Source organism: Mesorhizobium sp. STM 4661 (genome assembly GCF_000359125.1).
GTDB lineage: Bacteria > Pseudomonadota > Alphaproteobacteria > Rhizobiales > Rhizobiaceae > Mesorhizobium.
The window spans coordinates 32,501-88,445 of sequence record NZ_CAAF010000026.1 but is presented as its reverse complement, the minus strand read 5'-3'; the positions used below and the strand labels follow the sequence as shown (position 1 = coordinate 88,445).

The window sequence follows — 55,945 nt, the reverse complement described above, 5'->3', positions numbered from 1 at the left end:
GGGGGGAGATTGGCAGCTTTTATGCCCCGCCCGTTCTGCAACGAGGGAGAATGGCGAAACCGAATGCGACAGCTGATCTCCCCCCTTGAGGGGGAGATGGCCGGCAGGCCAGAGGGGGGTGCTGGCCCGCAAACGAACGACGATTGGAGGACCTTCTGATGCCAACCCCGCTCGTCGTCTCCGATGTCGCCAAGAGCTTCACCATGCATCTGCGTGACGGTATCAAATTGCCTGTTGTCGCCGGTGTTTCGTTTTCGATCCGGGCCGGAGAATGCGCCGTGCTCGGCGGCCCCTCCGGCGCCGGCAAGAGCTCGATCCTGAAGATGCTCTACGGCAACTATGCCGTCGACGAAGGCCAGATCATCGTCCAGCATGAGAACGGGCTCATCGATCTCGCGACAGCCAGCCCGCGCACCGTGCTTGCCGTGCGCCGGCAAACGATTGGCTATGTCAGCCAGTTCCTGCGCACCGTGCCGCGCGTCTCCGCCCTCGATGTCGTCGCCGAGCCTTTGGTCGAGCGCGGCGAGGAGCGCGAAGTCGCGCGCGACAGGGCCCGCGCCTTGCTGGCTGAGCTCAACCTGCCGGAAAAGCTCTGGGCGCTGCCGCCGGCAACGTTTTCCGGTGGCGAGCAGCAGCGCGTCAACATCGCGCGCGGCTTCATCACCGAGCACCCGATCCTGCTGCTCGACGAACCGACGGCCTCGCTCGACGCCAGGAACCGCGACGTGGTGATCGCGCTGATCGCGGCCAAGAAGGTGGCGGGCGTCGCCCTGCTTGGCATCTTCCACGATCACGATGTGCGCGAGGCGGTGGCCGATCGCATCATCGACGTGACCGCCTTCGCCGCCGGGAAAATTGCCGCATGAGCAGGAAGCTGTCGGAGGCGCCGCTGGTCCATGAGACGGCGCAAGTCGAGAATTCGACGCTCGGCCGCTGGACCGAGATTGCCGACCGCAGCCGGGTTTCGGAAAGCACGCTAGGCGACTATTCCTACATGATGCAGGACTGCGCCGTCTGGTGCGCGATGATCGGCAAGTTTTCCAATATCGCCGCCGCCGTGCGCATCAACGCCACCAACCACCCGACCTGGCGGCCGACGCTGCACCATTTCACCTACCGCGCCTCGGACTATTGGGACGACGCCGAGCACGAGAGCGAATTCTTTGCTGAGCGTCGCGCCAAACGCGTCACCATCGGCCACGACACCTGGCTTGGCCACGGCTCGACCATCCTGCCCGGGGTCACCGTCGGCGATGGCGCCGCCGTCGGCGCCGGCGCGGTCGTATCCAGGGATGTCGCTCCTTACACCATCGTCGGCGGCGTGCCGGCCAGACCGATCCGCGAGCGTTTCGACCGCCGCACGGCGGAGCGCTATCAGGCGCTGGCCTGGTGGGACTGGGATCACGCCCGGCTGCGCGCCGCGCTCGACGATTTTCGGGAACTGTCGGCCAATCAGTTTTTGGAGAAGCATGGGGGTTGACGCCCCGAAAAAGTCAGCCGCTCAGGCAAATGTCCAAAATAATAGAAAGAAATCCTAACGTGATAAGAATAGTAACACCAGTCTGACTTGACCTGACAAGTTCTATAAATTTTTTGTCATGACCAATATCTACAAGCGATTTGGTTTTTTCCTCAACCTTGTTTGCAAAATTTATCGTAACTAGCGCGATTAAAAAAATGACAATCGTTAGAATAATGGCCGCGTCGCGCCCATTTCCATAATTGTACAGGTATCCCGATATTGGATGGTTCAAGCTACCAACCCGATATACGGACATCAAAACCAGGGCCACTGTGAAACTTATCGCAGCGACTACCCCTTCAGCATACAGCCGCAACCACTGGCGCCAACGTAGCAATTAGGAAGCCTCTCTTTGATACGAGTTTGAATCTTTATTTCAATCTTGATGATGTGCAAACCCCGGCAGAATCGCTTGGCGAATCCTGCCTTTGATATTCTACTTCTTGGCACGGTTTTCATGTCCCTGACACATCGTCGGGGCAGGACGCGGCCTTTCCTCTGGAGATCGCAATGCCTGTTTCAGTCAAACCTTCGCTCGCCGGATTCTTTGCCGGCTCGAATCCAAACCCTCCGCTGCATCTCGGCAGGCGCTACGACACCTCTGGTAATTTTCTCAACGAGCCCGGCAACACCGTCGTCTGCCAACTCATCAGCGGCTCGCCATCCGAGGCAGTGGTGGTGGAAGTGCGTGAGCGGATGCGCGCCATGCCCGATGCCGACCAGTTGGCCTTTACGCCGGTCTCCAGCCTGCACATGACGCTGTTCCAGGGCATCATCGAATACCGCCGCCGGCTTCCTTATTGGCCGGCGGATGTGCCGCTCGACACCAGCATCGACGCCATGACCCGCCTCTATCAGGAACGACTGAACGGCTTCGAAGGCCGCGGCGCCTTCAAGGTCAAGGTCGTCGATGTCGTGCCGACCGGCTTGACCGTTGCCGGCGCAACCGATGAGGACGTGCGTATCATGCGCGCCTGGCGCGATGCTTTGGCGGTGCCGTTCGGATATCGGCATCCCGACCACGATGCTTACGTCTTCCACATCACTTTCGCCTACCAGATCCGGCGTCTCGAGGACGAAAGGGCAACCGAGTGGCAGGACTTGTTCGACGATTGCCTCTCGCTGTTTGCCCGGCAGGCTCCGGTCATCGAGCTGCGGCCACCCGCCTTTTGCAGCTTCAGGGACATGAAGCATTTCGAGGAGCTGTTGGTCCTCGGCTGATCCCATGCATGCCGCCCGGACGGCAGCGGTTTGGGTGAACTCGCCTTCCCGCTCGACGCGCCTGTGGGCGGTAACAAAACTGACATCAATCCGACACCGCAGGTTCATGGCGTTGCGCTAGCGAGGGTTAACAGACCTTCAACGCGACTGGACTGGAGCTTACCCCATGTCAGCAACGCTCGAAATTCGCGGCGTCACGCGCCGGTTTGGCAAGAACACCGCCGTCAGCAATGTCGACCTGTCGATCCCGCACGGTCAGATGGTCGGCATCATCGGTCGCTCCGGCGCCGGCAAATCGACCCTCTTGCGCATGATCAACCGTCTCATCGATCCGAGCCAAGGGTCGATTTTTTTTGACGGCGCCGAAGTTTCCAGGCTGCGCGGCTCACCACTCCGACGCTGGCAGCGCGACTGCGCCATGATCTTCCAGCAGTTCAATCTGGTGCCGCGCCTCGACGTGCTGACCAATGTGCTGCTCGGCCGGCTCAATCATCGCTCGACTCTTGCCAATCTGCTCGGCGTCTTCTCCCGCGAGGAACGAGCCGAGGCGATAGCGGCGCTCGAGCGCCTCGACATCGCCCGCACGGCGTTGCAGCCCGCCGGCACTCTGTCCGGCGGCCAGCAGCAGCGGGTCGCGATTGCTCGCGCCTTGATGCAACAGCCCAAGGTGATCCTCGCCGACGAGCCGATCGCCTCGCTCGACCCGCTCAACGCCAAGGTGGTGATGGATTCGCTGCAGGACATCAATCTGCGCGAGGGCATCACTGTCGTCACCAATCTGCACACGCTGGATACCGCCCGCACCTATTGCAACCGCATCATCGGCATGGCCGCCGGCAAGGTCGTCTTCGACGGTCGGCCCGAAGATCTCAACCGCGAGGCGGTGCGCATGGTCTATGGCGCCGACAGCAATGGTGGCGAGATCTCCGAGGCCATCACCTCGACCAGCGTCGCCATCAAGCCAAAGATCGCCGCATCCGCCGGACCGCTCGAGCCAGCATTTCCTGGCTACTGATCCATGATCCCGACAAGTGGATACCGGTTTTCGGAAAAGATCATGGACAAACAAAAAAGCCGCTGGGATCGCCAGCCCGCGTCAAGGGCACCTGTCAAAATTCGAACGCTGCCGGCGCGATGCCGGATCCAACAGGAGACACGAGATGTTTAGAAAGATACTTTTCAGCGCCGTTTCCATCATCGCCATGGCGATGGGCTCGGTCCAGGCACAGGACCTGAAGGAATTCCGCGTCGGCATTCTGGGCGGCGAGAACGAAGCCGACCGTCTGCGCAACTACCAGTGCTTCGCCGACCACATCAAGAAAGTCCTCGGTGTCGAGAAGGTTTCGCTGTTCCCGGCCGCCGACTACGACGGCGTCATCCAGGGTCTGCTCGGCGGCACGCTTGACTATGCCGAGCTCGGCGCTTCCGCCTACGCCAAGATCTATCTCGAAAACAAGGACGCTGTTCAGCCGATCCTGACGACGGTCCAGACCGACGGTTCGACCGGCTACCGTTCGGTTATGGTCGCCCGTGCTGATTCCGGCATCAAGACGCTCGCCGACATGAAGGGCAAGAAACTCGGTTTCGCCGATCCCGACTCGACTTCTGGCTATCTGATCCCGGTCACCTCACTGCCCAAGGACATCGGCATGGATGTGAAGAGCTACTTCGCGTCGACCGGTTTCGGCGGTGGCCATGAACAGCTTGTCCTTGAAGTTTTGAAAGGCACTTTCGATGCCGGCACCACCTGGGCTTCCGGCGTCGGCGACTTCAAGGACGGCTACAGCTCGGGCAATCTGCGCAAGATGGTCGACAAGGGCGTCCTCAAGATGGACGACCTCGTCGAATTGTGGCAGTCGCCGCTGATCCCGAACGGCCCGCTGGTCGTGCGTGCGTCGATCGACGCCGGCGCCAAGCAGAAGATCACCGATTTCCTGACCAAGCTTCCGCAAACCGATCCGGCCTGCTTCTCGGCGATACAAGGCGGCGACTTCAAGGGTTATTCGCCGGTCACCCCGGCATTCTATCAGGCGATCATCGACGCCCGTAAGGCGAAGATCGGCTCTTAAGCGCATCGCTGGCACGACGCCGCCGGGGCCATGTGCCACCGGCGGCGTTGCCGCATCAAGGGCCGGGGATCTATCGATGAGTGCGACCGACGTCTACCGCGCGCCTGCGCTTTCACCGGAGGGAGCGATCGTCGAGCGGCACTGGCGCGACCTCGCCGCTCGCCGACGCCTTTACACGATCGGAGGCCTGGTTTTCCTGCTTGTTGCACTTTCAGGCTCGCTCTGGTTCGCCAACGAAACCAACGCCGGAAAGTTCTTCGACCGGCTTCCCTACATTGCCGACTTTTTCGTCGAGTTGAAGCCCCGCGACTGGTTCGACCCGGTGCGTGCGCTGTTCGACCTGCCGTCGCCCTATGAGGATGGCAGCCTCAAGTACGACTACCCCGAGGGCAGGGTCTACCTGACCCAAAGCCTCTACATTCCGGAGTATTTCTACCGGATGATCGAGACGCTGAACGTTGCCCTGTTTTCGACGCTGGTGGGCTCCACCTTCGGTTTCCTGCTCTGCTTCCTGGCAGCAGGCAATATCACGGCCAGCCGCTGGCTCCGTTTCACCACTCGCCGCTTCCTCGAAATTGTCCGCGCCTTTCCGGAAATCGTCATTGCCGGCTTCTTTCTGGCGGTCTTCTCGCTTGGACCGATTCCGGCGATCCTCGCGGTCAGCATCCACACCGTCGGCGCGCTCGGAAAAATGTTCTTCGAAGTGGTCGAGAATGCCGACATGAAACCTGAAGAAGGCTTGCGTGCCGTTGGCGCCAACTGGGTCGAACGGGTGTGGTTCGGCATCGTGCCTCAGGTTCTGCCCAACTTCATGAGCTATTTCCTGCTCCGCTTCGAGATCAATGTGCGCGCTTCGACCATTCTCGGCGCCGTCGGCGCCGGCGGCATCGGCGAATCCCTGCGTCTTTCGATCAGCCGGGGCCATGAGGCCAAGACCATTGCCATCGTCTTTCTGCTGTTCTGCACGATTGTCGCCGTCGATCAGTTTTCGGCATGGCTGAGACACCGTCTTGTCGGCAGACAGGCGTTCGCATACGGGCGCGGGGAGTAGCGCAATGAACGCCGACGCCATCAACGACATCGCCGCTCGCCATCCGGACGCGTTCCGGCGCTCCCTATGGAAGCGCTATGCCGCCCCGATCGGCGTCCTTCTGTGCATTCTCTACACCTTCTATTGCTGGTGGTTCTTCTCGATCGGCATGGTTCTCGAAAAGGCGAACTGGAACCTTGCCAGCGCTTATCTCGCCGACTGGGTGTCTTACGAAATCCGCCCGGACATCGAATTCAAGGACAATTATCTGACGATCGACTACTCCCGCTTCTCCAAACTGGGACCCAATCCAAATCCCGACTGGGTGACCAAGGAGATGGCTGTGATCGAGCGGCGGGTCGACGCCGCACCAGCACCGGCGATCGCGACTGACAAGTCGTCGCAGGGTTCGTTCATGGCGCCTGGCGCGCCAACTGCTGAGAACCCGGCCGCCCCGCCAGACCAATCGGCTCAGGCCGCGCCTAAAACGGTGCGCGAAAACGCCGTCGTGGCGGCGACGGTCGTCTTTGGCAACGGCCGGATCGCCATCACGCCAAACCTTGTCACCGTAACGCGGGGCGCCGAAAGCGTCATCTTCGACATTGCCAAGGACAGTTCCGTCATGCCGCGCGCAGCGCTGCCTGACTGGATCGAGCAGCGCAAGCCAGGCTCGACGGCCTATGTCTCGCTTGGATTTTTCGGCCGCGCTGAAGTGCAGAATGACGAAGTGGTCGCCTGGAGACGTTTTTTCGGTTGGGCCAATTTTGTGTTTGACACGAATTCGCCATTCTGGGGAAAGCCGTTCGGCGAGGTCGCTTCACTGATCGTCTCCGGGGAACGCATCGACCCGTCACGGTCAAACGCAGCGCTTGCCTGGGACAATATCCTCAACAACGCCGAGTGGCAGCATGGCGACGTGTGGCTGAAACTTTTGCAAACCATCGTCATGGCTTTTGTCGGCACGGTGCTGGCCTCGGTCGTCGCCTTTCCGCTCGCCTTCCTGGCCGCGCGCAACATCACGCCGAGCCTAATAGCCAACCAGACAACAAAACGCTTCTTCGATTTCCTGCGGTCTGTCGACATGCTGATCTGGGCGCTGTTCTTCACGCGCGGCTTCGGTCCAGGGCCGCTGGCCGGCATGTCGGCGATCTTCTTCACCGACACCGGAACCCTGGGCAAACTCTATTCCGAGGCGCTGGAAAACATCGACGACAAGCAGCGCGAAGGCATCCGCTCGGTTGGCGCCACGCCGGCAATGGTGCAACGCTACGGCGTGCTGCCCCAGGTTCTGCCGGTATTCCTTAGCCAATCCCTCTATTTCTGGGAATCGAACACACGGTCGGCGACGATCATAGGCGCTGTCGGCGCCGGCGGCATCGGTCTGAAATTGTGGGAAGCCATGCGCACCAACACCAACTGGGCCAATGTCTTCTACATGGTTCTGTTGATCCTGGTTGTCGTTTTTGTCTTCGACGGCATTTCCAGCTATCTCCGCCGCAAACTGATGGGCACGGCCGGAAACGGCAACGACGAGCGGCCCGGGCGCGCTCCCGCCCGCCTGGCGCCGGCGGCCAGACCATGATCCCGAACCGAAGGTCAGCGCAGCAAAAAGTGGAACCCGGTTTTCGGGAAAGATCATGGTCGAACAATAAGATAGAGCCCATCCCGATTCTATCGGGATGAATCAGGCTCTATACCGCCTGAGAGGAGGAAGGCTTGGCTGCGTCCGCGGCGCCGCCGGCCTTCTTCCAGCCGTCCCTGATATGCTTGTAGCCATCGCGGTAGACGGCTTCCGGGCTCTCGGAAAAATCGCGCCACACCTTGGTGGCCGCCGCCAGATCTTTCAACGAGCGGCCGAAGGCCTCGATCGTCAGCCAGTCGTCATAGCCGCTCTTGCGAATGGCCGAAAACGTCTCCTTCCAGGGAATGTTGCCGCGCCCCGGCACACCGCGATCGTTCTCCGAAATGTGGATATGGACGACATTTTTCCGGTTCCGCCTATAGGCGCCGATCGGGTCGGCCTCCTCGATATTGGCATGGAAGGTGTCGTACATCGCCTTGATGTGCGGCCGGTCGATAGCGTCGATATGTTCGGACAGATCGTCCATCGTGTTGAAGAGGTAGCATTCGAAGCGGTTGAGCGCTTCCAGCCCGATGGTCACGTTCCTCTTACCGGCATGATCGCCGATGGCACGCTGCGAGGCGACCGAGCGCTTCTTCTCCGCCGCTGTCGGCCCGGTACCGGAGAAGGCGCCCAGCGTCGAATGCAGCGGACCGCTCAGCTTGTTCGCGCCAAGCGCCTGAGCGCAGTCGATCGCCCATTCCATGTGGTCGATGCCGGCCTTGCGCGCTGAGCCATCGGCGGAGATCAGGTTCATCGAGGGATCGCCCATGGCCGAGACCGCGGTTCGCTCCAGCCCGATGCGGTCGAGCAAGTCGCCGAGCTTCCTGTAGTCATCGGGCGTGCCGGCAAAGATCGGGATCTCGACACCGTCGAAACCGGTTGCCTTGATGTCACGCAGCAGCTTCTCGTGCCTCTTCGAGACGCTGGTCGTCCACAAGAACATGCACATGCCGATTTTCATCGACGCCCCCTCCCTTGAATTCCCCCAAATGCATTTACAGCTTCGTCCACACCCCATTCTTCTTCGAAGACTTCACGCAGGCCTCGATGAAGGCCATGCCTTCGACGCCGTCTTCGATGGTCGGAAAGACGACATCCTTTGCCGGCTTGCCGCCCTTCTTGCGTGCCGCGCGGATGGCGCGGGCCGCCTCCTGGTAGATATTGGCGAAGCCTTCGAGATAGCCCTCCGGATGGCCTGACGGAACGCGGCTGACACGTCCGGCGACCGGCAGCGCGCCTGCACCGTTGCGGGTGAGCAACTGCTTCGGCTGGCCGAACGGCGTATACCAGAGATAGTTCGGATCGGCCTGCACCCATTCCAGCCCGCCCTTGGAGCCGTAGATGCGCAACTTCAGCCCGTTCTCGTGGCCGGGCGCCACCTGGCTCGCCCACAACATGCCCTTGGCCGGGTGCGCCTTGCCAACCGACTTGAAGCGCAGCATGACATTGACATTGTCGTCGAGCTGCCGCCCCGGCACGAAGGCGTCGAGATCCGCCGACAGCGCGTCGAGCTCCAGCCCGGAGACGAAACGCGCCAGATTGTAGGCATGCGTGCCGATGTCGCCCAGCGCACCGCCCGCACCGGCCTGCTTGGGGTCGGAGCGCCAGGACGCCTGCTTCTGGCCGGTGGCGGCGAGGTCCTCGGTCAGCCAGTCCTGCGGATATTCCGACTGCACGATGCGGATGTCGCCGAGCTGCCCCTTGGCCACCATCTCGCGCGCCTGCCGCACCATCGGATAGGCAGTGTAATTGTGCGTCAGCACGAACACCTTGCCGGTCTTCTCGACCAGGGCGGCAAGTTTCTTTGCTTCCGCCAGCGTGGTGGCCAGCGGCTTGTCGCAGATGACATGGATGCCGGCTTCGAGAAAGGCCTTCGCCGCCGGCACGTGCACATTGTTGGGGGTGACGATGGCCACCGCCTCGATGCCGTCGGGCCGCTTGGCCTCGGCCTTGGCCATCTCGGCGAAAGAGCCGTAACTACGCGCGGGGTCGAGCCCGAGTTCGGCGGCCGATGCCTTGGCACGCGCCGGATCCGACGACAGCGCGCCGGCGACCAGCACGAAATCATTGTCCAGGCGCGCCGCGATCCGGTGCACGGCACCGATGAAGGCGCCTTGTCCACCGCCGACCATGCCATAGCGGATCGGACCGCCACCTGTTTCCGACTTCGATGCGCCGACCATGCTTTTCTCCTCGTTGGTTCCCCCAAAGGGCGGGGCTATCGCATATGGATTCTTGTGAAGAAGACCCCACCCTAACCCTCCCCACAAGGGGGAGGGAATGCTGCCGCACGCCTTTTATCGATGACATTCAGGCTTGCACTTCGACAGTTTGCCGTCATCAGCGCCGACGGTAGTCCCCCTCCCCCTTGTGGGGAGGGGTTAGGGGTGGGGGTATTCGTAAGGCGGAAGCCTTCGCTAGCCATATGCGATTGCCTTGCCTTAGGGCCGATCAAATTCCCATCATGGCGCGCAACACCTTCTTGTCGGTCGCGCCCCCGGCAAAATCGTCGAATGCCTTTTCCGTCACCCTGATGATGTGATGCTGGATGAAGGGAGCGCCCTCGGCCGCTCCATCCTCCGGATGCTTCAGGCAGCATTCCCATTCCAGCACCGCCCATGAATCGTAGTCATACTGGGCAAGCTTGGAGAAGATACCGCCGAAATCCACCTGCCCGTCGCCGAGCGAGCGGAAACGCCCGGCCCGGTTGGTCCAGCTCTGATAGCCGGAATAGACGCCTTGTCTGCCGGTCGGGTTGAACTCTGCGTCCTTGACGTGGAACGCCTTGATCCGCTCGTGATAGATGTCGATGAATTCGAGATAGTCGAGCTGCTGCAAAAGGAAATGCGATGGATCGTAGTTGATGTTGCAGCGCTTGTGGCCGCCAACCGCATCAAGGAACATCTCGAAGGTGGCGCCGTCGAACACGTCCTCGCCCGGATGGATCTCGTAGCCAAGGTCGACGCCATTGTCCTCATAGACATCGAGGATTGGCTTCCAGCGTTTTCCCAGTTCGGCAAACGCCTCCTCGATCAATCCGGCGGGGCGCTGCGGCCACGGATAGAGGTAAGGGAAGGCTAACGCTCCACAAAACGACACCGAAGCCTTCAGACCCAAATTCTTCGATGCCTTGGCGCCGAACTTCATCTGCTCGACCGCCCATTTCTGCCGCGCTTTCGGATTGTTATGCACCTCGGACGGCGCGAAGCCGTCGAACTGCGCGTCATAGGCCGGATGCACCGCCACCAATTGCCCTTGCAGATGCGTCGACAGTTCGGTGATCTCCACGCCGGCATCGGCACAGATACCCTTCACTTCATCGCAATAGGCTTTGGAAGACGCCGCTTTCTCAAGGTCGAACAGCCGGCTATCCCAGGTCGGGATCTGCACGCCCTTGTAGCCGAGGCCGGCCGCCCATTTGGTGATCGAGGGAAGCGAATTGAACGGTGCGGCATCGCCCGCGAACTGCGCCAGAAACAGACCTGGACCCTTCATGGTCGACGGCATCGGCATCCTCCCTCGTTGTTTACATGACCAAGCATAGCGCCGATTGGAAGCAGGGCCAGCCCGTTTGGTGTTTTCCCGAAGACACTTGTTTGTGTCGCCATTCTGGTATTACCAAATATGGCCGAATGGTCAAGCGGCGGGACGTGGCGCCGAAGAGCCGCCGGTCGTCACAAACTACGAAAATACGTCAATCTATTCAATATAATAACCGGCACAAAGAGTTGCAATGCGCGACTTCTTGCCGTCCAGGAGAATTTGCTGTAGACCTGCCATCAGGCCCAATTGGTCGAACCAGTTCGTCAAAAAACACTGGAGCGTCTTTGGGGAGGAATCATGCGGCGGGCCTCGCTGGAGGGCACCGTGGGAAACGTGACAGGCGAATTCTGGGAAGGATAGACCATGCATCTTTCGACGCACAACTGGATGCGGGCGGAGCCGTTGGAGACGACGCTCAAGCGCATCAAGAAGTTCGGCTATGAGTCGATCGAGATTTCCGGCGAACCCCAACAATACAAGACCAAGGAGACGCGCGCGCTGCTCAAGGAGCATGGCATCCGCTGCTGGGGAGCGGTGACGCTGATGCTGGGCGAGCGCAATCTCGCCGCGAAGGACCAGGGCCAGCGCGAACGCTCGGTGCAGTATGTCAAGGATGTGCTGACGATGGTGAGCGAACTCGACGGCGAGATCATCACGCTCGTCCCCGCGACCGTCGGCAAGGTGGTGCCTGACGGCACCGAGGAAGAAGAGTGGAAATGGGTGGTCGACGCCACCAGGGAATGCTTCACCCATGCCAGGAAGGTCGGCGTCAAGATCGCGGTCGAGCCGCTCAACCGCTTCGAGACCTATTTGTTCAACCGCGGCGCCCAGGCGCTGGCGCTGGCCGACGCGGTCAGCCCCGAATGCGGCGTCTGCCTGGACGCCTACCACATCCACATGGAAGAATTTAACGTCCATGACGCCATCCGCCAGGTCGGCAAGCGCCTGTTCGACTTCCACGTCGCCGACAACAACCGCTTCGCCGCTGGGCTGGGGCAGATCGACTGGCCGAGGATCGTCGGCACGCTGAAGGAGGTCGGCTACGACGGCGCGCTGACCAATGAGTTCGTCGCCCCGGTCGACCGCACGCCGGCCGCACCCTATCCCGACATGGTCGAGCGCCACCCGGTCGACATTTCGCCCGAACAGCTGAAGTTCATTCAGGACCATGGCTCCAGCGTGCTGACGGAGAAATTCTACACCGACCAGATGCGCATCACCGCCGAAACGCTGCTGCCGCTGATCAAGTAGCCGATCCGATTGGGAATGAGCCCCTTCCGCCCTGGTCGGCGGCGGGGCCGGGGATGAATATGCGCATCAAGACGGTCCAAGCCTGGTGGGTCCGCATACCGATCGAAGCCGCGAAGCAGCACCGCAGCGACTTCGGTCAGGTGACGACGTTCGACGCCGCCCTCCTGCGCATCGAGACCGACGACGGACTGGTCGGCTGGGGCGAAGGCAAGAATGCCGCCGGCAGCGCCGGCAGCTATGGCGCCCTTGTCCACATGCTGAATCATGAGGTCGGCCCACAGCTTATCGGCCACGATCCGGCCGACATCGGGGTGATCTGGGAGAGGCTCTACAACGGCGTGCGCCACGACACAGCCGCACGTGCCGGCCACGCCATGCCGCAACTAGCGCGGCGTGGCATCAGCGTCGCCGCCATCAGCGCCGTCGACATCGCGCTATGGGACATTCTGGGCAAATCGCTTGGGGTCCCGGTCTGGCGGCTGCTTGGCGGCCGCAAGCTTGACCGCATGCCGGCCTACGCTTCCGGTGGCTGGGCCTCCAGCGAGGCGATCGGCGACCAATTGAAGTCCTACATCGCCAGGGGCGGCTTCAAGGCGCTGAAGATGCGGGTCGGCGCCATGGACGGCGCTCCGCACATTTCCGCTGCCCGCGTCCGCGCCGCAAGACAGGCGCTTGGCCCCGGAGTCGACCTGATGGTCGACGCGCATGGCACCTACACGGTGGCGGAAGCCAAACGCTTCATCCATCTCGCCGGCGATCTCGACCTGGCCTGGTTCGAGGAGCCCGTCATCGCCGACGACAAGCCTGGGATGGCCGAGGTGCGGGCCTCCGGCCCCATCCCGATCGCCACCGGCGAAAGCGAGGCGACGCGCTATGCGTTCCGCGATCTCGCCACGCTCAAGGCAGCCGATATCTTCCAGCCGGATCCCGCCTTCTGCGGCGGCATCAGCGAAGCGATGAAGATCGGCACCATCGCCAGCGCCTTCAATCTGCGCTTCGCGCCGCATCTGTGGGCCGGTGCGCCCTGCTTCTTTGCCGGGCTCCATGTCTGCGCCGCCTCTCCGGCGAGCTTCACAGTGGAATATTCGCTCGGCGCCAACCCGATGATCCACGACCTGATCGAGGAGACTGTCGAAGCAAAGGACGGTATGATAGCGATCCCCGAGAAACCCGGGCTGGGATTCACCATTTCGGAGCGGTTCCTGGAGGCGCACGCGCAACGCAGTTGACGATGAAAGAAAAGAACCTTCTCGCGGAGCTCGCCGCTTATCTGTTCTCCCACTCCGACAAGGGGACGGGCCGGACGCCATCGGAGCGTGAACTGGCCGAGCATTTCGCCGTCAGCCGCGGCCAGATCCGTGAGGCGCTGGCCATCCTCGAAGCCATGCGCATCGTCGAACGCCGGGCCAAATCCGGCATCTATATCGACACCAAGCAGGCCAGCGTCGAAGCGATGGCGCTGTTCGCGCGGGCCGGCCTGCCGCTCGATCCGGTCCGGATCTATGAAACGGTCGAATTGCGCAAGATACACGAGATCAAGGCGGCGGAGCTGGCCTGTTCGCGCGCCACCGAGGAGAATTTCGAGCGGCTGCGCGAGATTCTGAAAGCTTCGGAGGAGCGCATTGCGGCGGGCGAAGGCCTTGCCAAGGAAGACCGCGAGTTTCACCTCGAGATCGTGCGCGCGACCAAGAACAGCGTCTTTCACAATGTGTGCAGCGTCTACTACATGATGGGCCAGCAACGCCTGCCGATCTATTTCAACGATCCCGAACGCAGCGTGCGCTCGCATGCCGAGCACGTCCAGATCTACGAGGCGCTGCTGCGCCGCGACGGCAATCTCGCCCAGGCGCTGATGAGTGCCCATCTGCAAGGCGCGGAAAGCTACTGGAAGGGCCTGATCGAAGGCGGCGGGACGGAACCTCACAGCCCGGCGCTGGAACAGGCCTGACATGCCCAGAATTCTGTCGACGCACACGCTGCACCCGCGCGCCTCCGCCATGCTGACTGGTGCCGGTGACCTTATTGTCGCCTCCGCCCTCGACGCCGCCACGCTGGCCGCCGAGTCGCGGAACGTCGATGTCATCATCGTTCGCGCCCCGCTGCCACCGGCGCTCTTCGAAGGTGCGAAGAAGCTCAGGGCCGCAATCCGGCACGGCGCCGGGCTCGACATGGTCCCGATGGAAGCGGCCGCCGCCGCCGGCGTGCTGGTGGCGAACGTGCCGGGAGTGAATGCGCGGTCCGTCGCTGAATATGTGATGTTCGCGGCCCTGGCGTTGCTTAGACGTTTCCGCATGCTGGATCGCGACTTGCGGGCGAAGGGCTGGCTGGCCGGTCGCGAGCACACTGTCGTCGCCAGCGAACTCGCCGGCAAGACGATCGGCATTGTCGGCCTCGGCGCCATCGGCCAGGCGGTCGGCCATATCGCGGCGCATGGATTCGACCTGAACGTGGTGGCGACGACCCGCGGCATGCGGCCGGCGCCTGACAGGGTCGGCTTCCTGTCGATCGATGCGCTGATCGAACAGAGCGACATCATCGTTCTGTGCTGTCCGCTGACACCGGAGACGCGCGGCCTGATCGGCCGCGAGCGCATCTCTCGGATGAAGCCGGATGCCCTGCTGATCAATGTTTCACGCGGACCTGTGATCGACGATGATGCCCTGATCGAGGCGCTGAAAAAGGGCCGCATCGGCGGCGCCGCGCTCGATGTCTTTGCAACACAGCCGCTGCCGCCAAATCATCCCTATTTCAGCTTCGACAATGTCATCGTCACCCCGCACATGGCCGGCATCACCGAGCAGTCGATGATGCGCATGGGTGTCGGCGCGGCAGACGAGGCCTTGCTGGTGCTGGCCAACAAACTGCCGGTCAATCTGCGCAATCCCGAAGTGGTCGAGCACTACCGGCGGCGCTTTCCGGCTGACCCCTGAGCGCCTCAACGGCCAAGCAGCCGCTCGACTTCAGCCGCGATCCGCAGCAGATGCCGGTCATGGCCGTTGCGCGCCACCAGCATCAAGCCGGCCTTCAGCGTCATACCGGGCATCGGCAGTGAGATCGCGCAGAGGTCGAACTGGTTGGCGACCTGCGTGTTGCGCAGCAGCAGTCCCTCGGTGCGTTCGCGCAGTTCGGCATTCTCAGCCATCGAAACGATGGTCGGTGCCGTCACCGGCGTGGTCGGCAACGCCAGCACATCGACCCACGCCAGCCGCTCGTCCATGGCTATGCAGAGTGCGGCGCGGCGGCGCACCGCCCTGATGTAAACCGGTGTCGGTATTGCGGCGGCCCGCGACAGAGGCCCGCTGACCCACGGGTCGACCGGCACCGATGCCCCTGTCGCCAGCCAGTCGGCATGGATTTCGGCCCCCTCCATGGCCGCAATCGAACCCCGCCTGGTCGCCGCGCGCAGATCGGCAAGCAGGTCGTCGATCGACAGGTCCACCAGCCGCGCGCCTGCCTGCTCGATCCTAGCGAGACTGCGATCGAACCCCGCGGTGACCTCACTTTCGGTGTCTTCGAAAAGCAGGCCGCGCGGGATGCCGACACGAAGCCCGGCAAGCGGGAGCTGCAGGTGCAGTGGCGGCAGTTCGTCGCCCGACATCGCCGCGTCGGCGACCGCGCAAGCGGCAACGCTCAGCGCCAGCGGTCCGATCGAATCCAGTGTCGCGGACAATGGATATGTGCCGGTCAATGGCACACGCCGCGCCGTCGGCTTGAAGCCGACGACACCGTTGAGCGATGCCGGTATGCGCACCGAACCGCCAGTGTCTGAGCCGATGGCGATGTCGCATGTGCCTTCGCCGACCGAAACGCCGGCGCCGGAGGACGAGCCGCCGGGGATCAGGCTGGCATCGGCCGCGTTGCCGGGTGTGCCGTAGTGCTGATTGTCGCCGATCGCGGTGAAGGCGAATTCGGTCATGTTGGTCTTGCCGATGATGACCGCGCCGGCCTGCCGCAACCTACTGACGATGGCGGCGTCGCATGTGGCGGGCGCAGTGGTCTTGAGCATCAGCGAGCCGGCCGTGGTCGGCTCGCCGGCGACATCGAACAGATCCTTGATCGAAACGATGGTGCCATCGAGCGGGCCTAGCGTCACCCCGGCCTTGCGCCGCGCATCGGCGGCATCCGCCGCAGCCCGCGCTGCTTCCGGATAGAGTTTCACGAAGACGCTTTCATCGTCCGCGCGGACGGCGAGGCGCGAAAGAACGGCTTCAAGGCGGTCGCGGGCAGATTGCATTTTCGGTGTCGGACTCCAGACGTCTTGAACGTCTTAAGGGTAGCAGCCAGTGCATGGCTTGCCGAGACTTAACCCGGCGCAGGCGGTTTTGCACCCCTGCCGGACGGAAGGAAGAAAGCCGATGCTCTACAAAGGCAGCTGCCACTGCGGCAAGGTCGCGTTCGAAGTCGAAGGCAAATTGACCACAGCCTTGCGATGCAATTGCTCGATCTGCTCGCGCAAGCGTGCGCTGCTATGGGCTGTGCCGCATGGCACGTTGCGCGTGCTCGCCTGGGGCGACGATCTCGGCAGCTACACATTCGGCAATCACGTTATCGCGCACCGCTTCTGCCGGACCTGCGGCATTCACCCCTTCGCCGAGGACATCAGCGAAGGGAGTGAACGAAGCGCCTACGTCAACATCAACTGCCTCGACGACATCGACCTTGGCGCGGTGCCGATGATCGATTTCGATGGTCGCTCGGCCTGACGGAACTCAACTGTCGGCTGGCTTCGGGCCAAGCAGGAACGCCGCCAAGGCCGCCAGCAACGTCGCGATACCGCAATAGGCGAATGCACTGGCAACGCCGGCATGATCGACCAGCAGGCCACCGAAGACGGCGCCCAGCGCGATCGCCACCTGGAATGTGGCGACCATCAGCCCCCCGGCGCTCTCGGCCTGGTCGGGAGCGGCGCGCACCAGCCAGGTTTGCAGCCCGACCGGCACCGCGCCGAAGCCAAAGCCCCAGGCGGCAACGGCGGCGGCCGCGACCGCGGGCGAGGCTCCGAAAACCAGCATCGAGGCGGCGGCCAGTGCAATCAGCAGAGGCGCCAGCGCCACGGCTGCCTTCAGGTTGCGTTCGGCCAGGATGCCGCCGGCAACATTGCCGAAGAAGCCGCCTATGCCGTAGGCCAGCAGCACAAGCGAGATTGTCTCGATGTCGAGCACCGGCACCTTTTCGAGGAAGGGCCGGACATAGGTGAAGCCGGCAAAGTGCCCCGAAGCGACCAGCAACACGACCAGAAGTGCTACCCTGATCATCGGCCGCTCCAGCACATCGAGCAAGGTGCGGAAGCTCGCCACGCCCGCGGGCGGCAGCCTCGGGATGGTGGCCAGTTGCACCAGCAGCGCCAAGGCGCCGACGACAGTCGCGATCATGAACGCCGTGCGCCATCCCCAGACCTCGCCGACATAGGCACCGATCGGCGCCGCGCAGACGGTCGCCAACGAAACGCCGGTGAGGATGATCGACATGGCGCGCGGCATCAGCCGCATCGGCACGAGCCGCAGCGCCATCGCCGCCGACATCGCCCAGAAGCCGCCGAGCGCCACGCCGAGCACGACGCGGGCAAGCAGAAGCACGGAGAGCGATGAGGCAAAGGTGGCCAGAAGGTTCGACAGGATCAACAGCACCGTCAGCATCCACATCACCAGCCTGCGGTCCATGCGCCTGGTGATGATGGCCATGGTCGGTGCCGCAATGGCGCCGACGATGGCGGTTGCCGTCACTGCTTGTCCCGCCACGCCCTCGCTGACGCCGAGATCGCTCGCCATCGGCGTCAGCAGGCTGGCGGGAAGGAATTCCGCGGTGACGAGGCCGAAAACGCCGAGCGCCAGCGAGACCACCGCGCCCCATGCCGGCTCGGTTCGTTCTTCGGATTCGGCAGGGTTCAACAAAGCGGCGTCGACGACGCCTGTCGCGGGTTCGGCCATGGTCAGTCTCCGATTTGTTTGCGGCGCAACATTTGGCTGCACTGCAACATGGGAGTGACAGGTTGGAGTTTCCATGCTAGAAACTCCTACATGAATTACAATTCGTCCAAAATTACACTGCCGGCTTCGGGCGATCCGCTGACCGACATGCTGCGCGGATTGCGCCTCGATGGCGTCGACTATGGCCGCTGCGTCCTGGGTGAACCGTGGGCGGTGTCCTTTCCTGCCCAAAAGGCGGCGCGGTTCCATTTCATTGGCCAGCAAGGCTGCTGGCTGCTGTCGCCGGCGAAGGAATGGATCGAGCTGAAGGTGGGCGACGCGCTGCTTGTGCCGCGTGGCGACGAGCACGTTCTGGCCAGCGCGCCGGGCGTGCCCGCCGTGCCGATCGGCCGCTACACCATCGAGCCGGTATGCGAGAACATCTACGACGTCTCGAACGAGTGCGGCGGCCCCAAGACTTTGCTGTTCTGTGGCAGCATGCATTTCAACCTCGACGGCTCGCATCCGCTTCTGGACATGATGCCGGACCTGATGCGCGCGCACGAGTTGATGGCGAATGCGCCGAGCATCCAGCATCTGCTCGATGCGATGGCCGGCGAGGTGACGATGGACCGGGTTGGTTCGGGTGGTATCCTGGCGCGCCTTGCCGATGTGCTGGCCGCCACGATCATCCGCTGCTGGGTGGAGAATGGCTGCGGCGACGCCACCGGATGGATCGCGGCGGTCAGAAACCCGGATGTCGGCAAGGTACTGGCCGCCATTCATCTGCAGCCCGACCGCGACTGGACGGTCGAGGCGCTGGCGCGGATGATGGGGGCCTCGCGCTCCGCCTTTGCCCAACGCTTCGCGGCCGTGGTCGGAGAGACGCCGGCTAAATATGTCCTGCGCGTGCGCATGCACCAGGCGCGGCAATGGCTGGCCCGCGACAGAATGAGAGTGTCCGTGGCCGCCGCGAAGCTGGGCTACGATTCGGAAGCGTCTTTCAGCCGCGCTTTCAAGCGGGTCATGGGCGTCGCGCCGAGCCATCTTCGCAACACCGGCGGCACCGACGACGAGCCCTGAAAACTGGAAAGCCCGGCCGCGGCCTGTCCTGCCGGCGTGGAGGAATTGCCAAGTCTTTTGGACGGAGCGTCATTGCCCGCCGACATCGCCCGGATAGTCTGGCCGGAGGAGGAACTCCCATGGCAGATCGTTTTGCACTGCTTGCGCTTGCCGCGCTGTCCATCACTCCGGGACCGGCATTCGCCATTGAAGACAGCTACCTGCCGGCCGACAAGATTCCTTATGTCGCCGAAGTGCCCGACCAGCCGCATCGCCTCGGGCCGCTGTGGGGCGAGCGGGCCAAGGGCCCGGCGGGCACGCTGCTCAAGGTTCCCGGCAATTGGCGCGCGCCGGTCCACGCGCACACCGCCGATTATCGCGCGGTGGTCATCCAGGGGCTTTGGGCGCATTGGCAGATGGATGGCGGCGAGGCAACGAAAGTGGAACTCCCTCCGGGCTCCTATTGGACGCAGAAGGCCGACGAGATGCACCAGGATGCCTGCCTGTCGGACACCGAATGCGTGATCCTGCTGATCAACGACACGCCCTATACCACCTATATGGCGAAGTGAGCCGCGGCCCAGCCAGACCAATTCCAGGTGTAAAACGGTTTTCCGTCCGGAATTGCGTCAAACAAACAGATAGGAGCGGTCTGCGTTTCCGTGAAACGATGCACCGCTCTATCCCGCGTGGCGGAGATTGATCCCACTACTCTTGTCGAACAGCACAACCTTGTCCGGGTTCCAGGCAAAGCGCACCGGCTGCTCGATCTCGACATCGGTCCGCGCCGGCACCGTGGCGCGCAGCATGGCGTCGCCGACCCTGAGCGTCAGGATCTTCTCGACGCCATGGTTCTCGACATCATGGACGCGCGCCTCCACCGGCGCGCCATTCTCGAGATAGACGTCCTCGGGGCGAATACCGAAGACGAGCGGGCGACCGTCGGTCGCGCCACTCGTCCTGGCTCCCCCTGGAAGCGGCAATTCGAAATTCAGCGGCGCCATCACCGCGCGGTTGTCGACCAGCTTGCCGTCGATCAGGTTCATCGGCGGCGAGCCGACGAAACTCGCCACATAGGTGTCGCGCGGATTGTTGTAGATTTCGTGCGGCGTGCCGGTCTGGACGATGCGGCCGTGGTTGAGCACACCGACCTTGTCGCCCATCGACATCGCCTCGATCTGGTCGTGGGTGACGAACAGGAAGGTGGCGCCGAGTTGCATCTGCAGGTTCTTCAACTCGGTGCGCAGCGCCTCGCGCAATTTGGCGTCGAGCGCCGACAGCGGCTCGTCCATCAGGAACACGCGCGGCTTGCGCACGATGGCGCGGCCGATCGAGACGCGCTGCATCTCGCCGCCCGAAAGCCGGTCTGTCTTGCGGTCGAGCAGGTGCTCGATGCGCAAAGTCCTGGCAGCGCGGGCGACACGATCACTAATCTCGGCGTCCGGCAGCCGGCGGATTTTCGGCCTCAGCGGGAATTCGAGGTTCTCGCGCACCGTATAGCGCGGATAGAGCGAATATTGCTGCAGCACCAGCGCCACGTCGCGCTCGGCCGCACCCCAGTCGGCAACGTCGACGCCGTCGATGAAGACCTGGCCTTCGCTGGGTTTTTCCAGGCCGGCGATCATGCGCAGCGTCGTCGTCTTGCCGGCGCCGGTCTCGCCGAGCAAGACGAAGAACTCGCCATCGGCAATGTCGAGATCGAGGCCGGTCAGCGCGGTATGGTTGCCGAACTTCTTTGAGATGTTCTTGAGCTGGATATGGGCCATCAGAGTCTCACTTCCAGCGACTTGCCGCTCGCCGTATCGAAGAAATGCGCCTGGGCCGGGTCGATCCTGACGAAGACCTTTTCGCCAGGCCCAGAAACAAAGCCGCTCTTGGTGCGCGCGCGCAGCATCTTGGAGCCGACCTTAAGGTCGACGATATCGAAGGATCCGAGCGGCTCGACGATCTGGGTCTCGACCGGCAGGAAGCCTTCCGCGGCCTCGCGGCGAACGATGACGCCTTCCGGCCGGATGCCGAGTGCAAGCTTGCCGCCGGCATGGCCATTGAGCTTCGACAGCAAGGCGTGCGGAAACTCGAAGCCGGTGGCCGCTCCGCCGACGGTGACCGAGGCCGACGTCGCTTTGTCGGCCACCGCCGCATCGGCGACGTTCATCACCGGGCTGCCGACGAATTGCGCGACGAACAGATTGGCCGGACGCGAATAGACCTCGTCCGGCGAGCCGACCTGCTGCAGCACGCCCTCATGCATGATGACGATGCGGTCGGCGAGGCTCATCGCCTCGATCTGGTCGTGGGTGACATAGATGGTGGTCGAGCCCTGCTTGATGTGCAGGCGCTTGATCTCGGCCCGCATTTCCTCGCGCAACTTGGCGTCGAGCGCGCCGATCGGCTCGTCCATCAGCATCGCCTTCGGCCGCCGCACCAGCGCCCGGCCGATGGCCACGCGTTGCATGTCGCCGCCCGACAGCGCCGACGGTTTCTTGTCGATGAGATCGGTGACCTGCAACGTCTTGGCGACCGAGCGCACTTCCGAGTCGATTTCGGCCTTGCTCTTGCGCGTCGCCCTGAGCGGAAAGGCGATGTTCTCGTAGACGCTCATATGCGGATAGAGCGAGAACGACTGGAAGACCATGGCGATGTCGCGGTCGGCGGCCTTGAGATGCTGGACCGGCTTGCCGTCGATGAGGATATCGCCGCCGTCGATCGTCTCCAGCCCGGCAATGGCGCGAAGCGTCGTCGTCTTGCCGCAGCCCGACTGGCCGAGCAGCACGATGAACTCGTTGTCGTCGATCTTCAGGTTGAGGTCCTTGATGACCTGGACGGCGCCGAAATACTTCTGCACGCCGCGAAGCTCGATCTGGGTCAATGCTGTGCTCCCGGATTTGCTGCCCCAGGATTCCCTGCCCCAGAATTCCCGGCTTGCCCGGTGCCGGCCTTCTCCTCCGGCGCGATCTTGGACGTGATGTTGAAACCGATCAGGCCGATCAGGATGATGGTCACGCCATAGGTGTGCAGCAGCATGTTCCAGGGTTGGCAGAGCGCGATGATGCCGAGCACCATCAGCACCTGGCTGCCGGGTTCCAGATATTTCTGATTGATGGCGCGAAAGCTCATTTGCGGATCGCTCCGAAGGACATGCCGCGCAAGAGATGGTTGCGGAGCAGGAAGGTGAAGATAGCGACCGGCAGCAGGAACAGGAAGGTTCCGGCGGCGATCACCGTCCAGTCCGGCAGGCCGGAGCCGACCTGGCTGGGGATGAAGGGCGGTGCCGTCTGGGCGCGGCGGTTGGTCATGATTAGCGCGAAGGCATATTCGTTCCACGCCGTGATGAAGCAGAAGACGGCGGTCGCGGCGATGCCGGTGGCGGCCTCCGGCAGCACGATCTTGAAGAAGGCCTCCATGCGCGTATAGCCGTCGACGAGCGCCGCCTCCTCATACTCCTTCGGGATCTCGTCCATGAAGCCCTTCATCAGCCAGACCGAGAAGGACAGGTTGAAGGCGGTGTAGAGGATGATCAGACCCCAATGCGTGTCGTTGAGGCCGACGACCCGGTACATCAGGAACATCGGGATCGCCACCACCACTGGCGGCAGCATGCGCGTCGACAGGATAAAGAAGAGCAGGTCCGCCTCCCCCTTCACCTTGAAGCGCGAGAAACCGTATGCGGTGAAGGTGCCCATGCCGACGGCCAGGACGGTCGAGGTTATGGCGACGATCAGCGAGTTCATGAAGCGGCTCGGATAACCGGACCACTGCACCTCGCCTCTGCCCGAGCGCACCACCTTCTCGCCGCCGTCAAACACCAGCCGCTCCCACCACGGGGCGGCGGCGTATTGTTCCGGCGTCGGCGCGGTGCGCAACTGCGACCGCTTGGTGAAGAGCTTTACGAAGGGTGATATCTCAGGCTGGAACATCACCGTCGGTGGAATGGTGGTGGCAAGGTTGCGCGGCTTGAACGCCGTCGAGGCTATCCAGTAGATCGGCGCCAGGAAGATCACTGTGACGATCAGCACACCGACGATGGCGAGCTTGTTGAGCGAACGCTCGGTAGAGGTGGTGACAGCGGCCATTCTAGCGCTCCTTCACCTTGTTCAGGTATTTGACGTAGATGTTGGTGATCGCCAGGATCATGATCAGCACGATGTAGGCGAGCGCGCAGGAGCGCCCAGTCTGCCATTCCTGGAACGCCATCTTGTAGAGCCGGATCGAGATCACCTCGGTGGTTGGCTGGCTGGTCAGGATGTAGGCGAGATCGAAGGTCTTGAACGCCTCCATGGTGCGAAAGATGATCGCGATCATCAGAATCGGCGCGACCAGGGGCAGCGTAATGCGAAAGAAGGTATAGAACGAGCCGGCGCGGTCGATCGCGGCCGCCTCGTAGAGGTGCTTCGGCACTGCCGACAGGCCGGCGAGCGACAGCAGCATCACGAAGGGCGACCACATCCAGATGTCGGTGATGGCAACCGCGTAGAGCGCCATGTCGGGGTTGGACAGCCACTCGAAGGAGGCGAGGCCGAGCGTATAGTTGATGATGCCGAAGGACGGATCGTAGAGCAGTTTCCAGAACAGGCCGACGACGGCCATCGACAGCATCATTGGCAACAGCAGCAGCGTCGTCAGCAGGCCCTTCAAGGGGATATCGCGGTTGAGCAGCAACGCCACGCCGAAGCCGACGATGACCTGGCCGACCACGGAGACGATGACATATTTGGCGGTGATGGCGAAATTCGACCAGATGAACGGGTCGTTGAGCAGCTCGCGGTAATTCTGCAGTCCAACGAAATTGGCCGGCGCGGGGCTCGACGCGCGAAAGTCGGTGAACGAATAGCCGAGCGAATAGAGCAGTGGAAAGATGTTGAAGACGATCAGGAAAACGATCGTCGGAATGATGAAGAGATTGCGGATCGTGAGGTCGCTCATGCCGCGGGCGGCGGAGCGCGAGTTGGGATCCAGCGTGGTCATGACTGCAGTGGCCAAGGCCCGTTCCTTCCTTGTCCGGAAAAGAAAACGGAAGGGGCGGGCTCCCGCCCCCTCCGAGCGTTAATGCCGTCTACTTCACGCGGTTGTATTTCTTGAACGTCGCGTTCCAGTCCGCGGCGAGCGAATCGAGCACTTCCTTGGCTGTGCCCTGATTGCCGGTGATGTAGGGATAGACGCGTTGGTTCATCTGGATGAGCAGCTCGGCATATTCCGGCGTCGCCCAGAAGTCCTTCACCTTGAACATGGTTTCGTAGAAGGCCTTGTTATAAGGCGTGGCGTTCTGGAATTCAGGCGACTCGAGCACCTTGGCGCTTGCCGTGTAGCCGCCGAGTTCCGCCCATTTCTTCTGCGTCTCCTCCTTTATGAACCATTCCAGGAACTTCATCGCCTCTTCCTGATTCTGGGAATAGGAGATGACGGAGATGCCCTGGCCGCCGAGCGCGGCGAACTGGTCGCCGTTCGGTCCTGGAGGGTTGGCGAAGAAGCCGGTGACCTTGGCATTCGGGTTCGAGGCTTCGTTGATCAGCGCCGGGAAGAAGGCGAAGTAGTTCATGCTCATCGCCGCCAGATTCTCGGTGATCGCCTGGTTGTCCTCGATGAAGAAGCTCTTGGCCCAGCCAGGAGGGGTGAAGGAATAGAGCTCCTTGTAGGCCTCGAGCGCCTTGACGTTCTGCTCGGAGTTGATGATCCCGTCGACCTTGTAACTGGCATAGTCGCCAAGTTCGCCGCCGAAGGAGAAGATGGCGTTCTCGACGCCCATCACCAGGGCGTCATACGAGTTATCGGTGTAGATGGCGACGCCGTAGCGCTTCTCGTCGGGACGGTTGAAGAATTCGGCGATGTCGCGCAGCGCCTTGAAATCCTTCGGCACGTCGAGATCGTAGCCATACTTGGCCTTGAAGGCTTCCTTTTCCTTTGGATCCTCGAACCAGTCCTTGCGGTAGGACCAGCCGACCGCGTCACCCTCGGCCGGGATCGACCAGTACTTGCCAGAGTCCGACGGATATTCGGCGTAGTACTTGACCGTCGCTGGCGCCATCACCTCCTTCAGATTGTTTTTGTTGAAGAAGTCGGTGAGGTCGACATAGTGGCCCGCCTCGGATGCGGCGCCGATCCACTGCGAGTCGCCGACCACCATGTCGTAGGCGCTGCCCTTGGCGTTGAACTCGGTGAATGCCTTGGTCTGGAAGTCGGACCAAGGCGTGGTTTCGACCGTGACCTTCACGCCGGTCTCGGCCTCGTAAAGGTTGACGAGTTCCTGCAGATAGTTGGCCGGATCCCATTCAGCCCATAATATGGTGAGTTCCTTGTCCTGCGCGTAGACGGACGTTCCGCAGGCGAGCACTAGGCCGATACCAGCAAGCATGCTGGTCATTGTCTTGCGCATAATGATTTCCTCCCTTGTGCGCATTCTACCTTGTCATGCGAGCCGGCGGCGAGGCCGGCCCTGGTAGTTCCTCCCGTGATGGCACCGTCCCGGTTTGAGCCTCCTCGCTCGACCGGAAAAGATCGTAGCCCTCACTTTTCGATCTGCTTCATCAGTTCTGATCTGGTATTACCAATTTTAGATACACGTCAAGCTCTTTCTTGGACGGCAGCCGACACCCACACAAGCTGATTCCTGGTGTATCTGCCTGTTTTCTCTTAATTTTCCTACTCCTTGATATGGATAGGCCTTGTTCAGGCCCAAGCACAGCGATTAGTATGAATAGTCGGCGTCTAAATCTGGTCCAACCAGATTGATACTATTCCGCAGCCGTCGCCGGCGCGATCCCATCTCCTTCGCTCGCCGATTCCGCCACCGCCGCCCGCACCAGAGCGCCGGCTGCCCATTGCGCGACCGACCTCATCCTGCGGCTGTCCAGCCCCCATATATCCTTCAGCACGATGAGCACCTCGACGCCGAAGATCATCGACAGGGCCTGTGCCAGGCGCTTGAATTCGCGCGGCGGCATCTGGCCCTTGAGCGGTGCGATCGCATCCTTCAGCAGGTCGACGCGATGGCCGCGCGTAAAGGCCGGCTCACTCCCCAGCGTGCCGGCTTGCCGCCGGGCCCACTGGTCGAGCGACAGCTTCAGCGCCGCCTTGAACGTCGCCTCGAAGGCCTCGATGCGCGGCATGGCCGTGTCGAACAATTCGGCAACCCGGCGCTCGGGATCGGCTGAACTCGAATGCCAGGTGAGGATCGGTCCGAGACCCTCGCCGACCACCGCCTGCACCAGCGCCGCCTGGCTTGGGAAGTAGCGATAGGCGGTCGCGCGGGAAACTTCCGCCGCCTCCGCAACCTCGCTGACCGAAGGCGTTGCGCCTTCCTGCATCAGCCTCGTCGCCGTCTCCAGCATCAATCGCCTTGTACGTGCCCGGGCTCCGCGCTCGACCCCGGAACCGGCATCGTCGGGCACTGTCGCTTGTTGACGTGAGACATTCATATCAATACGATACGCGCGTCTCAAAAAATTGCAATGGCCTCCCCTGTTTTCGGAGTGGTTACGTTGACGCTCTACGGCGCCCCCCTCTGTCCTGCCGGACATCTCCCCCACGAGGGGGGAGATCGGATTTCATCTGCGCTTTCGCCAATCGCCAGCATAGCAGAAGAAGCGCCGAGGTTGGGGCAGGCCAATCTCCCCCCTTGTGGGGGAGATGTCCGGCAGGACAGAGGGGGGCGCCGTAGAGCACCTAGTTTTCATGCACCAGACAGCGCCACCTTTGAGCCAGCCAGCAGAGGAAAGCGCCAATGAAGCGCATCTATGTGGTGGGCACCGCCGACACCAAGGGCGAGGAACTCGCCTTCCTGGCCGACGCGATCGCCGCTGCCGGCGCCGCTGTCGTCCGTGTCGATGTCGGCACGCGCGGCGCGACCGTGCCGGTCGATGTCTCGAACGAAGAGGTCGCCGGCCACCATCCCGGCGGCGGCGCTGCCGTGCTCGGCATGGACGACCGCGGCACCGCGGTCGCGGCCATGGCCATCGCCTTCGCCCGGTTCGCGCAGTTCCGCACCGACATGGCAGGCATGATCGGCATCGGTGGCGGCGGCGGCACCTCGATCATCACATCGGGCATGCGCACGCTGCCGCTCGGCCTGCCCAAGATCATGGTCTCGACACTCGCCTCGGGCGACACGTCGCCTTACGTCGACGTCTCCGACATCATCATGATGCCCTCGGTGACCGACATGGCCGGCTTGAACCGGCTATCCCGCACGGTGCTGCACAACGCCGCCCAGGCGATATCAGGCATGGCGGCGAACCCAGCGCCGCCGCCCGACGGCAAGCCTTCGATCGGCCTCACCATGTTCGGCGTCACCACGCCATGCGTGACGGCAATCGCCGATGAGCTTCGCTCAACCTATGACTGCATGGTCTTCCATGCCACCGGCACCGGCGGCCGTTCGATGGAAAAGCTTGCCGACAGCGGTCTGCTCGCCGGCGTCATCGACATCACCACAACAGAAGTCTGCGATCTCCTGTTCGGTGGCGTGCTGCCGGCGACCGCTGACCGCTTCGGCGCCGTCGCCCGCACCGGACTGCCCTATGTCGGTTCGGTCGGCGCGCTCGACATGGTGAACTTCTGGGCGCCGCCGACCATCCCGGAACGCTATCGCGGCCGCTTGTTTTACGAGCACAATCCGAACGTCACACTGATGCGCACGACGCCGGACGAATGCCGCCGGATCGGCGAATGGATCGGCGAGAGATTGAACCGCAGCCAGGGTCCAGTCCGCTTCCTCATCCCCGAAAAAGGCGTCTCGGCGCTCGACATCGAAGGCGGCGCCTTCTTTGACCCTGAAGCCGACGCAGCACTATTCGAAGCCATCGAGCGCACGACCCAGCCGAACGCCACGCGTCGCGTGACCCGCTTGCCTCTGCACATCAACGATCCCGAATTCGCCAAGGCTGCCGTAGCGGCCTTCCTCGACATCGCCAGCAAGTGAGACCTGACAAGCATGGCCGCCATTCCGCGCAAGAAAATCCTGGAAAAATTCCGCAAGATGATTGGCGATGGCGTGCCCATCGTCGGTGGCGGCGCCGGCACCGGCCTGTCGGCCAAGGCCGAGGAGGCCGGCGGCATCGATCTCATCATCATCTACAATTCCGGCCGCTACCGCATGGCCGGGCGCGGCTCGGCCGCGGGCCTGCTCGCCTATGGCAATGCCAACGAGATCGTCAAGGAGATGGCCTATGAGGTGCTGCCGGTGGTGAAGAAGACGCCGGTGCTGGCCGGCGTCAACGGCACCGACCCTTTCGTCATCATGCCTCTGCTTTTGGCCGAATTGAAGACGATGGGCTTTTCCGGTGTGCAGAACTTCCCCACCATCGGCCTGTTCGACGGCCAGATGCGGCAGAGTTTCGAGGAAACCGGCATGGGCTTCGGGCTCGAGGTCGACATGATCGCCGAGGCGCACAAGCTCGACCTCCTGACCACGCCCTATGTGTTCAACCCCGACGAGGCGCGCGCCATGACCAAGGCCGGCGCCGACATCGTCGTCGCCCATATGGGCGTGACGACAGGCGGTTCGATCGGCGCGACCTCGGCCAAGTCGCTGGACGACTGCGTGCAGGAGATCGACGCGATAGCCAGCGCCGCGCGCTCGGTGCGCAAGGACGTCATCCTGCTTTGCCATGGCGGCCCGATCTCGATGCCGGACGACGCCAGCTACATTCTCGGCCGCTGCAAGGGCCTGCACGGCTTCTACGGTGCTAGCTCGATGGAACGCCTGCCGGCGGAAGCCGCGATCGCCCGGCAGACGGCGGATTTCAAGGCCGTCACACTTGGCGCCCAAACGAATGCAAAGAAAAAGAAGGGATGAGACGATGACCGACAAGAGCAAGGTGTTTGTCTATCCGAAGGATGTCAGCGCCTTCGGCTTCGACTGGGGCAGACTGGCACTGACCGTCGCTCCCGAAGTGAACGGTGCGGAGCGCTTTTCCGGCGGCGTCGTCGACCTGCCCTCCGGCAAGGGCCACACCCGCCACAATCATCCAGGCGCGGAGGAAATCATCTTCGTCATCTCCGGCCATGGCGAGCAGATGGTCGAGGACGAGCAGGGAAATCCGGTGGTCGAAAAGGTCGGCCCCGGTTGCACTATCTATGTGCCGGAAAGCCGCTTCCATTCGACGCTGAACACCGGCGACGGACCCATGCAACTCTTCGTCGTCTATTCGCCGGCCGGGCCGGAATTGGGCTTACGGGAATTGCCGGATTTCAGACTGCTACCGCCGTCGGGCGGGAATGAGGGGCGCTAAGCCACCCCGCCCTGTTCCACCCTCTGCCTCGGTCGCCAAACATGACGTAGCCGGTGTCGGTCACGGCAACCGTGTCTTCCAGCTTGATGAAGCCGCGCTTGGGGTGGAGCATGGTCGTCTCGACCGACAGCACCATGTTCTTCTCCAGCGGCTTTTCGGCATAGGTGCCTTCATACGTCACCGGATGATTGGTCATCAGGAATGGCGCCTCATGCGTGATCAGCCCCATGCCGTGGGCAAAGAAATCGGTATAGGACGCGACTTTGGATTTCTTCAGCACGCCTTCCGCGTGAGAAATCATGTCACCGCCCAGCGTGCCCGCCTTGACCTTGGAGAAGGCCGCTTGCTGCACCGTCTCGACCTCGGCCAGCAGGTCCTCGAGTTCGGCGTCCGGCTCGCCCAGAATGCCCATGCGGCAGAGGTCGCCGATATAGCCGTGATAATTGCCACCGGAATCGATCGACAGCACCTCGCCCTTCTTCCATGCCTGCGGCGAGGCGGCGCGATTGTGGCTGGAGCCCAGCGTCAAAAGACAATATTCGAAATGCGCGCCGCGATTGGTCTCCTCGCGCCTGAGCTGTTCGATGATCTCGGTCTTGGTCGTGCCTTCGCGTGCCCATTGGATGGTCGCCAGCATGGAATCGGTGATCAGCTCGGAGGCGACGCGCAGCTTCTCCAGCTCGGCTTCCGTCTTGATCGCGCGCATGCGTTCCAGCATCTCGGTCGCATCGATCAGCTTGGCGCCCGGCAGCGCCTTGCGGATCAATGTATAGGCATCGGATGGCAGAAAGGCAGGCTCGATACCGATGCGGGCATCGCCCTTGCCGATCTTCTTCAGGTGCTCGACGGCGAGATTGGCGGCATCGAGCGTGCCCCAGCAGGCGGCATGCAGCGTCGGCGTCCAGAATGGATGGTTCTGGTGCTCGCCGCCTTCCATGCGGTTGCCAATATAGGCGGCATGGTCCGGCCCACCCTTCTCGTAGACGACAACAGGCAGATAGCGGCTGTGACCGATCGCATCCATGGCGGCAAAGAAGATGAACTTGTAGCCGCCAAGCAGGTACTGCGTGTTGTGCTTGGAGGTGGCGAGCAGCACATCGATGCCGGCCTCCTCCATCAACCGGTCGACCCTGGCATGGTCGAACGGAATGGCGCTGACGGCATTCTTGCCCGGGGCGATGTTCATTTCTCTCTCCCTGAATTCCCTGTCCGGCCGGCCGATCGCCGGTTGTTTTGGTCTCGATGCTCCGGCTGTCGATCAAATCTGCACTATTTTGCTAGGTCTGGTCCAGCCAGAATAGGCCGAATGGCTTCGCCAGCACGCTCTCTCGCCCGTGTATCGCGGTACCGGCCTTATCTGGTCTTACCAGATAAGGCCGAATGGGACCGCTTCACTACAACTGGTCCAGCGGACGAAATTTTCAAAGCCACATCAAGATGCGCCAAATCCGTCTCTGGCGAAACCCCTGACAAGGCCCATAATCGCTGTTGCAGGATGCTGGCGGGGTCGCGAGTATCCGAGGGGTATTGGCGCACCGGCCGGGTCGCGGAGAGGACGGAGTTCGATCATGTCAGATTTCACGAAGCCGTCGAAACGCCGGATGATCTCACCGCCGTGTTCAAATTCGCCAAGCCGACGCCGTTCCAGCTGATCCGCAATGCCTTGCCGGCATTGAGCAGCGTGGTGCCGAAGCACATCTACGAGAGCGGAAAGATCGAGGACAACCCGGCCAACAACGCGCCTGTCGGTACCGGTCCGTTCAAATTCGCCGAATACAAGGCCGGCCAGTACTACCGGCTGCAGAAGAACACCGACTATTGGGGCAAGGACGAACCCTATCTCGACGAGATCATCTACCAGGTGCTGCCCGACCGTTCCTCGGCAGCCAGCGCCCTGGAAGCGGAGGAGATCCACCTCGCCGCTTTCTCCGCCGTGCCGCTGGCCGACCTTGATCGCATCTCCAAGGTGCCGGGCCTCAAGGTGATCACCAAGGGCTATGAGGGGTTGACCTACCAGCTCGTCGTCGAGATCAACCATCGCCGCGAGGAGCTCGCCGACCTCAAGGTACGCCAGGCGATCGCGCATGCCATCGACAAGGATTTTGTCGTCAAGACGGTCTTCCTTGGCTATGCCGCCACGGCCACCGGGCCGGTGCCCAAGAACGACCCGCAATTCTATGCGGCCGACGTGCCGACATATGCCTTCGACATCGCCAAGGCTAACGCGCTGCTCGACGAGGCCGGCTACATCAGGGGCGCCGACGGTAAGCGCTTTTCGCTAAAACTTTTGCCGGCTCCCTATTTCAACGAGACCAGGCAGTTCGGCGACTATCTGCGCCAGGCGCTCGCCGCCATCGGCATCGACGCCGAACTGGTCAACAACGACTCGGCCGCGCATATCAAGGCCGTCTATACCGACCATGCCTTCGACCTTGCCGTCGGCCCGCCGGTATTCCGTGGCGATCCGGCGATCTCGACCACCATCCTGGTGCAGAGCGGCATTCCGGACGGCGTGCCTTTCTCCAACCAGGGCGGCTACAAGAACGACGATCTCGACGCCCTCATCGCCAAGGCCTCCGAAACGCTCGACACATCGGCCCGCACCGAACTCTACAAGGAGTTCCAGCAAAAGGTCGCAGCCGACCTGCCGCTGATCAACGTCGCCGAATGGAGTTTCATCAGCGTCGCCCGCGACACGGTCCAAAACATCGCCAACAATCCGCGCTGGGCGGTGTCGAACTGGGCGGACACTTATTTGGAATCGTGACACACTTGCGCGGATGAGAGTTCGCGGCAAAATTGGCCTGGGTGCACGGACAAGCGCCGCGCTCCACGCCACCCCCCTCTGTCCTGCCGGACATCTCCCCCGCAAGGGGGGAGATCAGATGTCATTTTCGCTTTCGCCAATCTCCAACGCTGCAACCACGCCGCAAAGGATGCACCATCGGCGAAGCTGCCAATCTCCCCCCTTGCGGGGGAGATGTCCGGCAGGACAGAGGGGGGTGCCCAGGCGCGGCGCATATCTCGATGGGCACAGCAACAAGCAACCTGCCCCATGACCCGCGCCCTCGCCCTCATCCGTCGCCGTCTCGTCGGCAGCGTCTTCGTGCTGCTGATCGTCGTCATCGGCACCTTCCTGCTGCTGGAAGCAGCACCCGGCGACGCGGTCGACGCCTACATCGTCTCGACTGGCGGCGACGCCGGCATGATCGAACTGCTGCGCCATAGCTGGGGCCTCGACCAGTCGGAACTGACGCGGCTCGCCAACTACCTCTGGGCGCTGCTCCATCTCGACCTCGGCCAGTCCGTCACCTTCTCCAGGCCGATCCGCGACGTCATCCTCGAACGCCTGCCGACGACGCTCATCCTGATGGGCAGTGCCACCGCGCTCTCCTTCGGTCTCGGCTCGGCGCTTGGTATCTATGCAGGCGCCAGGCCGGGCAGCTTTCGCGATCGTTTCCTGTCGATCGGTTCGCTGGCGCTCTATGCCGTCCCCGGCTTCTGGCTGGGGCTGGTGCTGATCGTCATCTTCGCCGTCGGCCTGCGCTGGTTGCCGATCGGCGGCATCGAGAGCATCGCCTCGGCCAGGACCGGCCTTGACCGCGCGGCCGATATCGCCAGCCATCTCGTCCTGCCGGTCTCCGCGCTCGGCTTCATCTATCTGGCGCTCTATTTGCGCATGATGCGCGCTGGCATGGCCGAGGCCTGGCGGCAGGATTTTGTCCTCGCCGCGCGCGCCAGGGGACTTTCCCGCCGCCGCATCGTGCTCGCCCATGTCGCCCGTAATGCGTTGCTGCCGCTGGTCACCATGCTCGGCCTGCAATCGGCGCAGATGCTGGGCGGCAGCGTCGTCATCGAAAGCGTCTTTGCCGTGCCCGGTCTCGGCCGGCTGGCGCAGGAAGCGGTGGCCGCACGTGACACGCCGCTGCTGCTCGGCATCATCCTGGTCAGCGCTGTGCTTGTCATCTTCATCAACCTTCTCGTCGACATCGCCTACGCCTTGCTTGATCCGCGCGTCGGCGCCAGCGAGGCCGGCGCGTGAACCCGCTTCGCCGCTTTCTTCGCACGCCGGAAGCACTCGCCGGCGCGGTCATCCTGGCGGCGCTGCTCACCATGGCGCTCGCTGCTCCCTTGCTCTTTCCCGGCGATCCGCAAGCCATTGCCGGGCCGGCGCTGCTGCCGCCTTTCCAGGACTGGTCGCTGCCGCTCGGCACCGACCGGCTCGGCCGCGACGTGCTGGCCGAGCTGTTCCATGGCGCCCGCACCTCGCTGGCGGTCGGGCTGGCGGCTGCTGCCGCGGCCCTCGTCATAGGTGCTGTGATCGGCACACTGGCCGGCTTTGCCGGCGGCCTCGTCGATGAGGTGCTGATGCGCATCACCGACGCTTTCCAGACCGTGCCGAGTTTCCTCCTGGCGCTGGCCTTCGTCAGCGTCGTCGGGCCTTCGCTCGGCGTCGTCGTCGTGGCGATCGCGCTTGGCGCGTGGACCGGACCGGCGCGCGTGGCGCGGGCCGAAGTGCTGTCGATCCGCGAGCGCGATTTCGTCGCCGGCGCCCGTGTCATCGGCATGCATCCGCTGGAGATCGCCTTTCGCGAGATTCTGCCCAATGCCTTGCCGCCGGTGCTGGCATTGTCCTCGGTGATCGTCGCCGCCGCGATCCTCACCGAAGCCGCTCTGTCCTTCCTCGGCCTTGGAGACCCCAACCGCGTCACCTGGGGCGGCATGATCGCCGAAGGCCGTACTGTCCTGCGCACCGCACCCTTCCTGTCGATCGTTCCGGGCCTAGCCCTCGTGCTGACCGTGCTTGGCGTCTATCTCGCCGGCGAAGGCGTGGTCGAGACGACAGCGGTGAGACGGAGCCTGTCGTGACGGCGCTGCTGTCGATCCGCGATCTGACGGTGACCTATCGCCGCGACGGTGGCGAGGTGGCGGCGCTGAAAGACATCAGCCTGGATATCGCCGCCGGCGAGCGGCTGGCCATCATCGGCGAGAGCGGTTCCGGCAAGAGCACGCTGGCGCTGGCTGTTGCCGGGCTGCTGCCGGCCTCCGCTAGGGTCGATGGTCGTATCGACTGGTTCTTGCGACCACCGCCACCTTTGGGTGCCAAGGCACCCCCCTCTGTCCTGCCGGACATCTCCCCCTCAAGGGGGGAGATTGCGCCCTCATCTCGGCCTTCGCCAATTTCCAGGATTGCAGGAGGAGAGCCGGCAGCGAAACTGCCAATCTCCCCCCTTGAGGGGGAGATGTCCGGCAGGACAGAGGGGGGCGCGAAGGATCGCCGACCGTCCGCCATTGCTACAGACTATGGGCCCCTCGGCGGCCGCGATATCGGCTTCGTCTTCCAGGACCCCTCTGCAAGCCTCGATCCGGTGATGCCGGTCGGCAAGCAGATCGCCGAAGTCTTGTACACCCATCTCGGCCTCGGCTGGCCTCAGGCCTTCGCGAAAGCCAGAACCCTGCTCGAACGCGTTCGCTTGCCCGATCCGGATACCGCCTTGCACGCCTTTCCGCATCAGCTTTCCGGCGGCCAGAAACAGCGCGTGGCGATCGCCGCCGCGATTGCCGCAGGACCAAAACTGCTGATCGCCGATGAGGCGACCAGTGCGCTCGACACCATCGTGCAGGCCGAGATCGTCGCATTGATCCGGCAATTGGTGTCCGAGGACGGCATGACGCTGCTGTTCATCAGCCACGACATCGCGCTGGCCGCCGAGCTTGCCGAGCGTATCGCCGTATTCCGGCATGGCCGACTTGTCGAAATCGGTGCGGCCAGGCAAATCATCAGCGCCCCGCGCCACGCATACACGCGCTCACTGCTCGACGCCCATCTCGGCCTCGACGCCGAACCGCTTTCGCGGCAGGCCGAAGCATCGCCATGAGCAGTCCTTTGCTGAGCGTTTCCGGCCTCACCAAATGGTACCGCCGCGGCGGCAAGACCATCGCCGCCGTCGATAATGTCTCCTTCCATATCGAGACCGGAGAGACGCTGGCGCTGGCCGGGCCATCGGGCAGCGGCAAGTCGACCATCGCGCGGCTGGTGCTCAGACTGGTCGAACCCGACGCTGGCCGTATCCAGTTCGATGGCGAGGATTTCCTTGCCCTCGGTGGCGCCGCCTTGCGCAGCCGGCGCGCACGCCTGCAAATGGTGTTCCAGGACCCGCTCGCCGCTTTCAACCCTCGCGCCACCGTGGCGCGCGTGCTCGACGATCCCTTGCGCATCCATGGCATCGCGTCCCGGCTGAAGCGCCCGCGCCGCATCGCCGCCTTGCTGGAGCGCGTTGGCCTCACTCCCGATCTCGCGCCGCGGGCCATCCACGAAATCTCCGGCGGCCAGCGCCAGCGCGTCGCGATCGCCCGCGCCATCGCCACGAAACCGTCGCTGATCGTGCTCGACGAGGCGGTGTCGGCGCTCGACGTTTCAGTGCGCGGACAGATCCTGCATTTGCTGCTCGACCTGCAGCGCGAGGAACGGATCGCCTATCTGTTCATTTCGCATGATCTCGGTGTGGTCCGTGCCATCGCCCACCGCGTGGCTATTTTCGATGCCGGACGGATCGCCGAGACCGGTGACGCCCGTACCGTCGTCGACGCACCGCAATCGGCCATCGGCCAGGCGCTGGTGGCAGCAACGCCACGACTGAATAGAGCCTGACCATGATCCCACAAAGTCGGACCCGATTTGCGGACAAGATCACGGTCGAACAGTAAGTCAGGACGCATCATTCTAATTGCCGGCGAAGACGTGCAGTTCCGTTCCGGCCTCTTCGATGACCACACGCCATTCCACCTGCGGCTCGCAATCCGTGACGATATCGGAAATCTCGCTGAGCGCGCAGACGCGGTTGAGGCTGCTGCGGCCGAACTTCTCGCTGCTCACCACCAGCACGGTCGACAGCGACCGGGACATCATCGCGCGCTTGATTGCCGCGGCACCGGAGATCATATCGTTCGGACCATCCACGGTCACGCCCGAGGCGCCAATGATGGCAACATCGGCATTGTAGCGGCGGACGAACTCGACCGTGTCTTCGCCGAACACGCTGCCTTCCCGGCTGTCATAGGTTCCGGGGCAAACGATGACGCGAAAGGTCGGATTGGCGCCGGCCACCGAGGCGACGCCGGTGGAGTTGGTGATGATGATCAAGTCCCGGTTCAACTGCGACAGACAGCGTGCCGCCTCAAAGGTCGTCGACCCGCCGTCGATCATCACGATCTGCCCTTTGCCGATGAGGCTTGCCGCGCCGCGGCCGATCCGGGCGCGCTCCTCGATCAAGGTGAGGCCGCGTTGGGAAATCACCGGTTCGGATGTCACCAGCGAAATGGTCGCGCCACCATAGGTGCGGTTGAGCAGCCCGGCCTCGCCCAGTTCGATGAGATCGCGGCGGGATCGTTTCGCCGGCGACGCCGATGCGCCGGGCGAGCTTGGAGATGCGGATCGAGGCCGACCTGCGCACTTCCGACAAAATCAGTTCGTGCCGCTCCTTCTTCGTCAGCCGGCCTTGCCCCATGATCGTCATTGCCCCTGCTTGCGAAGTCGAGGACATTAGCGACGCCGGTGCCGTTGGGGAAGAAGTGAACATCGCCTTCGTCGGAACTGTCGCTGACGATGGCGGCTCTGTTGCCGTCGCGGTCGATACCGACGCCGAAGGTCCGACCGATCCGGCCTGGCCCTCTTGCGCGACGGACCGTCAATAGCCCAGCGCGCAACCGTCCTTGCGGGGATCGGACGCGCCGGTAAGCGTGCCCTTGTCCCAATCGATCAGCACCAATTGGCCACCGCCATGCGGCTCGGCGGCGATGGACACATGGTGGCCTCGTTCGCGCAGGCCGGCGAGGGTGCGAGCCGGAACGCCACGCTCGGCCTCCACGGCGTCCTGTCTGTAAAACACCCTTGGCGCATCCAGCGCCTCCTGCGGATCCATGCCGAAATCGATCATGTTGGTAAGCAGGTGGACATGGCCGAACGGCTGATAGCCGCCGCCCATCACCCCGAACGGCATGACCGCCCTTCCCTTGGCCGTCACCATGCCCGGCATGATGGTGTGCATGGGACGTTTTCCCGGTGCGATGCGATTTGGGTGGCCTGCCGTCAGGCGGAAGCTGCTGCCGCGGTTCTGCAAGACGATACCGGTCCTGGGGCCGACCACCCCGCTGCCGAACGAATGGAAGGTCGAGTTGATGAAGGAGACCGCGTTGCGGTCGCGGTCGACCACGGAGATATAGACGGTATCGCTCGGCTGAAGCTCGAGGCGAGGCAGATGCGTCATCGCGCGCGCCGGGTCGATCGCGGCGCGCAGCCGGTCCGCATGAGATTTCGACAGCAACTGCTCAACAGGCACATGGACGTGGTTCTGGTCGCCGATAAAATTGTCGCGGTCCTGATAGGCGAGCCGCCCCGCTTCGATCTCGATGTGGAAGCGCTCCGCGCCGTTCGGTTCCAGGGAGCCGAGCGAAAAGCCCGACAGCACATTCAGCATAACCAACGCCGTCAGACCCTGGTTGTTCGGCGGCATCTGATGGATGTCATAGCCTCGGTAGGACGTACCGACGGGCCTGACATAGTCGCCCGTCGTCGCCGCAAAATCCTCGAGCGTATGCAGTCCGCCAAGTGCGCGGAGACGCGACACCAAGTCGTCGGCGACCTCGCCTTCATAGAAGCCGGCACGGCCGCGGCGCGAAACGATGCGCAAGGTGTCGGCCAGTTGCGGCTGCCGGTGCAGGTCGCCGGCCTTCGGCGCCTTTCCATCCGGCAGGAAGATCCGCGCCGCATGTTCGTCGGCGGCGAGCAAATCAACGCTTGCGGCCCAGTCGAAGGCCACGCGGTCATGCACGACATAGCCCTGTTCGGCATAGCGTATGGCGGGCGCGAGCGCGGCGTCGAAACCCTTCCTGCCGTGATCCTCGATCAGCCGGCACCAGGCATCTATGGCGCCCGGCACGGTGACCGCGTGCGGACCGAACACCGGCACTTCCTCATGCCCCCTGTCCAGATACCAATCAGCCTCCGCTGCGGCCGGCGCGCGGCCCGAGCCGTTGAAGGCCAGGACTTCGCTCTGGCCGCTGGGGCAATAAAGGACGAAACAGTCGCCGCCGATACCGGTCGATTGCGGCTCGACGACCGCCTGCATCGCCGCCGCGCAAACCGCCGCATCCATTGCGTTGCCGCCCGACCGCAGCATGTCGACAGCCGCCAGCGTCGCCAGCGGGTGCGATGTCGCGGCCATGGCTTCCGTCGCGCGAACCGGCGACCGTCCGGGAAATTGAAAATCACGCATGCAGGATCAATAGCCTCCGATGAAGCAGATTTGAAATTAGCGGCGACGGCCAAAAAGCTGCGCCGCCGAAAGCAGCACGATCGACAGCACGATCAGGCATGTGGAGATCGCGGCGATTGTCGGATCGATCTGGTCGCGCAATGCGCTGAACATGCGGCGCGTCAGCGTCGTCGTCTCGCCACCCGATATGAACAGCGACACGACAACCTCGTCAAACGAAGTGATGAAGGCAAACAAGGCGCCCGACACGATGGAGAACCGGATCTGCGGCATGGTCACCTGCCAGAAGGCCGCAAAACGCCCCGCTCCCAGGCTGCGCGCGACGCGCTCCTGATTCATGTCGTAGGATCGGAAGCCCGAAAGCACCGTCAGCACGACCAGCGGTACGGCCTGCACCGTATGCGCCAGCACCAGGCCTGTCAGCGTGTTGTTCAGGCCAAGGCGTGCATAGAGAAAGAACGTACCGATGCCGATCAGGATGACTGGAATGATCAGCGAGGCGGTCAGCACCACATTGATGAAGCCGGCGAGGCGCAGCGCGCCGGAATTTAGCGCATAGGCGGCGGCGGTGCCGATCGGTGTCGCGAAAACCGTCGTCAGCACCGCCGCCTTCAGCGACACGACCGTGGCGTCGCGCCATTCGATCGACTGGAAATAGGCTTCGTACCATCGCAGCGACCAGCTTTCCGGCGGAAATTGCAGCAGCGTCGAACCGGAGAACGACATCGGCACGATGATCAGCGACGGTACGATGAGGAACAACAGCACCAGGGCGCCGACACCGTAGAGCCAAAGTCGTCGCCAGTGCGAAATCGGCAGGCCGATATCGTCGTTCATCGCGCACCCCACACGTTGGCCGCCCGCGCCCCCAGCAGCCACCGGAACAGGCCGAGCAGCCCGAGCGTGACGGCGAGCAGGACGACGCCCAGCGCGCTGCCGGCGCCCCAGTTGGAGTAGAGGCTGGTGGTCTGCTCCATGCGCATGGCCCACATGATGACCTTGCCACCGCCCATCAGCGCGGGCGTGACGAAGAAACCGAGGCAGAGGATGAAGACGATGACCACACCTGCGGCGAGGCCCGGAAGCGAAAGCGGAAAGAACACCTGCCAGAAAGTCGCGGTCGGTGGTGCGCCGAGATTCATCGCGGCGCGGAGATAGTCCGCGTCGATCGTCTTCATCGAGGCGTAGAGCGGCAGCACCAGGAAAGGCAGCATGATATGCGTCATGCCGATGATGACGCCTGCGAAATTATGCGCGAGCGGCAATGGCTGGCTGATCAGGCCAAGGTCGATGAGCCAGGTGTTCACCAGGCCCTTGCGCTGCAGGATCACCAGCCAGGCATAGGTGCGCACCAGAACCGAGGTCCAGAACGGCAGAACCACGAAGATCAGGCAGATGGAGGCGGCGCGCCGCGGAAGCTGCGACAGCATGTAGGCCAAGGGATAGCCGATGAGGCCGCACAGGCCGGTGACCAGGAACGCCACCTCGAACGTCGTGATGAAGGTCCTGATATAGGAAGCCTGTTCGACGAAGCGGGCGTAGTTCGCACCGCTCAGTTGTCCGCTCTCGTCGAACAGCGACAGCCAGAACAGCCAGCCGATCGGCAGGACGATGATGATCCCGACCAAAGCCAGACCCGGAGAGCAAAGGCCGAGCAGGCCCAGCGACTCGCGACGGGCATCGGCTCTCAACGCGCCCGCATTCAGGCCATGGCTGCCGAATTCTGCTGGCCGGACGCTCATGTCTCGTCCGCGACCAGGATCGCGTCCTCCGCATCGACGCGAAGCCGCACCGGCTGGCCGGCGACGGGCAGACGCGCCAGCACGTCGCTGCGGCAATAGTCGCGAAGCGCGATCTGCTGGCCGTCCGCCAGATTGGCGTAGCAGATGAAACTGTCGCCCTGATAGACGATGTCGCGTACCGTGGCGTCCAGTATGTTGGCGTTGGCGCCCGGTCGAGCATCTGCAACGAGTCCGGCATCGACGGCGAGCCGGACCCTTTCGGGCCGCACCACCAGCAAGTGCCGACCCGACGGCGGCGAAGGCGATGCGGTATGCACCTTTTTCCCGGCATACCAGACGCTGCCGTCGCGGCATTCCACAGGGATGAAATTCGATTCCCCGATGAAGCCCGCGACAAACTTGGTGCGCGGCCTGGCATAGAGCGTCTCGGGCTGGTCGAGCTGCTCGATGCGGCCCTTGTTCATGACCGCGATGCGGTCCGACATGGTGATCGCCTCGCGTTGGTCGTGGGTCACGTACACCGTGGTCATCCCCAGCCGGCGATGCAGGCTGCGCAGCTCGATCTGCATATGCTCGCGCAAACCCTTGTCGAGCGCGGACAGCGGCTCGTCCATCAGCACGATGCGCGGTTCGAACACGATCGCCCGCGCCAGCGCGACACGCTGGCGCTGTCCGCCCGACAATTGGTCGACGCGGCGGTCGGCCAGGCCTTGCAGCTGCACCAGATCGAGCACCCTCTCCACGCGTTCAGCCGTTTCCGCCGCGGACGTGCGGCGTTGCTTCAGCGGGAAGGCGATGTTGTGGAAGACGTTCATGTGCGGGAACAGCGCGTAGTTCTGGAACACCATGCCGATGTTGCGCTTATGCGGCGGCTTGGTGATGACTTCCTCCCCGCCGATATCGATGCTTCCGGCATTGGCGCGGACGAACCCCGCCAGGATCATGAGCAGCGTGGTCTTGCCCGATCCCGACGGGCCGAGCAGTGTCAGGAATTCGCCTGAAGCCACGTCGAGGTCGAGGTCGCTGAGCACCGGCACGCTGCCAAAGCGCTTGGCTATGCCCCGAATGTTGATCGGCGGCGCGGATCGCGCGATGGACAATGGCAGTGCTCCTTCGGAAATCTGCGCAGATGGGCCAAGAGACGGACGACGGGTCGATCGGGCCGACCCGATGCGTCGGCCAATCATCGACAACCCCGTCACTGCTGGATCAGCCCCGTCACTGCTGGATCAGATTGTCGAATTTCTCCTGCGCCTCGACCAGATGATCTCCCCAGAAGGCGGGGTCGAGTAGCACCTGCTTCTTGACGTTTTCCGGCGCCGAATTGATGCCAGCGATCTTGCCGGCGGGGATCTTGCCGGTATCGAAGGCCTTCTCGTTCACCGGGCCGTTGGCGATGTAGAGCGGCAGGTTCGCCTGGATATCCGGCTTCAGGAACATGGCGAGCGCCTTCATCGCCGCGTCCTTGTTCTTGGCTCCCTTGGGGATCACCATGCAGTCGGCCGTCAGTACGCCCTGGTCGTAGCTGTAGCTGACCGGCCCGCCCTGATCCTTGAGCGTGCTGGCCCGGCCGTTCCAGATGCTGGCCATGTCGACCTCGCCATCCTTGACCAGTTGCATGGCCTGCGCGCCGGACGTCCACCAGGCGTCGACATGCGACCTGATCTTGTCGACCGACTTCAGCGCACGATCGATATCGAGCGGATAGACCTTGTCGAGAGGCACGCCGTCGGCGATCGCCGCCACGGTCAGGGTTTCGGTTGCGAAGGCGCCGCCAAGGGCGCGGCGGCCCGGGAATTTCTCGACGTTCCAGAAATCGGCCCAGGTCTTCGGCCCGTTCTTGCCGAAGACGTCGGTGTTGTAGATCAGGATGACGGAATAATAGGTGATGCCGATCCAGTCGTCGTGGACGAGGTTCGGATCGATGCCGCTTTTATCGATCAGGCCATAGTCGAGCTTCTCGAACAGCCCTTCCTTGGTCCCCCGCGCGCATTCGTCGGCGCCAAGTTCGACCAGATCCCATTTGACGGCGTTGCCGGTCACTTGCAGCCGGACGTCGTCCAGCCCGTTGGTGGTGTCTTCCTTGATGGTGATGCCGAGCGCATCGGCGGTCGGCTTGAAGAAGGCCTTTGACTGGGCCTCCTGATAGGATCCGCCCCACGAAGCCACGGTGATCGTTTCCGCCGCGAGCGCTGCCGGCGCGATACAGCCGATCAGTCCTGTCACTGCCAACGCACTGGCAAACCTTGATTTTCTCGTCATCATGTTCCCCTTATTTGGCCGTTGTCTCGGCATTCTATTTTGTATACAATCTTGAATGTAGCGGGGCGGCAAAACGGATGTCAACTTGAAAGATCGCTTTTTCGGCAGCAGCGCGTCGTCGCGTGACGGCGTCGAACACGCTCGCTTCCCGCGATCTTCGCGATCATGCTAATCGTGAATGGACCAATGAGATCTGACCTCGCGGCTGGCGGGGCGCTCCTCGCAGATGAATCGGAAAACACCGATATGCCCACGAGAAAGAAGAACACGCTTCGCGAGTCGGTGCATGGATCGCTGAAGGCGATGATCGTGACGGGACAGCTTCCTCCCGGCGCACGCGTCACCGAGAATGATCTGGCGGTCAAGCTGAAGGTCAGCCGCACGCCCGTGCGCGAAGCGCTCAACCGGCTGGAGCAGGACGGCCTGGTGGTTGGCCGCCCGCGCCAGGGCTATACGGTCAAGGAATTCGACATCCAGATGTTCCGCGAAGCCTTCGAAATCAGGGAATTGCTGGATGGCTATGCAACCGAGCTGGCGACCGCCAAGATCACGGCCGCCGACAAGGAACGCCTCCGTGAGATGGTGCGGGAATGCGAACGCCTGGCAGCACTTCCGGCCCGCAGCTCCGGCGACATGTTCCAGGAACTCCAGATCGGAATGGACATCCACCGCACCATTGCCGAGATCAGCGGCAACGTCATGCTGTGCGGCCTGCTGAACGGCATTCTCGACAAGTGCCAGCACTATGTCTGGATGGAACTGCTGAGGCTGGACGAATGGGGGATCGCGCGCGACGAGCATTTCGAGATCGTCGAGGCCATTTGCGCCGGTGATGCCGCGCGTGCCGTCGAGCTTACGCGCGCGCACATCCGCGGGTCGCGCAACAACATCCTCCGCTTGCTGCAGGCGAAGTCGGACTACCAGAGCTTTCTCGCACGGGCATCGTAGCGCCCGACGCTATCGTTCGCCCTCTTTGAGATGCATCGCGGCCATGTCCTGCTTGGCGCGCCGGGCGAGGCCGAGCCGGTGCCCATGCGCTCGCCAACGGTAAAAGCAATCCTATATGTCGCCGTGCCCTCGGCATCCTCAACGCGCCGCCCAGACCAGGCCGCGACGAAATATCGTGCGCATCTGCGGCACCGCGAACTCCTTGGCGGCATGTCCGAGCGACGAGTAGAACACCCTTCCCTTGCCATGCCGGCGCTTCCAGACGACCGGCATGACAACACCTTCTATCCAGGATGCGTGCTCACCGGAGAAAGTCGTGGTCGCCAGCACTTCATTCGACGGATCCACATGCATGTAGTACTGCTCGGAGCGATACGAAAAATCGTCGATGCCGTGCATGATGGGATCGTCGCGTCTGGCGATATCGACCTTGTAGTCGATGATGTTGCCGGGATGGGCGACCCACTGACCGCCGCACATGAATTGATAGTCCGTGGCCTCGCGAAACGCATCGCACATGCCGCCGTGATAGCCGCCAAGACCGACACCGCCCTCGACTGCCTTCGTCAGGTTGAGCTCCTCGTTCTTCGCCAGCTTGGCCATCGTGTAGATCGGAACGATCAGGTTCAGATCGGCGATCGCGGGGTCGGCGAATATCTCGGTCGTGGTTTCGACGCGGACCCCGAACCCTTCCTCCTCGAGCATCGCCTTGACGGCGCGCGCGCCTTCTTCCGGCTCGTGTCCATCCCAGCCGCCCCACACGATCAGCGCTTGCCGCATCTTCCGCTCCGTCGATTGGTTGCGTCGCTTTACCTCGGAAATTGCCGGTTCGGTCAGCAGAACCTGAACAGATCGATGGTGTAGTCCGGATAGGCGTCCAGACTGTCGAAAAGGCCGGCCAGGTCGGGAGTGTCCGCCAATATTCCGGACAGGACGAGCGCAGTCGCCACGCCGGCGCCAACGCCGCCGGCGATGTCGTGTTCGACGCTGTCGCCGACACAGACCACGGTGCCGCGGTCAGGGTTGCCCGCCAGCGCCAATGCGGCCTCGAAGATCTGGGGATAGGGCTTGCCGATGCGGGTGACGCTGCCGCCGAGGCTTTCGTAGAGATCGGCCAGCCGGCCGGCGCCGAAGCGGGGACCGACCGCGGTCAGCATGATCTTGTCGGGGTTGGTGCAGAAGCACGGCACCCGCCGCGCCGCTGCCGGCGCGAGAAGTCTGCGATAGTGGTCGAGATCGTAACGATCGCCCTCGCTGGCCGAAATCAGCACCAGCTCGGCATCGTCGCCACTCTTGGCCAGTTCGAACGGCAGACCCTGGATCGCCGAGCGGTCATCGTCGCGGCTGATCAGCAGGCATTTCGTGCCCGGGCGCAGGGTTCCGGATGCCGCCATGTCGTGGAAGGAGCGCCACGCCACCTCGCCGGAAGAGACGAAGTGGTTCCAACTGCCCGCTTCGAAGCCAAGCTTCAACAGGCGACGCTCATTGGGCTCCGCCCGCTTGCCGGAGTTCGAGATCAGCACGACGGTCTTGCCCGCGCGTTTCAGCGCCGACAGGGCCTCCACCGCACCCGAATAGGGGCCGGTGCCATCATGCAGCACACCGAACTGATCGAGCAGGAAAAAATCGTACCGCGCGGCCAGCGCTCCGATCCCGTCGAGACGTTCAACCGTTTTCGCGTTCACAAAAACCCCGCTGTGCTTGCACCCATCAGCGCCAGCAGCGCCGTGCCGGCGGCGGCCTCGTCGGAAAGCGCCGGCAGGAAGTCGACGCCGAGCTTGCGTTGGCGGATCGCGGTCCAGGCGGGATTTGCCGCGCCGCCGCCGACGCTTCTGACCGATGTCAGCCGAGGCGCGCCGAGTTCTGCAAGCCTGCTATAGCCGAGCGCCTCGATCGCGGCGATCCCCTCCAGCATCGCCTTCAGATAGTCGGCGTCGTCCGCCGGCCGCGGCACAAGGCGTGGCGGCAGCGCCGGATCGGCGATCGGAAAGCGTTCGCCTGTGGCGGGAAGCGGATAGTAGTCGAGGCCGGTCTCGGTCATCGGGTCGATAACCGCGCTGAGCTCGATGATGCGTGCAAGCGAAAAGTGCTGGGCGAGCACCTTGCCGCCGGAATTCGACGCACCGCCCGCCAGATACGCATCGCCGAGCCGGTGGCTGTAGATGCCGAACCGCGGCGCCGAGATCGGCCGGTCGGACAGGATCTTGATGGTCAGCGAAGACCCCAGCGCGGTGACGCCGTCACCGACCGTCGCGGCGCCTGTTGCCAGGAACGAGGCGCAACCATCCGTCGTGCCCGCGACGACAACCACGTCGCGCGGCAGGCCGAACAGCTCGGCGGCGCGCGCAGCGATCGTGCCGACGACATCGCCCGGCCTGACGACGCCGGGCAGCAATTCCATGCGCATGCCGGTCGCCGCGATCCAGGCCGGCCACCGGCGGGTCTCGACGTCGTAGCCGGTTTTGAGCGCATTGTTCTCGTCGCTGCTATCGAAGCGGCCGGAGAATTGTCCGGCGATCCAGTCGGCCTGGTGCAGGACAGTGACGACGCCGGGCAGACGCTGGAAAGACAGCGCCTTGGCGAGACCGGACGTCGCCCCAAGCGCTGCGCTCGTTGCCGGCGCCTCGCGGACGATTGTGGCCAGAATGGCGTCGGCGGCGACCTTGTCGTTGTACATCAGCGGCTCGGCCAGCGGCTGCCCGGCACCATCGACCGGCAGCAGCGTACCGGAGGTGCCGTCTACGGCGATCGACCGGACGGTCGCGCGATCGATGCTTGAAAGCAGGTCCGTCAGCGCCGCGCCGACTGCCTGCCACCAGACCGCCGGATCGCGGCCATTCTGGCCAAATCGTTCAAGAGGAACAGCGGAACGCGCGGCGATGGCGAAGTCCGGACGCATGGCGACGGCGCGCGCGCCTGATGTGCCGATGTCGATGCCAATGGCAAGCGCTTCTTGCTTGGCCATGATTTTGCCCGAACCGGTTTCCACGTCTTGCTGCGCTGACCTTCGGTTCGGGATCACGGTCTAACTGCCGGCGGCATTGAGTTTCTGGCGATACTGCTCGGCGTCCCAGTTGATCAATTCGTCATTCTCGGCATCGGTAAGGTAGTTCAGCCTCGCCGTGGCGTCGACCCGCGCGGTCACGTCGGCCAGGCAGCGTTGCATGGCTTCGGCGCCGGCGTTGGCGTCGCCACGCATCAGCACGCCAAGGCCGGGAAACAGGATCGCTACGGGTGCCGTACTGCACCGCTGGGTGATGCGCTTCACGTCCTCATTAGGTCTCGCCACGACCGAACCCCGGCCGAGAAAGATGACGTGATCGGGATAGAGGCTGCCCCCCGACGCCATGCTGCAGCTCTCGGGATCGATCGCGGCCGCATGCGCCTCGACGTCGGCCGGCAATCTGTAACCGGTGCTGCCGGCGAGCGCCGTCAATGCCGCACTGTCGGGCTCCGCCACCTTGCGCGGCGACCGCGCCAGCAGCCGTGTGACGCGGCGCAGCAGCACCTCGGCATCGGCGACCGTCTCGGCTGCAACGACCAGTCCGTGATTGCCAAGGATCAGGACGTCGACGCCTGGCCGAAGGCGCTCGGCAATGCCCTGGGCCAGCGGCAGGCCCGGTCGGCGATAGGGAACATAGGCCCATTCAAGGCCGTCGAGACGCCTGGCGACCTCAGCCTCGCCATCGGCCTGTATTGCGAGCGAAATGGTGTCGACGCAGTGGACATGCAGAACGACACGCTGGGGCATCAACGCGTGCACCGTGGTCTCGATCGAAGGGCGCAACCCGCGCGGGTTGAGCGCCTCGATGGCGAAACCCTGCGGCCGGTCGGCGGCCGGGTCGCGCTGTCCGACGGCGCTCAGCAGCGGGGAGATCGCCACCGGCACCATGATGTCCTTGGCGAGCGCATCCTTCAGCCAGGTGCCGGAGGCCTTGATCCAGAGCGTCTCGCCGGCTTTCAGCGAGGTGTTGCCGCCTGCGGCCTGGGTCAGATGCGGGTCGCGCCCGATGCTGGCTGAAAGCGTCCGCAAAGCGGCCAGTTCCTGTGCATCGGCATCAGTCGCCATCGAGCATTCCTCCACAAACCGGCCGCGTGTCTCACGGCTTCGGATGTCCCGTCGCCGGGACAGATGTTGGCGCTGGTATCGCAGATACGAGTAAGTTACGTCAATAGTGATCTTATCTCATCACATCGCGCTTGCAATCCGATAAATGTTGAGTAAGTTGCACCAATTGCCGTCGCAGAATGGCATGGGAGGAAAGAGGATTGAGCGACTCCGGCCGCCAGCGTCAGATCGTCGAGCTATTGCGGGATCGCCCCTTCGCCTCGGTGCGCGAGTTGCAGGAGCGGCTCGGCGTTTCGGCCGCGACAGTCAGGCGCGATATCGACAGGATCGACGAGGCCGGCGAAGCGCGGAAGGTCTATGGCGGCATCTCGGCGCTCGATGGCGCCGCGCATGCGGGTGTCGCCTATGCCAGGCCTTACGACGAAAACCGCGACCTCGCGGTGGAAGCCAAGCGGCAGATCGCCGCTCTAGCGGCAACCATGGTGCGCGACGGCGACGCGGTCATCGTGCATGGCGGCTCGACCTGCTTTCATCTCGGCGTCAAGCTCGCCGACCGCAACATCCGGCTCTACACCAACTCGATGCCGCTCGCGGCCTATCTGAGCGACCATGGCCATTGCAGCCTGACGGTTGCCGGCGGCGAGTTGCACCGCGAGCCGGGCATCATCCATTCGCTCACCCAGGCCATGCCCTTCTATGCCTCGAAGTTCTTTCTTGGCGCGCAAGGCCTTGGCCAGGAGGGTGTGCTGGAATCGCATCCGTTGCTGGTCCGCTCCATCGTCGATCTCAGTCTCTGCACTGATCAGATCGTGGTGCTGGCCGACAGCCGCAAACTGTCGATCCACGCGCGCAATGTGGCGCTGCCTCTGGCGCGCATCGGCACGCTGGTCACCGATGACGGCCTCGCCGACGCCGACGCCCGCATGCTGGAGGACGCCGGCGTCATGGTCCGGATCGCCTCGCCCTCGGGAGCCATCCAGTGAAGATGGCCGTGCTCGACTTCGGCAAGACCAATTCGAAGCTGTTCGTCTTCGCCCAGGACGGACGCATCCTCGACGAGCGCCGCAGCAAACCGAGCTGGATACGCCAAGGCGGTTTCGGCGTACTCGACGAGGCAGCGCTTCACGACTGGGCGGATGAAGCGGTTAGCGATGCAATCGACAGCCACGGCGTCGAAGGGCTGATGGTGTCGGGTCATGGCTGCACCTTCGCCTTGGTCGGAGAGGCGGCGCTGACGCATCCGATCCTCGACTACGAGCAGGAGCCGCCGGCGGGGATTGCCGCCAAGATCGATCGCCGCATTCCGGATTTTGCCGAGACTTTCTCGCCGCGTCTGCCGCTCGGCTTCAACTACGGCCGCCACATGCTGTGGCTGAAGGCGGTGGAACCCAACGCCTTCGCCTCGGCGAAATCGATCCTCGGCTATCCGCAATACTGGAGCTGGCGCTTTGGCGGCCGGGCGGTCTCGGAAGTGTCCTATCTCGGCTGCCACTCGCATCTGTGGGCGCCGCGCAAACGCGATTTCTCCTCGCTGGTCGACGCCGAGGGGTGGCGCGGCCAGATGCCCGCCTTCGCGCGTGCCGGCGCCGTCATCGGCGAGCAGCGTCTCGGCGATGCGGCGCGGCCGATCGCCATCCACAATGGCGTCCACGACTCGAATGCCGCACTCCATGCCTATCGGCGGCAGGAGCTTGGTCCGGTCACTGTCGTGTCGACCGGCACCTGGGTCGTCGTGCTCAATCCGGACTGCCCGCTCGACGCGCTCGATCGCGACCGCGACATGCTTGTCAATGTCGACGTCGATGGCGGCCCGGTGCCGACCATCCGCTTCATGGGCGGCCGCGAATTCGCTCTCGTCAGCGGCGACTGGCAAGGCGCGATCGACCGCGCCTCGGTGCAGCGGGTGATCGATGCCGGCATCATGGCCCTGCCGAGCTTCGCGCCGGGCGGGCCGATGCCTCACCGCTCCGGCGAACTCACCGGGCGCACGCCCAGCGCCGGGGAACGCGCGGCCGTGGCGCTGCTCTACGTGGTGCTGATGGTTGATCTCTGCCTTGACCTGATCCATTCGAACAATACCGTGATCGTCGATGGCGGGCTGAACAGTGGCGGCCTGCTGGCCAGCCTGCTGGCCGAGCTGCGTCCTGGCCAGGCCTTCATGCAGGGGGCTACGCTGGAGGGCAGCGCCACGGGTGCCGCCGCGCTCGCCTTCGAGAGTATCGGGCGCGAATTTGCCGCCGAGACGCCGGAGCCCGTGCGCGCTTCGCATTTCGCTGGGTTAGCCGGCTATCGTGATGATTGGCGCGGCCTCGCCATTGACCGGGGCATCGCCGGCGCGGCAGCGGGAGGCGCGCGATGACCGCAGCGGCCAGCATCGAGACGGCGCGCCAGCCGGTGCTGGAAATGCGCCACATCTCGAAGACGTTCGGCGCCATCCGCGCCCTGCAGGATGTGTCGCTGACCGTTCAGGCCGGCGAGTTGCACGCGCTGATGGGCGAAAACGGCGCCGGCAAGTCGACGCTGATGAAGGTCCTGTCCGGCGCCTACCGGCCCGACCCTGGCGGCGAGATCCTGATCGACGGCGCACCGGTCGTGACCGGCAACCCGATCAAGGCACGCGCCCACGGCATTGCGGTCATCTATCAGGAGCTGTCGCTGGCGCCCAATTTGACGGTGGCGCAGAACATCTTCCTCGGCAACGAGCCCCGGCGCTTCGGCATCGTCGATCGTGACCAGTGCAACCGGCGCGCCAACGAGATCATTGCACGGCTCGGCGTCTCCTTCTCGGCGCGCGCTTCGGTCTCCAGCCTGTCGCTCGGCGAGCGGCAGATGGTCGAAATCGCTCGCGCGCTGTCGACCAATGCGCGCATCATCGTCATGGACGAGCCGACCACATCGCTGACCTCGCGCGAGACCGACCGGCTGTTCGAGGTCATCGCGACGCTGAAGGCGCAAGGCATCGCCATCATCTATATCAGCCACCGCATGGAAGAGGTCTACCAGCTTGCCGACCGCGTCAGCGTGCTACGCGACAGCGGCTATGTTGGCACGCTCGAGCGGGCCGATTTGAACGCCTCGCGCCTCGTCTCGATGATGGTCGGCCGTGACTTGTCCGCCTTCTACAAGAAGGATCACCGGCCGCCGGACGAGAAGCGCGCGGTCGCACTCTCGGTGCGCGGCATGTCGGACGGCAAGCTCCTGAAGGACTGCTCCTTCGACCTGCACAAGGGCGAAGTCCTGGCGCTGGCCGGCCTGGTCGGTTCGGGCCGCACCGAGCTCGCGCGGCTGATCTTCGGCGCCGACAGGCATACATCAGGCACGCTGCAACTCGACGGCAAGCCTGTAACCATTGGCTCGCCACGCGAGGCGCTTGATGCCGGCATCGCCTATCTTACCGAGGACCGCAAGGAGCTCGGCCTGTTTCTCGACATGTCGATTTCCGACAATATCAGCATGGGCGTGCTCGCAAGGGATGCGCGGGCTGGAGGCTTGCGCGACTTCGCGGCGGCTGAAAAGCGTGCCGCCAAGTCCGTTTCCGACCTCTCCATCCGCACCGGGTCTGTGCAGGCCAATGCCGGTTCGCTGTCGGGCGGCAACCAGCAGAAAGTGCTGCTTGCCCGCCTGCTTGAGACCGAGCCGCGGGTCCTCATTCTCGACGAGCCTACCCGTGGCGTCGATGTCGGGGCGAAATCGGAAATCTACCGGCTGATCGACAACCTCGCCAACCGGGGCATTGCCATCCTGATGATCTCCAGTGAGCTGCCGGAGGTGATCGGCGTCGCCGACCGCGTGCTGGTGATGCGCGACGGCGCAATATCAGGCGAGGTGACGGCGTCCGAAGGCGAGCCGCTCAGCCAGGAAAAGATCATGGAACTTGCAACGGGAGCGGCCAAGGGATGACCGACAAGGCGATCGAGACGACGAACGCTGGTGACCAGCCGGTCGGCAAGAGCCGGCGGTTGCGCACCGCCTTCGCCGCGCTCGGCATGCTGCCGGTCCTGGTCCTGCTGGCGGCCGGCTTCCAGTTCATGAATCCGCGCTTCCTCACCGAGACCAACCTGTCGATCGTCACGCAGCAGTCGTCGATCAACATCGTGCTGGCAGCCGGCATGACCTTCGTCATCCTGACCGGCGGCATCGACCTGTCTGTCGGCTCGATCCTTGCCGCCTCGGCGATGGTGGCGGTGATGGTGTCGCTGGTGCCGGACTGGGGCATGCTCGGCGTGCCCGCGGCCATTCTTGCCGGCCTCGGCTTCGGCCTCGTCAACGGGTTGCTCATCGCCTACATCAAGCTGCCGCCCTTCATTGTCACGCTGGGTTCGCTGACGGCCGTGCGCGGCGTCGCCCGCCTGCTCGGCCAGGACACGACGGTATTCAACTCGGACCTGCCGTTCGACTTCATCGGCAACGGTTCGCTGTTCGGCATTCCCTGGCTGGTCATCATCGCCTTGTCGGTCGTGGTGCTGTCCTGGCTGGTGCTCAAGCGCACTGTCCTCGGCACCTGGATCTACGCCGTCGGCGGCAATGCCGAGGCAGCTAGGCTCACCGGCATCAAGGTGCCGCTGGTGCTGCTCTTCGTCTATGGCGTTTCCGGCATGTTGGCCGGCCTTGGCGGCGCCATGTCGGCGGCCCGGCTCTACGCCGCCAACGGGCTGCAGCTTGGACAGTCCTACGAACTCGACGCCATTGCCGCGGTCATTCTCGGCGGCACCAGCTTCGTCGGCGGCGTCGGCTCGATCTGGGGCACGCTGATCGGCGGCCTGATCATCGCGGTGCTCTCCAACGGGCTCATCTTGGCCGGCGTCTCGGACATCTGGCAGTACATCATCAAGGGATTGGTCATCATCGTGGCGGTCGCCCTCGACCGCTACAGGCTCCAGGCAGGAGCAAGAACGTGATTGACCTTAGTCGCCGGCGTCAACGACCGGTTTCATGTAACGCACCGTGAGAGGCGCGGGCAATTGGAGGAAAGCAATGAAGACCATCGCTAAACTGCTCTGCGGCGTCGCACTCGCGGCCGTCGCCATCGCGCCGGCTTCGGCCAAGGACCTGAACAAGGTCGGCATCTCGGTCGGCCTGCTCGGCAATCCCTTCTTCGTCGCCACCATCAAGGGCATCGAGGACGCCGCCAAGAAGATCAACCCGAACGTCGAGGTGACGTCGGTGTCGGCCGACTACGACCTCAACAAGCAGGTCTCCCAGGTCGACTCCTTCATCGCCGCCGGCGTCGACGTGATCATGCTCAATGCCGTCGATGCCAAGGCGATCGCACCGGCGGTGAAGAAGGCGCAGGCGGCGGGCATCGTGGTTGCCGCCTTCGACGTTTCGGCGCCGGGCGCCGACGTCACCGTGATGACCAACAACGTCAAGGCCGGCGAAGAGGCCTGCCAGTATCTGGTCGACCACACCGGCGGCAAGGGCGACTACGTCATCCTGAACGGCCCGGCGTCGTCGTCGATTCTCGAGCGGGTGCAGGGCTGCAAGAACGTGCTTGCAAAGCATCCGGATATCAAGATCCTCTCCGACGACCAGAATGCCGAAGGCTCGCGCGATGGCGGCCTGAAGGTGTTCCAGTCCCTGCTCACCCGTTTCGACAAGATCGACGCGGTCTTCGCCATCAACGATCCGACGGCAATCGGCGGCCAGCTCGCGGCCAAGCAGCTCAACCGCTCGGAGTTCATCTTCACCGCGGTCGACGGCGCGCCGGACATCGAGAAGGAACTCGCTTCCGGCACCTCGATGATCAAGGCGTCGGCCTCTCAGGACCCTTACGTCATGGCCGGCCAGTCGCTGACGATGGCGGCTGACCTGCTTGCCGGCAAGAAGCCGGCCGAGCCCACCGTCTTGCTCGACCCGAAGCTGATCACGGCCGAGAACCTGAAGGACTACAAGGGCTGGACCGCGGCCCGCTAACCTCCCAAGCCTGGTGCGGCCGGGATGACTGGCCGCACCTCTTTTTTTGGTTGAGCATCGATTTTCTCAAACGGTTTCCATTGTGGGTCCGATGCTCCTGAGCAACCGGAGACGATCATGTCGCGCATTGGAATCCATTCCTTCGTCTGGTCGGCAAGCTCGGCGCAGAGCGATCTTGAACGCACGCTGGCCAACACCAGGGAAGCCGGCTTCGACCTGATCGAATTCTCCTATCTCGACCCTGCCAATGTCGATATCGGCAGGCTGGCCAAGCGCATCGCCAGCCTCGATCTCGGCGTGGCGATCAGCATCGGGCTGCCGGCGGACGGCGACATTTCGAGCGCCGACAAGGCGGCCGCGGCGCGCGGCGTCGATATTCTCAACGACACGATCGCGCTCACCCGCGACCTCGGCGGCCGGAAGGTCGCCGGTATCCTCTCGACCAGCCACGGATTGCAGATTGAGGCACCGACCCGCGACCAGTGGAACCGCAGCGCCGGCACGCTTGCAAGGGTGGCGGAGACGGCCAAGGCCGCCGGCGTCACGCTCAACCTCGAAATCGTCAACCGCTTCGAGAGCAACCTGCTCAACACCGCCGCGCAAGGGCTGGCCTTCATCGAGACCACCGGCTCCGACAACATCTTCCTGCATCTCGACACTTTCCACATGAACATCGAGGAGGCCGATGTCGGACTGGCCATCCGCCATGCCGCGAAAAGGATCGGCTACGTCCACATAGGCGAGAGCCATCGAGGCATCCTCGGCACCGGTAACATCGACTTTGCGGCGATCTTCGACGCGCTCACCGCGATCGGCTACAGCGACGACCTCAGCTTCGAATCCTTCTCGTCGGAGATCGTCGACGAGAATCTGTCCAGGAAAACCGCGATCTGGCGCAATCTGTGGACCGACAATATGGAGTTGGCACTTCATGCGCGCCGCTTCATCGCGATCGGGCTGGAGACGGCGCGGCTCAAGGCCGAGCTTGTTTCGTCGAGCCACCGACCTTAGCCAACCGGCCCACCGACCTTAGCCACCGGCATGGGGCGTTCAGGAGCAGCCAGCTGGCAGCTCCGGGCCGGGCTCCAAATGCAAAAAGCCGGCTGGATAAACCCAACCGGCTGAAATTTATAAGAATTTGATTGCAAGGACAGGATTGGACTATTCTGTCGGCCGAACACCAAAACGGCCCGCACAAGGCGGGCCGTTTTTGGTATCTGGTTGCGGGGACAGGATTTGAACCTGTGACCTTCAGGTTATGAGCCTGACGAGCTACCGGGCTGCTCCACCCCGCGTCAACCTTAGAAGTAAGCCTGAGCTTACGAAATTCAAGCCTTCGCCAAATGAAAGGGCCGCTTGCGCGGCCCGAAATCCCGTTGGCGGGCCTTATCGTGTGGAGAAGATTTTCTCACATCGACCCAAAATCATTTCGATTTTGGAAAGTACGATGTGACGATCAAACATGCGTTTGGCAGACCTGGCAGCGACCTACTCTCCCGCGTCTTGAGACGAAGTACCATCAGCGCTGGAGCGTTTCACGGCCGAGTTCGGAATGGGATCGGGTGCAGCCGCTCCGCCATAACCACCAGGTCGGCAAAACGCATGTTTATATCGAGAAGCTGTCTATTCGTGCCAACCATCTCAGCGCAATCCAAAGGATTGTCGCCAGAAATGGGCATAAGGAATGAGAACGATCAAGCCGATCGAACTATTAGTACCGGTAAGCTTCAAGCGTTGCCGCTCTTCCACACCCGGCCTATCAACGTGGTCGTCTTCCACGGTTCTCAGGGAATACTCGTTTTAAGGTGGGTTTCCCGCTTAGATGCCTTCAGCGGTTATCCCGTCCGGATATAGCTACCCTGCTATGCGGCTGGCGCCACAACAGGTCCACCAGAGATCCGTCCATCCCGGTCCTCTCGTACTAGGGACAGATCCTTTCAATATTCCTACACCCACGGCAGATAGGGACCGAACTGTCTCACGACGTTCTGAACCCAACTCACGTACCGCTTTAAATGGCGAACAGCCATACCCTTGGGACCTGCTCCAGCCCCAGGATGCGATGAGTCGACATCGAGGTGCCAAACAACCCCGTCGATATGGACTCTTGGGGGTCATCAGCCTGTTATCCCCGGCGTACCTTTTATCCGTTGAGCGATGGCCCTTCCACGCGGGACCACCGGATCACTATGACCGACTTTCGTCTCTGCTCGACTTGTCAGTCTCGCAGTCAGGCAGGCTTATGCCATTGCACTCAGCGAACGATTTCCGACCGTTCTGAG

General features: G+C 63.3%; 52 protein-coding genes, 1 tRNA gene, 2 rRNA genes and 1 pseudogene (1 of these 56 only partly in view). 30 read left to right on the top strand and 26 right to left on the bottom strand.

All coding sequences use genetic code 11. The features are described 5' to 3' along the window. Positions 1 to 158: 158 nt before the first annotated feature. From phnL to phnE (MESS4_RS08130), 7 genes are all read left to right on the top strand, one after another. A complete protein-coding gene (gene phnL / locus MESS4_RS08165; protein WP_006328696.1) occupies positions 159 to 866 on the top strand; it encodes a phosphonate C-P lyase system protein PhnL in 708 nt (235 codons plus the stop codon). Continuing rightward, a complete protein-coding gene (locus MESS4_RS08160; RefSeq protein ID WP_006328693.1) occupies positions 863 to 1,480 on the top strand; it encodes a DapH/DapD/GlmU-related protein in 618 nt (205 codons plus the stop codon). The genes phnL and MESS4_RS08160 overlap by 4 nt, the downstream gene beginning before the upstream one ends. Before the next feature lie 552 nt (positions 1,481 to 2,032). Next, positions 2,033 to 2,743: a DUF1868 domain-containing protein gene (locus MESS4_RS08150; RefSeq protein WP_006328690.1), complete on the top strand. Its 711-nt coding sequence runs from the start codon at positions 2,033 to 2,035 to the stop codon at positions 2,741 to 2,743. Between the two features lie 166 nt (positions 2,744 to 2,909). Continuing rightward, entirely contained in the window at positions 2,910 to 3,758 is an 849-nt protein-coding gene (phnC, locus tag MESS4_RS08145) for a phosphonate ABC transporter ATP-binding protein (protein ID WP_006328689.1), read from the top strand. A gap of 145 nt (positions 3,759 to 3,903) precedes the next feature. Then, positions 3,904 to 4,812 carry a phosphonate ABC transporter substrate-binding protein gene (gene phnD / locus MESS4_RS08140; RefSeq protein ID WP_006328682.1) on the top strand — a complete coding sequence of 303 codons (909 nt, stop codon included), beginning with the start codon at positions 3,904 to 3,906 and terminating at the stop codon, positions 4,810 to 4,812. Between the two features lie 76 nt (positions 4,813 to 4,888). Next, on the top strand, positions 4,889 to 5,863 hold the full coding sequence (gene phnE / locus MESS4_RS08135; protein WP_006328681.1) for a phosphonate ABC transporter, permease protein PhnE: 975 nt from the start codon (positions 4,889 to 4,891) through the stop codon (positions 5,861 to 5,863). 4 nt (positions 5,864 to 5,867) lie between these two features. Further along, the gene (phnE, locus tag MESS4_RS08130; RefSeq protein ID WP_006328680.1) at positions 5,868 to 7,424 is read left to right on the top strand and encodes a phosphonate ABC transporter, permease protein PhnE; all 1,557 of its coding nucleotides are present in this window, start codon (positions 5,868 to 5,870) and stop codon (positions 7,422 to 7,424) included. 109 nt (positions 7,425 to 7,533) lie between these two features. Here the strand turns inward: phnE (MESS4_RS08130) and MESS4_RS08125 are convergent, their stop codons facing one another. From MESS4_RS08125 to MESS4_RS08115, 3 genes are all read right to left on the bottom strand, one after another. After that, positions 7,534 to 8,427 (bottom strand): sugar phosphate isomerase/epimerase, encoded by an 894-nt coding sequence (locus tag MESS4_RS08125; RefSeq protein ID WP_006328679.1) that lies wholly within the window; start codon positions 8,425 to 8,427, stop codon positions 7,534 to 7,536. Positions 8,428 to 8,461: 34 nt separating this feature from the next. Further along, positions 8,462 to 9,649, bottom strand: a complete 1,188-nt coding sequence (locus MESS4_RS08120) for a Gfo/Idh/MocA family oxidoreductase (RefSeq protein WP_006328678.1) — start codon at positions 9,647 to 9,649, stop codon at positions 8,462 to 8,464. A gap of 268 nt (positions 9,650 to 9,917) precedes the next feature. Then, on the bottom strand, positions 9,918 to 10,973 hold the full coding sequence (locus tag MESS4_RS08115; RefSeq protein WP_006328677.1) for a sugar phosphate isomerase/epimerase: 1,056 nt from the start codon (positions 10,971 to 10,973) through the stop codon (positions 9,918 to 9,920). A 399-nt stretch (positions 10,974 to 11,372) separates the two neighbouring features. Here MESS4_RS08115 and MESS4_RS08110 point away from each other — a divergent pair, with 399 nt between their 5' ends. From MESS4_RS08110 to MESS4_RS08095, 4 genes are read left to right on the top strand one after another with little or no spacing between them, the layout of a single operon-like run. Further along, positions 11,373 to 12,260 (top strand): sugar phosphate isomerase/epimerase, encoded by an 888-nt coding sequence (locus MESS4_RS08110; RefSeq protein ID WP_006328676.1) that lies wholly within the window; start codon positions 11,373 to 11,375, stop codon positions 12,258 to 12,260. A 59-nt stretch (positions 12,261 to 12,319) separates the two neighbouring features. Continuing rightward, positions 12,320 to 13,489 (top strand): mandelate racemase/muconate lactonizing enzyme family protein, encoded by a 1,170-nt coding sequence (locus tag MESS4_RS08105; RefSeq protein WP_006328675.1) that lies wholly within the window; start codon positions 12,320 to 12,322, stop codon positions 13,487 to 13,489. Positions 13,490 to 13,491: 2 nt separating this feature from the next. Next, the gene (locus MESS4_RS08100) at positions 13,492 to 14,208 is read left to right on the top strand and encodes a FadR/GntR family transcriptional regulator (RefSeq protein WP_006328673.1); all 717 of its coding nucleotides are present in this window, start codon (positions 13,492 to 13,494) and stop codon (positions 14,206 to 14,208) included. A 1-nt stretch (position 14,209) separates the two neighbouring features. Next, complete coding sequence (locus tag MESS4_RS08095; RefSeq protein ID WP_006328672.1) at positions 14,210 to 15,190, top strand: hydroxyacid dehydrogenase; 981 nt, start codon at positions 14,210 to 14,212, stop codon at positions 15,188 to 15,190. Between the two features lie 5 nt (positions 15,191 to 15,195). Here the strand turns inward: MESS4_RS08095 and MESS4_RS08090 are convergent, their stop codons facing one another. After that, entirely contained in the window at positions 15,196 to 16,494 is a 1,299-nt protein-coding gene (locus MESS4_RS08090; protein ID WP_006328671.1) for an amidase, read from the bottom strand. Positions 16,495 to 16,615: 121 nt separating this feature from the next. Between MESS4_RS08090 and MESS4_RS08085 the strand changes: the two genes are divergently transcribed. Continuing rightward, positions 16,616 to 16,963, top strand: a complete 348-nt coding sequence (locus tag MESS4_RS08085; protein WP_006328670.1) for a GFA family protein — start codon at positions 16,616 to 16,618, stop codon at positions 16,961 to 16,963. A gap of 6 nt (positions 16,964 to 16,969) precedes the next feature. Here the strand turns inward: MESS4_RS08085 and MESS4_RS08080 are convergent, their stop codons facing one another. Further along, positions 16,970 to 18,187, bottom strand: a complete 1,218-nt coding sequence (locus MESS4_RS08080) for an MFS transporter (protein ID WP_006328669.1) — start codon at positions 18,185 to 18,187, stop codon at positions 16,970 to 16,972. Between the two features lie 90 nt (positions 18,188 to 18,277). Here MESS4_RS08080 and MESS4_RS08075 point away from each other — a divergent pair, with 90 nt between their 5' ends. Both MESS4_RS08075 and MESS4_RS08070 read left to right on the top strand, forming a co-directional pair. Further along, positions 18,278 to 19,249, top strand: coding sequence for an AraC family transcriptional regulator (locus MESS4_RS08075; protein ID WP_006328668.1), 972 nt, complete (start codon positions 18,278 to 18,280; stop codon positions 19,247 to 19,249). A gap of 119 nt (positions 19,250 to 19,368) precedes the next feature. Next, positions 19,369 to 19,800, top strand: a complete 432-nt coding sequence (locus MESS4_RS08070) for a DUF4437 domain-containing protein (protein ID WP_006328667.1) — start codon at positions 19,369 to 19,371, stop codon at positions 19,798 to 19,800. Between the two features lie 108 nt (positions 19,801 to 19,908). On the opposite strand, the gene MESS4_RS08065 is transcribed toward MESS4_RS08070, so the two are convergent. The 7 genes from MESS4_RS08065 to MESS4_RS08035 form a co-directional block, all read right to left on the bottom strand. Further along, complete coding sequence (locus tag MESS4_RS08065) at positions 19,909 to 20,994, bottom strand: ABC transporter ATP-binding protein (protein ID WP_006328666.1); 1,086 nt, start codon at positions 20,992 to 20,994, stop codon at positions 19,909 to 19,911. After that, positions 20,994 to 22,097, bottom strand: coding sequence for an ABC transporter ATP-binding protein (locus MESS4_RS08060; protein WP_006328665.1), 1,104 nt, complete (start codon positions 22,095 to 22,097; stop codon positions 20,994 to 20,996). Before MESS4_RS08060 ends, MESS4_RS08065 begins: the two co-directional genes overlap by 1 nt. Then, complete coding sequence (locus tag MESS4_RS08055) at positions 22,094 to 22,345, bottom strand: hypothetical protein (RefSeq protein WP_006328664.1); 252 nt, start codon at positions 22,343 to 22,345, stop codon at positions 22,094 to 22,096. The genes MESS4_RS08060 and MESS4_RS08055 overlap by 4 nt, the downstream gene beginning before the upstream one ends. Beyond that, positions 22,342 to 23,301, bottom strand: coding sequence for a carbohydrate ABC transporter permease (locus MESS4_RS08050; RefSeq protein WP_006328663.1), 960 nt, complete (start codon positions 23,299 to 23,301; stop codon positions 22,342 to 22,344). Before MESS4_RS08050 ends, MESS4_RS08055 begins: the two co-directional genes overlap by 4 nt. A 1-nt stretch (position 23,302) precedes the next feature. Next, positions 23,303 to 24,208, bottom strand: coding sequence for a sugar ABC transporter permease (locus MESS4_RS08045; RefSeq protein ID WP_006328662.1), 906 nt, complete (start codon positions 24,206 to 24,208; stop codon positions 23,303 to 23,305). A 73-nt stretch (positions 24,209 to 24,281) separates the two neighbouring features. Beyond that, complete coding sequence (locus MESS4_RS08040; RefSeq protein ID WP_006328661.1) at positions 24,282 to 25,598, bottom strand: extracellular solute-binding protein; 1,317 nt, start codon at positions 25,596 to 25,598, stop codon at positions 24,282 to 24,284. 358 nt (positions 25,599 to 25,956) lie between these two features. Continuing rightward, a complete protein-coding gene (locus tag MESS4_RS08035) occupies positions 25,957 to 26,640 on the bottom strand; it encodes a TetR/AcrR family transcriptional regulator (protein ID WP_036240875.1) in 684 nt (227 codons plus the stop codon). Between the two features lie 305 nt (positions 26,641 to 26,945). Between MESS4_RS08035 and MESS4_RS08030 the strand changes: the two genes are divergently transcribed. Genes MESS4_RS08030 through MESS4_RS08020 form a run of 3 tightly spaced genes read left to right on the top strand, consistent with a single transcriptional unit; the run spans position 26,946 to position 29,454 of the window. Next, positions 26,946 to 28,142: a Tm-1-like ATP-binding domain-containing protein gene (locus MESS4_RS08030; protein ID WP_006328659.1), complete on the top strand. Its 1,197-nt coding sequence runs from the start codon at positions 26,946 to 26,948 to the stop codon at positions 28,140 to 28,142. A gap of 12 nt (positions 28,143 to 28,154) precedes the next feature. Next, positions 28,155 to 29,018 carry a phosphoenolpyruvate hydrolase family protein gene (locus MESS4_RS08025; RefSeq protein ID WP_006328658.1) on the top strand — a complete coding sequence of 288 codons (864 nt, stop codon included), beginning with the start codon at positions 28,155 to 28,157 and terminating at the stop codon, positions 29,016 to 29,018. Between the two features lie 4 nt (positions 29,019 to 29,022). After that, complete coding sequence (locus tag MESS4_RS08020; protein ID WP_006328657.1) at positions 29,023 to 29,454, top strand: cupin domain-containing protein; 432 nt, start codon at positions 29,023 to 29,025, stop codon at positions 29,452 to 29,454. Here the strand turns inward: MESS4_RS08020 and MESS4_RS08015 are convergent. After that, positions 29,414 to 30,640, bottom strand: coding sequence for a Xaa-Pro peptidase family protein (locus tag MESS4_RS08015; RefSeq protein ID WP_006328655.1), 1,227 nt, complete (start codon positions 30,638 to 30,640; stop codon positions 29,414 to 29,416). The genes MESS4_RS08020 and MESS4_RS08015 overlap by 41 nt on opposite strands. Positions 30,641 to 31,036: 396 nt before the next feature. Here MESS4_RS08015 and MESS4_RS08010 point away from each other — a divergent pair. The 5 genes and pseudogenes from MESS4_RS08010 to MESS4_RS07990 all read left to right on the top strand — a co-directional run. Continuing rightward, positions 31,037 to 32,221: pseudogene (locus MESS4_RS08010) on the top strand (ABC transporter substrate-binding protein); the annotation flags it as partial. 288 nt (positions 32,222 to 32,509) lie between these two features. Then, on the top strand, positions 32,510 to 33,496 hold the full coding sequence (locus tag MESS4_RS08005) for an ABC transporter permease (RefSeq protein WP_006328642.1): 987 nt from the start codon (positions 32,510 to 32,512) through the stop codon (positions 33,494 to 33,496). Then, positions 33,493 to 34,323, top strand: a complete 831-nt coding sequence (locus MESS4_RS08000) for an ABC transporter permease (protein WP_006328640.1) — start codon at positions 33,493 to 33,495, stop codon at positions 34,321 to 34,323. The genes MESS4_RS08005 and MESS4_RS08000 overlap by 4 nt, the downstream gene beginning before the upstream one ends. Then, positions 34,320 to 35,333, top strand: a complete 1,014-nt coding sequence (locus tag MESS4_RS33920) for an ABC transporter ATP-binding protein (protein WP_006328638.1) — start codon at positions 34,320 to 34,322, stop codon at positions 35,331 to 35,333. The genes MESS4_RS08000 and MESS4_RS33920 overlap by 4 nt, the downstream gene beginning before the upstream one ends. Continuing rightward, a complete protein-coding gene (locus tag MESS4_RS07990) occupies positions 35,330 to 36,106 on the top strand; it encodes an ATP-binding cassette domain-containing protein (protein ID WP_006328637.1) in 777 nt (258 codons plus the stop codon). The genes MESS4_RS33920 and MESS4_RS07990 overlap by 4 nt, the downstream gene beginning before the upstream one ends. Before the next feature lie 72 nt (positions 36,107 to 36,178). On the opposite strand, the gene MESS4_RS07985 is transcribed toward MESS4_RS07990, so the two are convergent. Next, positions 36,179 to 36,766: a DeoR/GlpR family DNA-binding transcription regulator gene (locus MESS4_RS07985; RefSeq protein ID WP_006328636.1), complete on the bottom strand. Its 588-nt coding sequence runs from the start codon at positions 36,764 to 36,766 to the stop codon at positions 36,179 to 36,181. Between the two features lie 116 nt (positions 36,767 to 36,882). On the opposite strand from MESS4_RS07985, the gene MESS4_RS07980 reads away from it, so the two are divergent. Next, positions 36,883 to 37,149 (top strand): hypothetical protein, encoded by a 267-nt coding sequence (locus tag MESS4_RS07980; RefSeq protein ID WP_198292735.1) that lies wholly within the window; start codon positions 36,883 to 36,885, stop codon positions 37,147 to 37,149. Here the strand turns inward: MESS4_RS07980 and ggt are convergent. The 5 genes from ggt to MESS4_RS07955 all read right to left on the bottom strand — a co-directional run bounded on the left by ggt (position 37,143) and on the right by MESS4_RS07955 (position 42,733). Further along, the gene (gene ggt, locus MESS4_RS07975; protein WP_036240872.1) at positions 37,143 to 38,729 is read right to left on the bottom strand and encodes a gamma-glutamyltransferase; all 1,587 of its coding nucleotides are present in this window, start codon (positions 38,727 to 38,729) and stop codon (positions 37,143 to 37,145) included. The genes MESS4_RS07980 and ggt overlap by 7 nt on opposite strands. Positions 38,730 to 38,765: 36 nt before the next feature. Next, complete coding sequence (locus MESS4_RS07970) at positions 38,766 to 39,566, bottom strand: ABC transporter permease (protein ID WP_006328634.1); 801 nt, start codon at positions 39,564 to 39,566, stop codon at positions 38,766 to 38,768. Further along, positions 39,563 to 40,471, bottom strand: coding sequence for an ABC transporter permease (locus tag MESS4_RS07965; RefSeq protein WP_006328633.1), 909 nt, complete (start codon positions 40,469 to 40,471; stop codon positions 39,563 to 39,565). The genes MESS4_RS07970 and MESS4_RS07965 overlap by 4 nt, the downstream gene beginning before the upstream one ends. Further along, complete coding sequence (locus MESS4_RS07960) at positions 40,468 to 41,571, bottom strand: ABC transporter ATP-binding protein (protein ID WP_006328632.1); 1,104 nt, start codon at positions 41,569 to 41,571, stop codon at positions 40,468 to 40,470. Before MESS4_RS07960 ends, MESS4_RS07965 begins: the two co-directional genes overlap by 4 nt. A 118-nt stretch (positions 41,572 to 41,689) precedes the next feature. Then, positions 41,690 to 42,733: an ABC transporter substrate-binding protein gene (locus tag MESS4_RS07955; protein WP_006328628.1), complete on the bottom strand. Its 1,044-nt coding sequence runs from the start codon at positions 42,731 to 42,733 to the stop codon at positions 41,690 to 41,692. A gap of 246 nt (positions 42,734 to 42,979) precedes the next feature. Here MESS4_RS07955 and MESS4_RS07950 point away from each other — a divergent pair, with 246 nt between their 5' ends. Beyond that, positions 42,980 to 43,681 carry a GntR family transcriptional regulator gene (locus MESS4_RS07950; protein WP_036240879.1) on the top strand — a complete coding sequence of 234 codons (702 nt, stop codon included), beginning with the start codon at positions 42,980 to 42,982 and terminating at the stop codon, positions 43,679 to 43,681. 138 nt (positions 43,682 to 43,819) lie between these two features. On the opposite strand, the gene MESS4_RS07945 is transcribed toward MESS4_RS07950, so the two are convergent. Genes MESS4_RS07945 through MESS4_RS07930 form a run of 4 tightly spaced genes read right to left on the bottom strand, consistent with a single transcriptional unit; the run spans position 43,820 to position 47,750 of the window. Continuing rightward, a complete protein-coding gene (locus tag MESS4_RS07945; protein WP_006328624.1) occupies positions 43,820 to 44,461 on the bottom strand; it encodes a ThuA domain-containing protein in 642 nt (213 codons plus the stop codon). Positions 44,462 to 44,514: 53 nt separating this feature from the next. Further along, positions 44,515 to 45,366, bottom strand: a complete 852-nt coding sequence (locus tag MESS4_RS07940; RefSeq protein WP_006328623.1) for a TIGR01459 family HAD-type hydrolase — start codon at positions 45,364 to 45,366, stop codon at positions 44,515 to 44,517. Next, positions 45,363 to 46,646 carry an FGGY-family carbohydrate kinase gene (locus tag MESS4_RS07935; RefSeq protein WP_036240877.1) on the bottom strand — a complete coding sequence of 428 codons (1,284 nt, stop codon included), beginning with the start codon at positions 46,644 to 46,646 and terminating at the stop codon, positions 45,363 to 45,365. The genes MESS4_RS07940 and MESS4_RS07935 overlap by 4 nt, the downstream gene beginning before the upstream one ends. Before the next feature lie 60 nt (positions 46,647 to 46,706). Further along, positions 46,707 to 47,750 (bottom strand): class II aldolase/adducin family protein, encoded by a 1,044-nt coding sequence (locus tag MESS4_RS07930; protein ID WP_006328621.1) that lies wholly within the window; start codon positions 47,748 to 47,750, stop codon positions 46,707 to 46,709. Positions 47,751 to 47,950: 200 nt separating this feature from the next. Between MESS4_RS07930 and MESS4_RS07925 the strand changes: the two genes are divergently transcribed. The 6 genes from MESS4_RS07925 to MESS4_RS07900 all read left to right on the top strand — a co-directional run bounded on the left by MESS4_RS07925 (position 47,951) and on the right by MESS4_RS07900 (position 54,674). Continuing rightward, positions 47,951 to 48,733, top strand: coding sequence for a DeoR/GlpR family DNA-binding transcription regulator (locus tag MESS4_RS07925; RefSeq protein ID WP_006328620.1), 783 nt, complete (start codon positions 47,951 to 47,953; stop codon positions 48,731 to 48,733). Next, a complete protein-coding gene (locus MESS4_RS07920; RefSeq protein ID WP_006328619.1) occupies positions 48,730 to 50,109 on the top strand; it encodes an FGGY-family carbohydrate kinase in 1,380 nt (459 codons plus the stop codon). Before MESS4_RS07925 ends, MESS4_RS07920 begins: the two co-directional genes overlap by 4 nt. Beyond that, complete coding sequence (locus tag MESS4_RS07915) at positions 50,106 to 51,650, top strand: sugar ABC transporter ATP-binding protein (protein WP_006328606.1); 1,545 nt, start codon at positions 50,106 to 50,108, stop codon at positions 51,648 to 51,650. The genes MESS4_RS07920 and MESS4_RS07915 overlap by 4 nt, the downstream gene beginning before the upstream one ends. After that, complete coding sequence (locus tag MESS4_RS07910) at positions 51,647 to 52,648, top strand: ABC transporter permease (RefSeq protein ID WP_006328600.1); 1,002 nt, start codon at positions 51,647 to 51,649, stop codon at positions 52,646 to 52,648. The genes MESS4_RS07915 and MESS4_RS07910 overlap by 4 nt, the downstream gene beginning before the upstream one ends. A gap of 76 nt (positions 52,649 to 52,724) precedes the next feature. Further along, positions 52,725 to 53,663, top strand: coding sequence for an ABC transporter substrate-binding protein (locus MESS4_RS07905; protein WP_006328598.1), 939 nt, complete (start codon positions 52,725 to 52,727; stop codon positions 53,661 to 53,663). Between the two features lie 117 nt (positions 53,664 to 53,780). Continuing rightward, positions 53,781 to 54,674, top strand: coding sequence for a sugar phosphate isomerase/epimerase (locus MESS4_RS07900; RefSeq protein ID WP_006328597.1), 894 nt, complete (start codon positions 53,781 to 53,783; stop codon positions 54,672 to 54,674). A gap of 207 nt (positions 54,675 to 54,881) precedes the next feature. Here MESS4_RS07900 and MESS4_RS07895 read toward each other — a convergent pair. From MESS4_RS07895 to MESS4_RS07885, 3 genes are all read right to left on the bottom strand, one after another. After that, positions 54,882 to 54,958, bottom strand: a tRNA-Met gene (locus MESS4_RS07895). 180 nt (positions 54,959 to 55,138) lie between these two features. Continuing rightward, positions 55,139 to 55,253 (bottom strand): 5S ribosomal RNA (rrf, locus tag MESS4_RS07890). A 100-nt stretch (positions 55,254 to 55,353) separates the two neighbouring features. Next, a 23S ribosomal RNA gene (locus tag MESS4_RS07885) occupies positions 55,354 to 55,945 on the bottom strand; it runs 2,214 nt beyond the window's last position.

Bases quoted from the DNA above. Each gene is read 5' to 3' on its own strand.
- MESS4_RS08005 (WP_006328642.1), top strand. From the start codon at position 32,510: ATGACCCGCGCCCTCGCCCTCATCCGTCGCCGTCTCGTCGGCAGCGTC.
- MESS4_RS08075 (WP_006328668.1), top strand. From the start codon at position 18,278: ATGAATTACAATTCGTCCAAAATTACACTGCCGGCTTCGGGCGATCCG.
- MESS4_RS07950 (WP_036240879.1), top strand. From the start codon at position 42,980: ATGCCCACGAGAAAGAAGAACACGCTTCGCGAGTCGGTGCATGGATCG.
- phnD (WP_006328682.1), top strand. From the start codon at position 3,904: ATGTTTAGAAAGATACTTTTCAGCGCCGTTTCCATCATCGCCATGGCG.
- MESS4_RS07955 (WP_006328628.1), bottom strand. From the start codon at position 42,733: ATGACGAGAAAATCAAGGTTTGCCAGTGCGTTGGCAGTGACAGGACTG.
- MESS4_RS07900 (WP_006328597.1), top strand. From the start codon at position 53,781: ATGTCGCGCATTGGAATCCATTCCTTCGTCTGGTCGGCAAGCTCGGCG.
- MESS4_RS07965 (WP_006328633.1), bottom strand. From the start codon at position 40,471: ATGAGCGTCCGGCCAGCAGAATTCGGCAGCCATGGCCTGAATGCGGGC.
- MESS4_RS08030 (WP_006328659.1), top strand. From the start codon at position 26,946: ATGAAGCGCATCTATGTGGTGGGCACCGCCGACACCAAGGGCGAGGAA.
- MESS4_RS08050 (WP_006328663.1), bottom strand. From the start codon at position 23,301: ATGGCCGCTGTCACCACCTCTACCGAGCGTTCGCTCAACAAGCTCGCC.
- MESS4_RS08090 (WP_006328671.1), bottom strand. From the start codon at position 16,494: ATGCAATCTGCCCGCGACCGCCTTGAAGCCGTTCTTTCGCGCCTCGCC.
- MESS4_RS07905 (WP_006328598.1), top strand. From the start codon at position 52,725: ATGAAGACCATCGCTAAACTGCTCTGCGGCGTCGCACTCGCGGCCGTC.
- MESS4_RS07970 (WP_006328634.1), bottom strand. From the start codon at position 39,566: ATGAACGACGATATCGGCCTGCCGATTTCGCACTGGCGACGACTTTGG.
- phnE (WP_006328681.1), top strand. From the start codon at position 4,889: ATGAGTGCGACCGACGTCTACCGCGCGCCTGCGCTTTCACCGGAGGGA.
- MESS4_RS08115 (WP_006328677.1), bottom strand. From the start codon at position 10,973: ATGCCGTCGACCATGAAGGGTCCAGGTCTGTTTCTGGCGCAGTTCGCG.
- MESS4_RS08015 (WP_006328655.1), bottom strand. From the start codon at position 30,640: ATGAACATCGCCCCGGGCAAGAATGCCGTCAGCGCCATTCCGTTCGAC.
- MESS4_RS08160 (WP_006328693.1), top strand. From the start codon at position 863: ATGAGCAGGAAGCTGTCGGAGGCGCCGCTGGTCCATGAGACGGCGCAA.
- MESS4_RS08105 (WP_006328675.1), top strand. From the start codon at position 12,320: ATGCGCATCAAGACGGTCCAAGCCTGGTGGGTCCGCATACCGATCGAA.
- MESS4_RS08080 (WP_006328669.1), bottom strand. From the start codon at position 18,187: ATGGCCGAACCCGCGACAGGCGTCGTCGACGCCGCTTTGTTGAACCCT.
- MESS4_RS08070 (WP_006328667.1), top strand. From the start codon at position 19,369: ATGGCAGATCGTTTTGCACTGCTTGCGCTTGCCGCGCTGTCCATCACT.
- MESS4_RS08120 (WP_006328678.1), bottom strand. From the start codon at position 9,649: ATGGTCGGCGCATCGAAGTCGGAAACAGGTGGCGGTCCGATCCGCTAT.
- MESS4_RS07910 (WP_006328600.1), top strand. From the start codon at position 51,647: ATGACCGACAAGGCGATCGAGACGACGAACGCTGGTGACCAGCCGGTC.
- phnC (WP_006328689.1), top strand. From the start codon at position 2,910: ATGTCAGCAACGCTCGAAATTCGCGGCGTCACGCGCCGGTTTGGCAAG.
- MESS4_RS08025 (WP_006328658.1), top strand. From the start codon at position 28,155: ATGGCCGCCATTCCGCGCAAGAAAATCCTGGAAAAATTCCGCAAGATG.
- MESS4_RS08095 (WP_006328672.1), top strand. From the start codon at position 14,210: ATGCCCAGAATTCTGTCGACGCACACGCTGCACCCGCGCGCCTCCGCC.
- phnL (WP_006328696.1), top strand. From the start codon at position 159: ATGCCAACCCCGCTCGTCGTCTCCGATGTCGCCAAGAGCTTCACCATG.
- MESS4_RS08110 (WP_006328676.1), top strand. From the start codon at position 11,373: ATGCATCTTTCGACGCACAACTGGATGCGGGCGGAGCCGTTGGAGACG.
- MESS4_RS07945 (WP_006328624.1), bottom strand. From the start codon at position 44,461: ATGCGGCAAGCGCTGATCGTGTGGGGCGGCTGGGATGGACACGAGCCG.
- MESS4_RS08035 (WP_036240875.1), bottom strand. From the start codon at position 26,640: ATGAATGTCTCACGTCAACAAGCGACAGTGCCCGACGATGCCGGTTCC.
- MESS4_RS07935 (WP_036240877.1), bottom strand. From the start codon at position 46,646: ATGGCCAAGCAAGAAGCGCTTGCCATTGGCATCGACATCGGCACATCA.
- MESS4_RS07980 (WP_198292735.1), top strand. From the start codon at position 36,883: ATGCGGATCGAGGCCGACCTGCGCACTTCCGACAAAATCAGTTCGTGC.
- MESS4_RS08040 (WP_006328661.1), bottom strand. From the start codon at position 25,598: ATGCGCAAGACAATGACCAGCATGCTTGCTGGTATCGGCCTAGTGCTC.
- MESS4_RS08085 (WP_006328670.1), top strand. From the start codon at position 16,616: ATGCTCTACAAAGGCAGCTGCCACTGCGGCAAGGTCGCGTTCGAAGTC.
- MESS4_RS08055 (WP_006328664.1), bottom strand. From the start codon at position 22,345: ATGAGCTTTCGCGCCATCAATCAGAAATATCTGGAACCCGGCAGCCAG.
- ggt (WP_036240872.1), bottom strand. From the start codon at position 38,729: ATGCGTGATTTTCAATTTCCCGGACGGTCGCCGGTTCGCGCGACGGAA.
- MESS4_RS08100 (WP_006328673.1), top strand. From the start codon at position 13,492: ATGAAAGAAAAGAACCTTCTCGCGGAGCTCGCCGCTTATCTGTTCTCC.
- MESS4_RS08150 (WP_006328690.1), top strand. From the start codon at position 2,033: ATGCCTGTTTCAGTCAAACCTTCGCTCGCCGGATTCTTTGCCGGCTCG.
- MESS4_RS08125 (WP_006328679.1), bottom strand. From the start codon at position 8,427: ATGAAAATCGGCATGTGCATGTTCTTGTGGACGACCAGCGTCTCGAAG.
- MESS4_RS07930 (WP_006328621.1), bottom strand. From the start codon at position 47,750: ATGGCGACTGATGCCGATGCACAGGAACTGGCCGCTTTGCGGACGCTT.
- MESS4_RS07915 (WP_006328606.1), top strand. From the start codon at position 50,106: ATGACCGCAGCGGCCAGCATCGAGACGGCGCGCCAGCCGGTGCTGGAA.
- MESS4_RS08020 (WP_006328657.1), top strand. From the start codon at position 29,023: ATGACCGACAAGAGCAAGGTGTTTGTCTATCCGAAGGATGTCAGCGCC.
- MESS4_RS08065 (WP_006328666.1), bottom strand. From the start codon at position 20,994: ATGGCCCATATCCAGCTCAAGAACATCTCAAAGAAGTTCGGCAACCAT.
- MESS4_RS07990 (WP_006328637.1), top strand. From the start codon at position 35,330: ATGAGCAGTCCTTTGCTGAGCGTTTCCGGCCTCACCAAATGGTACCGC.
- phnE (WP_006328680.1), top strand. From the start codon at position 5,868: ATGAACGCCGACGCCATCAACGACATCGCCGCTCGCCATCCGGACGCG.